The organism is Streptomyces sp. NPDC001443 (genome assembly GCF_053597355.1).
In genome coordinates, this window is sequence record NZ_JBSFIA010000008.1 from 1 (window position 1) to 57,671 (window position 57,671).

41 protein-coding genes and 1 riboswitch (1 of these 42 running past the window's edge) are annotated in these 57,671 nt (G+C 73.3%); of the genes, 16 read left to right on the plus strand and 25 right to left on the minus strand.

Features of this window, described 5'->3' with window-relative positions; genetic code table 11:
- Positions 1-122 precede the first annotated feature (122 nt).
- Together purH and purN are read right to left on the minus strand one after the other, a co-directional pair.
- Positions 123-1,685 carry a bifunctional phosphoribosylaminoimidazolecarboxamide formyltransferase/IMP cyclohydrolase gene (gene purH / locus ACWC24_RS11465; RefSeq protein WP_450662605.1) on the minus strand — a complete coding sequence of 521 codons (1,563 nt, stop codon included), beginning with the start codon at positions 1,683-1,685 and terminating at the stop codon, positions 123-125.
- Positions 1,682-2,311 (minus strand): phosphoribosylglycinamide formyltransferase, encoded by a 630-nt coding sequence (gene purN, locus ACWC24_RS11470; protein ID WP_450662606.1) that lies wholly within the window; start codon positions 2,309-2,311, stop codon positions 1,682-1,684. The genes purH and purN overlap by 4 nt, the downstream gene beginning before the upstream one ends.
- A 313-nt stretch (positions 2,312-2,624) precedes the next feature.
- Between purN and ACWC24_RS11475 the strand changes: the two genes are divergently transcribed.
- Positions 2,625-3,413, plus strand: a complete 789-nt coding sequence (locus tag ACWC24_RS11475) for a hypothetical protein (RefSeq protein ID WP_450662607.1) — start codon at positions 2,625-2,627, stop codon at positions 3,411-3,413.
- A gap of 104 nt (positions 3,414-3,517) precedes the next feature.
- Here the strand turns inward: ACWC24_RS11475 and ACWC24_RS11480 are convergent, their stop codons facing one another.
- Entirely contained in the window at positions 3,518-5,860 is a 2,343-nt protein-coding gene (locus tag ACWC24_RS11480) for a cell division protein PerM (protein ID WP_450662765.1), read from the minus strand.
- A gap of 113 nt (positions 5,861-5,973) precedes the next feature.
- On the opposite strand from ACWC24_RS11480, the gene ACWC24_RS11485 reads away from it, so the two are divergent.
- A complete protein-coding gene (locus ACWC24_RS11485; RefSeq protein WP_450662608.1) occupies positions 5,974-7,086 on the plus strand; it encodes a sigma factor-like helix-turn-helix DNA-binding protein in 1,113 nt (370 codons plus the stop codon).
- 159 nt (positions 7,087-7,245) lie between these two features.
- On the opposite strand, the gene sucD is transcribed toward ACWC24_RS11485, so the two are convergent.
- The 6 genes from sucD to ACWC24_RS11515 all read right to left on the minus strand — a co-directional run bounded on the left by sucD (position 7,246) and on the right by ACWC24_RS11515 (position 15,440).
- Positions 7,246-8,130 carry a succinate--CoA ligase subunit alpha gene (gene sucD / locus ACWC24_RS11490; RefSeq protein WP_375980882.1) on the minus strand — a complete coding sequence of 295 codons (885 nt, stop codon included), beginning with the start codon at positions 8,128-8,130 and terminating at the stop codon, positions 7,246-7,248.
- Positions 8,131-8,151: 21 nt separating this feature from the next.
- Positions 8,152-9,330, minus strand: a complete 1,179-nt coding sequence (sucC, locus tag ACWC24_RS11495; protein ID WP_162469963.1) for an ADP-forming succinate--CoA ligase subunit beta — start codon at positions 9,328-9,330, stop codon at positions 8,152-8,154.
- A gap of 562 nt (positions 9,331-9,892) precedes the next feature.
- Positions 9,893-10,354 carry a hypothetical protein gene (locus ACWC24_RS11500; protein ID WP_450662609.1) on the minus strand — a complete coding sequence of 154 codons (462 nt, stop codon included), beginning with the start codon at positions 10,352-10,354 and terminating at the stop codon, positions 9,893-9,895.
- Positions 10,355-10,478: 124 nt separating this feature from the next.
- A complete protein-coding gene (locus ACWC24_RS11505) occupies positions 10,479-11,723 on the minus strand; it encodes a VWA domain-containing protein (RefSeq protein WP_450662610.1) in 1,245 nt (414 codons plus the stop codon).
- On the minus strand, positions 11,720-14,155 hold the full coding sequence (locus tag ACWC24_RS11510; protein ID WP_450662611.1) for a DUF5682 family protein: 2,436 nt from the start codon (positions 14,153-14,155) through the stop codon (positions 11,720-11,722). The genes ACWC24_RS11505 and ACWC24_RS11510 overlap by 4 nt, the downstream gene beginning before the upstream one ends.
- A gap of 154 nt (positions 14,156-14,309) precedes the next feature.
- On the minus strand, positions 14,310-15,440 hold the full coding sequence (locus ACWC24_RS11515) for an ATP-binding protein (protein ID WP_450662612.1): 1,131 nt from the start codon (positions 15,438-15,440) through the stop codon (positions 14,310-14,312).
- 156 nt (positions 15,441-15,596) lie between these two features.
- Between ACWC24_RS11515 and ACWC24_RS11520 the strand changes: the two genes are divergently transcribed.
- Together ACWC24_RS11520 and ACWC24_RS11525 are read left to right on the plus strand one after the other, a co-directional pair.
- Positions 15,597-16,952 carry an SWIM zinc finger family protein gene (locus ACWC24_RS11520; RefSeq protein WP_450662613.1) on the plus strand — a complete coding sequence of 452 codons (1,356 nt, stop codon included), beginning with the start codon at positions 15,597-15,599 and terminating at the stop codon, positions 16,950-16,952.
- A gap of 61 nt (positions 16,953-17,013) precedes the next feature.
- Positions 17,014-18,873, plus strand: coding sequence for a DUF5691 domain-containing protein (locus ACWC24_RS11525; RefSeq protein ID WP_450662614.1), 1,860 nt, complete (start codon positions 17,014-17,016; stop codon positions 18,871-18,873).
- Positions 18,874-18,939: 66 nt separating this feature from the next.
- Here ACWC24_RS11525 and ACWC24_RS11530 read toward each other — a convergent pair whose 3' ends face one another.
- Entirely contained in the window at positions 18,940-19,356 is a 417-nt protein-coding gene (locus ACWC24_RS11530; RefSeq protein ID WP_450662615.1) for a cobalamin B12-binding domain-containing protein, read from the minus strand.
- Positions 19,357-19,894: 538 nt separating this feature from the next.
- Between ACWC24_RS11530 and ACWC24_RS11535 the strand changes: the two genes are divergently transcribed.
- Both ACWC24_RS11535 and ACWC24_RS11540 read left to right on the plus strand, forming a co-directional pair.
- Positions 19,895-20,788, plus strand: a complete 894-nt coding sequence (locus ACWC24_RS11535) for an esterase/lipase family protein (protein ID WP_450662616.1) — start codon at positions 19,895-19,897, stop codon at positions 20,786-20,788.
- Positions 20,789-21,080: 292 nt separating this feature from the next.
- Entirely contained in the window at positions 21,081-22,643 is a 1,563-nt protein-coding gene (locus ACWC24_RS11540; RefSeq protein WP_450662766.1) for a M23 family metallopeptidase, read from the plus strand.
- 75 nt (positions 22,644-22,718) lie between these two features.
- Here the strand turns inward: ACWC24_RS11540 and pcrA are convergent, their stop codons facing one another.
- Positions 22,719-25,202, minus strand: coding sequence for a DNA helicase PcrA (pcrA, locus tag ACWC24_RS11545; protein WP_450662617.1), 2,484 nt, complete (start codon positions 25,200-25,202; stop codon positions 22,719-22,721).
- A 379-nt stretch (positions 25,203-25,581) separates the two neighbouring features.
- Positions 25,582-25,753: riboswitch (cyclic di-AMP (ydaO/yuaA leader) on the plus strand.
- A gap of 8 nt (positions 25,754-25,761) precedes the next feature.
- Here pcrA and ACWC24_RS11550 point away from each other — a divergent pair.
- Positions 25,762-26,949: an NlpC/P60 family protein gene (locus ACWC24_RS11550; RefSeq protein WP_450662618.1), complete on the plus strand. Its 1,188-nt coding sequence runs from the start codon at positions 25,762-25,764 to the stop codon at positions 26,947-26,949.
- A gap of 129 nt (positions 26,950-27,078) precedes the next feature.
- Positions 27,079-28,074, plus strand: coding sequence for an SLAC1 family transporter (locus tag ACWC24_RS11555; RefSeq protein WP_450662619.1), 996 nt, complete (start codon positions 27,079-27,081; stop codon positions 28,072-28,074).
- On the opposite strand, the gene ACWC24_RS11560 is transcribed toward ACWC24_RS11555, so the two are convergent.
- The gene (locus ACWC24_RS11560; protein WP_450662620.1) at positions 28,052-28,405 is read right to left on the minus strand and encodes a hypothetical protein; all 354 of its coding nucleotides are present in this window, start codon (positions 28,403-28,405) and stop codon (positions 28,052-28,054) included. The genes ACWC24_RS11555 and ACWC24_RS11560 overlap by 23 nt on opposite strands.
- A gap of 464 nt (positions 28,406-28,869) precedes the next feature.
- On the opposite strand from ACWC24_RS11560, the gene ACWC24_RS11565 reads away from it, so the two are divergent.
- Both ACWC24_RS11565 and ACWC24_RS11570 read left to right on the plus strand, forming a co-directional pair.
- Positions 28,870-29,940 (plus strand): NlpC/P60 family protein, encoded by a 1,071-nt coding sequence (locus tag ACWC24_RS11565; protein ID WP_450662621.1) that lies wholly within the window; start codon positions 28,870-28,872, stop codon positions 29,938-29,940.
- Positions 29,941-30,174: 234 nt separating this feature from the next.
- Positions 30,175-30,807 (plus strand): hypothetical protein, encoded by a 633-nt coding sequence (locus ACWC24_RS11570; RefSeq protein ID WP_450662622.1) that lies wholly within the window; start codon positions 30,175-30,177, stop codon positions 30,805-30,807.
- 81 nt (positions 30,808-30,888) lie between these two features.
- On the opposite strand, the gene ACWC24_RS11575 is transcribed toward ACWC24_RS11570, so the two are convergent.
- Positions 30,889-31,602 carry a LuxR C-terminal-related transcriptional regulator gene (locus ACWC24_RS11575; protein WP_450662623.1) on the minus strand — a complete coding sequence of 238 codons (714 nt, stop codon included), beginning with the start codon at positions 31,600-31,602 and terminating at the stop codon, positions 30,889-30,891.
- The gene (locus ACWC24_RS11580; protein WP_450662624.1) at positions 31,599-32,891 is read right to left on the minus strand and encodes an ATP-binding protein; all 1,293 of its coding nucleotides are present in this window, start codon (positions 32,889-32,891) and stop codon (positions 31,599-31,601) included. Before ACWC24_RS11580 ends, ACWC24_RS11575 begins: the two co-directional genes overlap by 4 nt.
- A gap of 167 nt (positions 32,892-33,058) precedes the next feature.
- Between ACWC24_RS11580 and ACWC24_RS11585 the strand changes: the two genes are divergently transcribed.
- Both ACWC24_RS11585 and ACWC24_RS11590 read left to right on the plus strand, forming a co-directional pair.
- Complete coding sequence (locus tag ACWC24_RS11585) at positions 33,059-34,672, plus strand: PspC domain-containing protein (RefSeq protein ID WP_450662625.1); 1,614 nt, start codon at positions 33,059-33,061, stop codon at positions 34,670-34,672.
- Positions 34,659-34,901, plus strand: coding sequence for a hypothetical protein (locus ACWC24_RS11590; RefSeq protein WP_450662626.1), 243 nt, complete (start codon positions 34,659-34,661; stop codon positions 34,899-34,901). The genes ACWC24_RS11585 and ACWC24_RS11590 overlap by 14 nt, the downstream gene beginning before the upstream one ends.
- 65 nt (positions 34,902-34,966) lie before the next feature.
- Here the strand turns inward: ACWC24_RS11590 and ACWC24_RS11595 are convergent, their stop codons facing one another.
- The 3 genes from ACWC24_RS11595 to ACWC24_RS11605 all read right to left on the minus strand — a co-directional run bounded on the left by ACWC24_RS11595 (position 34,967) and on the right by ACWC24_RS11605 (position 37,946).
- On the minus strand, positions 34,967-35,491 hold the full coding sequence (locus tag ACWC24_RS11595; RefSeq protein ID WP_450662627.1) for a TQO small subunit DoxD: 525 nt from the start codon (positions 35,489-35,491) through the stop codon (positions 34,967-34,969).
- 171 nt (positions 35,492-35,662) lie between these two features.
- Positions 35,663-36,940 (minus strand): hypothetical protein, encoded by a 1,278-nt coding sequence (locus ACWC24_RS11600; RefSeq protein WP_450662628.1) that lies wholly within the window; start codon positions 36,938-36,940, stop codon positions 35,663-35,665.
- Between the two features lie 214 nt (positions 36,941-37,154).
- Complete coding sequence (locus ACWC24_RS11605; RefSeq protein ID WP_450662629.1) at positions 37,155-37,946, minus strand: class II aldolase/adducin family protein; 792 nt, start codon at positions 37,944-37,946, stop codon at positions 37,155-37,157.
- 173 nt (positions 37,947-38,119) lie between these two features.
- Between ACWC24_RS11605 and ACWC24_RS11610 the strand changes: the two genes are divergently transcribed.
- Positions 38,120-38,587: a pyridoxamine 5'-phosphate oxidase family protein gene (locus ACWC24_RS11610; protein WP_450662630.1), complete on the plus strand. Its 468-nt coding sequence runs from the start codon at positions 38,120-38,122 to the stop codon at positions 38,585-38,587.
- 18 nt (positions 38,588-38,605) lie between these two features.
- Here ACWC24_RS11610 and guaA read toward each other — a convergent pair whose 3' ends face one another.
- Complete coding sequence (gene guaA, locus ACWC24_RS11615) at positions 38,606-40,186, minus strand: glutamine-hydrolyzing GMP synthase (protein ID WP_450662631.1); 1,581 nt, start codon at positions 40,184-40,186, stop codon at positions 38,606-38,608.
- Positions 40,187-40,524: 338 nt separating this feature from the next.
- Here guaA and ACWC24_RS11620 point away from each other — a divergent pair, with 338 nt between their 5' ends.
- Together ACWC24_RS11620 and ACWC24_RS11625 are read left to right on the plus strand one after the other, a co-directional pair.
- The gene (locus tag ACWC24_RS11620) at positions 40,525-40,824 is read left to right on the plus strand and encodes a chorismate mutase (RefSeq protein ID WP_450662632.1); all 300 of its coding nucleotides are present in this window, start codon (positions 40,525-40,527) and stop codon (positions 40,822-40,824) included.
- 773 nt (positions 40,825-41,597) lie between these two features.
- On the plus strand, positions 41,598-42,692 hold the full coding sequence (locus tag ACWC24_RS11625; protein WP_450662633.1) for an LPXTG cell wall anchor domain-containing protein: 1,095 nt from the start codon (positions 41,598-41,600) through the stop codon (positions 42,690-42,692).
- A 121-nt stretch (positions 42,693-42,813) separates the two neighbouring features.
- On the opposite strand, the gene ACWC24_RS11630 is transcribed toward ACWC24_RS11625, so the two are convergent.
- The 6 genes from ACWC24_RS11630 to ACWC24_RS11655 all read right to left on the minus strand — a co-directional run bounded on the left by ACWC24_RS11630 (position 42,814) and on the right by ACWC24_RS11655 (position 55,370).
- On the minus strand, positions 42,814-44,733 hold the full coding sequence (locus tag ACWC24_RS11630) for a GMC family oxidoreductase N-terminal domain-containing protein (protein WP_450662634.1): 1,920 nt from the start codon (positions 44,731-44,733) through the stop codon (positions 42,814-42,816).
- A gap of 87 nt (positions 44,734-44,820) precedes the next feature.
- On the minus strand, positions 44,821-46,458 hold the full coding sequence (locus ACWC24_RS11635; protein ID WP_450662635.1) for a succinic semialdehyde dehydrogenase: 1,638 nt from the start codon (positions 46,456-46,458) through the stop codon (positions 44,821-44,823).
- Positions 46,459-46,675: 217 nt separating this feature from the next.
- Complete coding sequence (locus ACWC24_RS11640) at positions 46,676-48,340, minus strand: serine/threonine-protein kinase (protein ID WP_450662636.1); 1,665 nt, start codon at positions 48,338-48,340, stop codon at positions 46,676-46,678.
- Between the two features lie 285 nt (positions 48,341-48,625).
- Positions 48,626-50,314, minus strand: a complete 1,689-nt coding sequence (locus ACWC24_RS11645; RefSeq protein WP_450662637.1) for a protein kinase domain-containing protein — start codon at positions 50,312-50,314, stop codon at positions 48,626-48,628.
- Positions 50,315-50,495: 181 nt separating this feature from the next.
- Positions 50,496-53,075, minus strand: coding sequence for a protein kinase (locus tag ACWC24_RS11650; RefSeq protein ID WP_450662638.1), 2,580 nt, complete (start codon positions 53,073-53,075; stop codon positions 50,496-50,498).
- A 168-nt stretch (positions 53,076-53,243) separates the two neighbouring features.
- Positions 53,244-55,370: a protein kinase domain-containing protein gene (locus ACWC24_RS11655; RefSeq protein ID WP_450662639.1), complete on the minus strand. Its 2,127-nt coding sequence runs from the start codon at positions 55,368-55,370 to the stop codon at positions 53,244-53,246.
- A gap of 353 nt (positions 55,371-55,723) precedes the next feature.
- Between ACWC24_RS11655 and ACWC24_RS11660 the strand changes: the two genes are divergently transcribed.
- On the plus strand, positions 55,724-56,767 hold the full coding sequence (locus ACWC24_RS11660) for a serine hydrolase domain-containing protein (protein WP_450662640.1): 1,044 nt from the start codon (positions 55,724-55,726) through the stop codon (positions 56,765-56,767).
- A gap of 114 nt (positions 56,768-56,881) precedes the next feature.
- Here ACWC24_RS11660 and ACWC24_RS11665 read toward each other — a convergent pair whose 3' ends face one another.
- A protein-coding gene (locus ACWC24_RS11665) for a glycerol-3-phosphate dehydrogenase/oxidase (protein WP_450662641.1) crosses the window boundary here: on the minus strand, positions 56,882-57,671 show its end. Its footprint extends 917 nt past the window's final position; the window shows 790 of its 1,707 coding nt (coding positions 918-1,707); its start codon lies off the right edge, out of view — the gene reads right to left on this strand; it ends in the stop codon at positions 56,882-56,884.

The following is a 57,671-nucleotide window of genomic DNA, read 5'->3' on the forward strand; positions in this document are numbered from 1 at the left end:
CAGAGGTCGCAGGAGGTGTACGGCCCGCCGTCGTGGACGATGGTCACCGCGGCGGTCTTGCACGACGACTTCGTCAGCATGGCGGCCCGGCCCGGGCCGGGCCGCCACGGCGGGATCCGCGGTCAGTGGAAGAAGTGCCGCGTCCCGGTGAAGTACATCGTGACGCCCGCCTTCTTCGCGGCCTCCACGACCAGCTCGTCACGGACCGAACCGCCGGGCTGGACCACGGCCTTCACACCGGCCGCGGTGAGGATCTCCAGACCGTCGGGGAACGGGAAGAACGCGTCCGAGGCGGCGTACGAACCGCGCGCCCGCTCCTCGCCCGCCCGCTCCACGGCCAGCTTGGCGGAGTCGACCCGGTTGACCTGGCCCATGCCCACGCCGACCGAGGCGCCGTCCTTGGCGAGCAGGATGGCGTTGGACTTCACGGCCCGGCACGCCTTCCAGGCGAAGGCCAGCTCGGCCAGTTCGGCCGCGTCGAGCGCCTCGCCGGTGGCGAGGGTCCAGTTGGCGGGGTCGTCGCCGTCGGCCTGGAGGCGGTCGGTCACCTGGAGCAGCGCGCCGCCGTCGACCGGCTTGACCTCGACCGGGTTCGCGGGGGCGCCGGCCGCCTTCAGCACCCGGATGTTCTTCTTCTTGGCGAGGGCCTCCAGGGCCCCCTCCTCGTAGTCGGGCGCCACGATGACCTCGGTGAAGATCTCCGCGACCTGCTCGGCCATCTTCTTGGACACCGGGCGGTTGACGGCGATCACACCGCCGAACGCCGACAGCGGGTCGCAGGCGTGCGCCTTGCGGTGCGCCTCGGCGACGTCCGCGCCGGTCGCGATGCCGCACGGGTTGGCGTGCTTGATGATCGCGACGGCCGGCTCGTCGTGGTCGTACGCGGCACGGCGGGCGGCGTCCGTGTCCGTGTAGTTGTTGTACGACATCTCCTTGCCGTGCAGCTGCTCGGCCTCGGCGAGGCCGGAGCCCGAGCCGTCGACGTAGAGGGCGGCCGGCTGGTGCGGGTTCTCGCCGTAGCGCAGCGTGCTCTTGCGCTCCAGCGTGGTGCCGAGGAAGTCGGGGAACTGCGAGTCGTCGACGGGCGCGTAGGAGCTCGCGAACCAGCCCGCGACCGCGATGTCGTACGACGCCGTGTGCTGGAAGGCCTCGGCGGCGAGCCGCTTGCGGGCGGCGAGGTCGAAGCCGTCCTCCTTGACCGCGGCGAGGACGTCGCCGTAACGGGCCGGGCTGGTCACCACGGCGACCGACGGGTGGTTCTTGGCGGCGGCGCGGACCATCGACGGGCCGCCGATGTCGATCTGCTCCACGCACTCGTCGGCGGAGGCACCCGAGGCGACGGTCTCGCGGAACGGGTAGAGGTTGACGACGACGAGGTCGAACGGCTCGACGCCCAGCTCGGCCAGCTGCTCGCGGTGGCTGTCCAGCCGCAGGTCGGCGAGGATGCCGGCGTGCACCTTGGGGTGCAGGGTCTTGACCCGGCCGTCCAGGCACTCGGGGAAGCCGGTGAGCTCCTCGACCTTGGTGACGGGGACGCCGGCGGCGGCGATACGGGCGGCGGTGGACCCGGTGGAGACCAGCTCGACTCCGACCTCGTGGAGCCCGCGGGCCAGCTCTTCGAGCCCGGTCTTGTCGTAGACGCTGACGAGCGCGCGACGGATGGCCCGCTTGTTCTCGGCGGTCACTGGATAACTACCTTTCGTCCCTCAATGCGATAGCCGTTGCGGGCGAGCCGCCCCACGACATCGACGAGCAGCCTTCGCTCGACTTCCTTGATGCGCTCGTGCAGAGCGCTCTCGTCGTCCTCGTCCCGGACCTCCACCACGCCCTGCGCGATGATCGGCCCGGTGTCGACGCCGTCGTCGACGAAGTGGACGGTGCAGCCGGTGACCCTGGCGCCGTACGCGAGCGCGTCCCGCACACCATGGGCTCCGGGGAAACTGGGCAGCAGGGCGGGGTGCGTGTTGACGAACCGGCCGCCGTACCTGGCGAGGAATTCCTTCCCCACGATCTTCATGAACCCGGCCGACACCACGAGGTCGGGCTCGTGGGAGGCGACGGCCTCGGCGAGGGCCGCGTCCCACTCCTGGCGGCTGCCGTGGTCCTTGACCCTCGTCACGAAGGTCGGCAGTCCGGCGCGCTCGGCACGGGCGAGCCCCTCGATGCCGTCGCGGTCCGCGCCGACGGCCACGATCTCGGCTCCGTACGCCTCGCTGCCGACGCTCTCGATGGCGTCGAGGAGCGCCTGGAGGTTGGTGCCTGATCCGGAGACCAGCACGACCAGGCGCTTGACCACGGGCTTGGCGGCCACGGTGGGGCCCTTTCTCGGGGAAGCGTTTGTACAGTCGTACGAATGCTTCGCGCCCCCGGATACGGGGAAGTCTACGAAGCGGCCGACCGCCAGCAACGATACCGGCACACGAAGCGGCCCCCACGGGACGGGGGCGTGGCCGGAAGGTAGCGTCTGGGAGGAGCGGGCTCGGGAACGCCGTCGGTCTGCGACGCGTTCACCAGGGAGACGGCTCACGGAGACAGCTCACGCAGGACCCGCCGCGCCACCCGCCACCCGTCGTACTCACCAACGCGACATCAGTCGTACTCACCAAGGGGAAGACGCTCACTTGATGCCGGACCGCAGCCAGCGACTCCTCACGCTCGCCCCGCAGTCGCCGCAGGGCGTGGTGCGCAGCGGCGTACTGCTGCGCGAGCGCCCCAGCTCGCCGCCCGACGCGCCCTCGGGCCGCGGCGGTGGCGGTGGCGAGCAGGGCGGCGGCGACGGACCGGCCCAGGAGGACAACCCGTACGCGCCGCCGCCGGAGGGCACGCCCGACCGGCCGTGGCAGCCCCGCCGTCCGGCGGGCGGCGAGGGCGAGGGCGGGGGCTCCCCCTGGGGCGGCCACTGGAGCGACCGGCAGCCCGGCCGCTCCCAGGGCGGCTTCGGTGAGCGCCCCGGCGGCAACGGCAACGGCGGCGGGCCCGAGGGCCCGTCCGGCGGCGGGCCCTCCTCCGGGACGCGCTGGGACCCGATGGACCCCGCCCAGCGCCGTGCGCGCTATGCCCTGCTGGGCGGCATGTGGGCCTTCTTCTTCGCGCTCTTCGGCTGGTCGTACCTGAGCCTGCTGCTCGGTGCCCTGGCCGTGTACTGGGGCGTCAGCGCCCTGCGGTTCAAGCCCCGCACCCCCGACCCGAACACCCCGGCCCCGCCCACGACCGGGCGCCCGCAGACCACCGCCGCGGTGAGCGGCCTGGTCACGGCCTCGCTGGCCATCGCCCTGGTCGCGGCGGGCTTCACCGCCCAGCTCGTCTACCGCGACTACTACACCTGCACGAACGACGCCCTCACCAACGCGGCGAAGCAGTCCTGCAAGCAGCTTCTGCCGGAGGAGCTCCGGGGCGTGCTGGGCACCAACTGACAGCCGGCCGTCGCGTCCCCCGCCTTCCCGGGCGGGGGACGCGGCGTTCCCGACCGGCGGGGTGACGACCGGCCGGGGTATCCGACCGTTCCGCGTGTCCGGCGTCAGGGGTGCGGTCCGGTGGTGTCGTCCGGCGGGCCGGACGCCTTCCTCAGCGCTGCCCAGCGGGCCTCGCGCGCCGCGTCGCCGTGCCAGGGTCCGGGCAGTGGCTCGACGGCGGGGGGATCGGCGGGGAGGAGGTCGTACGGGCTCTCGTCCTCGCGGCGCCGTGCCGCGCCCCGGGTGCTCCCCGGCTTCGTCCCGGGCCCTCTCGTACGCCGGCTCCGCGACAGCCGGCCGGCCGCCGGGCGCCGTGGCTTCCAGAACCGGCGCCCGTGCGCGTCCCGGCCTTCCTCCGTCCGCCCGGACTCCGCCGCGGGCGCCCGCTCCGGTACCGGCCGGGGCACCGGTTTCGACGCGTCCCCCGGCCCCGCCGGCCGGTCGGTCCGCGTGCGCCCCGGGAGACGCGGCAGACGTCGGCGCGCACGCTCCCCCTGCTCCGCCTCCGCCCGGTCCTCCTGGTCGCCCTGGTTCCCCTGCGTCTTCGGCGGCTGACCGGGGAGCGTCCCGGGGACCGTCTCCGGTGCCTGCCCCGGCTTCGATGCCGGGTCGGACTTCCGGGCCGGCACCGGGTCGGGCGTCGCCTCCGGCGTCGGCTGCGAGGCCGAGTTCGGCGCCGTCCTCGTGATCAGCCTCCACGTCCGTCTCGGCGTCGGCTCCGGCGCCGGAGCGGGTACCGGAGCCGGAGCCGATGCCGGGTCCGGCACCGTCCCCGTCCTCGCGATCAGCTTCCACGTCCGTCTCGGCGTCGCCCCCGGCGCCGATGCCGGAGCGGGTACCGGGTCCGATGCCGGGTCCGGCACCGTCCCCGTCCTCGCGATCAGCTTCCACGTCCGCCCCGGCTTCGCCCCCGGCGCCGATGCCGGAGCAGGTACCGGGTCCGAGGGCGGATCCTGCACCGTCCCCGTCCTCGCGATCAGCTTCCACGTCCGCCCCGGCTTCGCCCCCGGCGCCGGCTCCGACGCCGGGGCGGGTGCCGCCGCCGAGGCCGGTGCGGGCTCTGCCGCCTCGGCCCGTTGTCTGCCGATCGTCGACTCGGGACCCGCAGCCGGGGCGGTGCCCCGGTTCCGCCACCACCGCGCCACCAGCGCCACCGGCGCCCCCACGCCCGCCGTCCAGACCAGCGCCGCGCACCCCACCTGCCACCACACCGGCCCGAACCGGGCGAGCGCGGCGACGCCGAGCGGGCCGCCCGCCAGCGCGGCCAGTGCCGCGAGCGCCCCCGCGCACAGCACGGCCGCCAGCCCGGCCGAGGCCGCGGTCCGCTCGCGCGACCAGCGTCGGGCCCCCGGCCTGCGCAGCGCCGCCCTGGCCGTGAACCAGCCCACCGTCACCCCGGCCGCCGCCGGCACCGCCGCGGACGCCCAGGTCAACGGCGTACCCGGCCCGGCGTCCGGCAGCGCGGCCAGCAGCGGGAACGGCGGGAGCAACGGAGCGGGTGCCGAGTGGACGGGGGCCGCGACATGGCCGACGCCCAGCACGAAGCCGGGGCCGAGGGCGTACGCGGCCGCCCACACCACCGCGTTCGGCATCAGCGCGAGACACAGCAGCAGCACCGCGAACCGCCCCGACCAGCCCTCCGTGAGCTGCCAGAAGGACGCGCGCGCCGCGTCCCCGTGCCACACCAACGACACCCCCAGCAGCAGCGCACCACCCCCGAGGTACACCGCCGTCCCGGCGGCCGCGGTCCGTACGGCGGCGCCGAGCCGCGCCCGCGCGTCCGCTCCGAGGACGAGCCGCCGCAGCACGCCCGGCAGCAGGGCCAGCATCCTGTCGACCGGGTGGCGAGGCCGCCCGTACGCCGTCCAGACGCCCGCCCCGGCCATCACCCCGGCGACCAGCGGCAGGCTCACCCCCGTCGATCTCCACGAGGGGCACAGATCGCCGCCCGCGGCATAGAGGGCGGCGGCCGCGCCGACCGCCAGGTAGCCGAGGACGACACCTGCCCACGCCGTGTGCGCCGCGACCGGTGGCGCGTCCGCGTCCACGTCCGTGTCCCCGTCGCCGTCCACCGCGTCCCGGGCCGCCCGGTACACCAGCCAGGCCGGCAGGGCGCACAGCAGCAGTGGGGTGACGCCCACGGGGGCCGGAACGCCGGAGAGGGTGTCGGTGCGGACCAGTTCGGCGCCGTGCGCCAGCAGCCACAGGGCGGCGGCGACGTGCAGGGCGCCCCCCGGTCCGCTGTCGGGATACGGCGAACTGATCCAGAGCACCATCACGAGCACGGCGAGCGCCCCGAGCCCGAGCCCCGCGGCGACGGCACCGCCCAGGAGACTGGCGCCCAGTCCCGGCGAACGGTCGCGCATCCGCATCAGCAGGGGCGACAGCAACGATCGGCGAGCGGTCATCTGGATCACGTCGCCATGCTCCCAACGACACGCGCTTTACCGTCGTAACAGGCGAACCTCCGACGTGTCACTCAATATAAATTTATGTACTTTTTCGTACGGAAGGGCATCCTGTGACACAGAGCCCTGCACCGCCGCTCCCCTCGCCGGGCGAACTCCGACGCCTTCGCGAGCGGGGCGCGCTGACGCAGGATCAGGTCGCCGCGCGGATCGGCGTCCCCCTGAAGACGGTGCGTGCGTGGGAAGCCGGCCGCACCGCTCCACGCGGCCGGAAGCGGGAGGAGTACGCCAGGCTGCTGGCCTCGTTCGCGGAGCCCGGCCACGACATGACGGCCGGTCGGGGGACGGACGGGACCGGGACGAACGCGCCGCAGGAGCGGCAGACGCCCCCGGAGGCCGAGCCGTCGCGGGCCGCGCAGACGGCCGGAACCCTGACACCGGTTCAGGCCTTCGACGCGCTGTACTCGTTCTGCGCCCCCGCCCTCGTGCGGCAGGCGTATCTGCTCACCGGCCGCCGCGCGCTCGCCCGCGAGTCGGTCGAGCGAGCCTTCCAGCACGCCTGGCAGCGCTGGCCCGAGGTGGCCCAGGACCGCGACCCGGCCGGCTGGGTGCGGGCGACGACGTACGAGTACGCGCTCTCCCCCTGGCACCGGTTCCGTCCGAGTCACCGGCGCGGCGAACCCCCGCCCGCCGACGCGGCCGACCACGCGCTGCTGGAGGTGTTCCTGCGGCTCCCGCCGTCGTACCGCCGCACCCTGCTGCTGCACGACGGGGTCGGTCTCGGTCTGGCCGAGACGGCGGCGGAGACGGAGGCGAGCAGGCGGGCGGCCGCGAAGCGGCTGCTGCACGCGCGCGAGGCCGTCGCGGCGCGACTGCCGGAGTTCGCCGACCCGTCCGGCCTGCACCGGCGGCTGACCGAACTGGCCGCCGCCGAACGTCTGCAGGCGGCCAAGCCGACGACGGTGCGGGTGAACGGGGAACGCAGGACGCGTTTTTGGACCCGGGCCGCGATCGCGTTCACGGTCGCCGTCATCGGCGCGACCTCCCTGACCCTGCGCTCCGCGCCCACGCGCTACGAGCCGCCCGTGCCCACCGGGGAGACGGTGCAGGGAGTCCCGCCGAAGGCGGCACCGGGCCCGCTGTCGTACGAGCAGCTGGCCTTGCGGGACAGACTGCGCTCGCAGACGCAGAACGGGCCGGAGCGGCTGGTGCCGGAGGTCCGGTGAGGGCGCCCGCCGCCATCGGCGCGGGGAAGGGCGATATGTCCGGTGCCCGGACGCGGGGCGGCGGGCGACACGCGGCAGGGCCCGCACCCCGGTGAGGGTGCGGGCCCTGTCGCGGCCGCGACGCGCGGGGCGTCCGCCGGCCGGTGGTCCGGAGTCCGGTCAGCCCGCGAGGATCTCGCGCGCCAGCTTCGCCGTCTCGGTCGGCGTCTTGCCGACCTTGACGCCGGCGGCCTCGAGGGCCTCCTTCTTCGCCTGCGCGGTGCCGGAGGAGCCGGAGACGATGGCGCCGGCGTGGCCCATGGTCTTGCCCTCGGGCGCGGTGAAGCCCGCGACGTAGCCGACGACCGGCTTGGTCACGTGCTCGGCGATGTAGGCCGCGGCACGCTCCTCGGCGTCGCCGCCGATCTCGCCGATCATGACGATCAGGTCGGTGTCGGGGTCGGCCTCGAACGCGGCGAGCGCGTCGATGTGCGTGGTGCCGATGACCGGGTCGCCACCGATGCCGACGGCCGACGAGAAGCCGATGTCACGGAGCTCGTACATCATCTGGTACGTCAGCGTGCCGGACTTCGACACCAGGCCGATACGGCCCGGCTTGGTGATGTCGCCCGGGATGATGCCGGCGTTCGACTGGCCGGGGGTGATGAGACCCGGGCAGTTGGGGCCGATGATGCGGGTCTTGTTGCCCTGCGACACGGCGTACGCGTAGAACGCGGCCGAGTCGTGGACGGCGATGCCCTCGGTGATGACGACCGCGAGGGGGATCTCCGCGTCGATCGCCTCGACCACGGCGGCCTTGGCGAACGCCGGCGGCACGAAGAGGACGGACACGTTCGCGCCCGTCTTCTCCATCGCCTCGGCCACCGAGCCGAAGACCGGGATCTCGGTGCCGTCGAAGTCGACGGAGGTGCCCGCCTTGCGGGGGTTCACGCCACCGACGATGTTCGTGCCGTCGGCCAGCATGAGCTTGGTGTGCTTCATGCCCGTGGCACCGGTCATGCCCTGGACGATGACCTTGGAGTCCTTGTTGAGGAAGATAGCCATGGCTGTCTGAGTCCCTCTTCCTTACTTCGCAGCCGCGAGCTCGGCGGCCTTGTCGGCCGCGCCGTCCATGGTGTCCACGCGCTGGACCAGCGGGTGGTTGGCGTCGGAGAGGATCTTGCGACCCAGCTCGGCGTTGTTGCCGTCCAGACGGACGACGAGCGGCTTGGTGACTTCCTCGCCCTTGTCCGCGAGCAGCTGGAGCGCCTGCACGATGCCGTTGGCGACCTCGTCGCAGGCGGTGATGCCGCCGAAGACGTTGACGAACACGGACTTGACGTCCGGGTCGCCCAGGATGATCTCGAGGCCGTTCGCCATCACGGCCGCGGACGCGCCGCCGCCGATGTCGAGGAAGTTGGCGGGCTTGACGCCACCGTGGTTCTCACCGGCGTACGCGACGACGTCCAGGGTGCTCATGACGAGACCCGCGCCGTTGCCGATGATGCCGACCTCGCCGTCGAGCTTGACGTAGTTGAGGTTCTTCGCCTTGGCGGCGGCCTCGAGCGGGTTGGCGGACTCCTTGTCCTGGAGGGCCTCGTGCTCCGGCTGGCGGAACTCGGCGTTCTCGTCCAGGGAGACCTTGCCGTCCAGGGCGATGACGTCGCCGGAGGCGACCTTGGCCAGCGGGTTGACCTCGACGAGGAGCGCGTCCTCGGCGATGAAGGTCTTCCACAGGGTGACCAGGACGTTCGCGACCTTGTCGGCCACCTCGGCCGGGAAGTTCGCGGCCTCGACGATCTCGCGCGCCTTCTCCGGCGTCACGCCCTCGTTGGCGTCGATCGGGGTCTTGGCGACAGCCTCCGGACGGGTGGCGGCCACCTCCTCGATCTCCATGCCGCCCTCGACGGAGGCGATGGAGAGGAAGGTGCGGTTGGCACGGTCCAGGAGGAAGGAGACGTAGTACTCCTCCAGGATCTCCGGGGCCGTCTCGGCGATCATCACCTTGTGGACCGTGTGGCCCTTGATGTCCATGCCGAGGATGTCCGTCGCGCGGGCGACGGCCTCGTCCGGGGTCGCGGCCAGCTTCACGCCGCCGGCCTTGCCGCGGCCACCGACCTTCACCTGCGCCTTGACGACGGACTTGCCACCGAGACGCTCGGTGGCTGCGCGGGCCGCCTCAGGCGTGTCGATGACTTCACCGGCCAGCACCGGTACATCGTGCTTGGCGAAGAGGTCCCTCGCCTGGTACTCGAACAGGTCCACGCGCTTCCGTCCCTATCAGTGATCTCGCGGTTCGTTGGATGCGTGGGCGTGCCGCGAGGGCAACGTGACGACCGCTGTGTCACAGGGGGTGCGCACACGGTGTCCGAGCGCGCGGCATGTCCGTCTCGCAGGTTATCGCCGGTTGCGGAGGGTCTCTAAATCGAGGGTCACACCACAGCGGTGATACCTGTCACATGATGCCGTGTATGCGGCACTCTTTGGCACGCCGTGCCGCGAAGGCGGGGCCTCACCGGGCTGGGGTTGACCCGGTGAGGCCCCTGGAACGGACCCCGGACGGGGCCAGAACGGCTGATCCTCACCCCAATGAGGATCCTTCCGTCCTCCTCCGCGGGAACCGTCCCGGACCGGCCGACGGTTTTCGGCCGTTCGAGTCCTTCGGTTCCGCGGAGTCGCTTGTCCCGCAGGGTGTGCACTCTCTGTATGCACGCTCCGTGTGCACGCTCCGTGTGCACGCTCCGTGTGCACACAGAGAGTGCACAGGACGTCCGGCGCGTGATCCCGCGCGCCCTGCAGGCCGACGGTCAGGGAAGGGCTCGTCCCGCTAGGCGGGGGACACGGGGACGTCCCGGTGCCCGTCCCCGGTCCCGGTGGCGTCCGCGGCCGCCGTGGGGCCGGACACGAACCACAGCGGAAGCCGCCGGTCCAGGGGGACGGCCTGCGCGTCGCCGTGACGCGGCGTCGCGTCGTCGAGGTCCGACCGGCCGACCCGCACGCCGTCGGGATCACCGGCGGGCGCCCGGTGTACGGGCGCCGCCCGGCCGGCGCGGGCGAGACGGTGGCGGACGACGTCGGCCACGCCGCCGTCGACCACGGACGGCGACCCGTACGAGGCGAAGGCGGCGGCTCGGGAAGGTGTGCCTTCCGGCGCGTGCGCCCGTTCCCCGCAGAGGAGCCCCAGCGCGAACAAGCCGCCCGCCAGCAGCACGCTCTGCAGCGCACGCCGCCCGGCCGCCGTGCGCACCACGCGCAGAGCGGCTCCGGACAGGACGGCCGGCCAGATCAAGACGGGAAAATCCTCGGATACGACGGAACGGGTGACAGGCGAGACGCGGCGTCGATCCTCGCACGTGCCTCCCGCCGCCGCGCAACCCCCTGTTACCGAAGAGTAGGCGCGTCCCTTCTCCGCTTCACTCCATGTCCGGCACCGGGATCGGCCGTTTCTCGATCGCCGCCGCCATCACCTCCGGGAACAGGTCGGGCGTGCAGGCGAACGCCGGTGCCCCCAGTGCGGCGAGCGCGGCCGCGTGTTCCCGGTCGTAGGCCGGGGCCCCCTCGTCCGACAGCGCGAGCAGCGTCACGAACTGCACGCCCGACGCCTTCATCGCCGCGACCCGCTTGAGCATCTCGTCGCGTATCCCGCCTTCGTAGAGGTCGCTGATCAGCACGACCACCGTCTCCGCGGGCCGGGTGATCTGCGACTGGCAGTAGGCGAGCGCCCGGTTGATGTCCGTCCCGCCGCCGAGCTGGGTCCCGAAGAGGACGTCCACGGGGTCGTCGAGCTGGTCGGTCAGGTCGACGACCGCCGTGTCGAAGACGACGAGCCGGGTGCTGATGGACCGCATGGAGGCCAGCACCGCCCCGAACACGGACGCGTAGACGACGGACGCCGCCATCGACCCCGACTGGTCGATGCAGAGGACGACCTCTTTCTTCACCGACTGGGAAGCCCGTCCGTACCCGACGAGCCGCTCCGGCACGACCGTGCCGTACTCCGGCAGGTAGTGCTTGAGGTTGGCCGCGATCGTGCGGTTCCAGTCGATGTCGTGGTGGCGCGGCCGGGCGATCCGGGCGCTGCGATCGAGGGCGCCGGTGAGGGTGGCCCGGGTGCGGGTGGCGAGCCGCCTCTCCAGGTCCTCCACGACCTTGCGCACGACGGCCCGTGCGGTCTCCCTCGTGGTCTCGGGCATCACCTTGTTGAGCGAGAGCAGGGTGCCGACGAGATGCACGTCGGCCTCCACCGCCGCCAGCATCTCCGGCTCCAGCAGCAGCGCGGACAGCCCGAGCCGGTCGATGGCGTCGCGCTGCATGACCTGGACGACGGAGGAGGGGAAGTAGGTCCGGATGTCGCCGAGCCAGCGGGCCACGGACGGCGCCGACGCCCCCAGCCCCGCCGCACGGTCCCGCCCCGACCGCGGCCGGTCCCCCGTTCCGTAGAGCGCGGTGAGCGCCCCGTCCATCGCGGAGTCCTGCCCGGACAGCGCGTGCCCGGTGCCGTCGGCCGCGTCGCCGCCGAGCACGAGCCGCCAGCGCCTCAGCCGCTCCCCCGCCCTGTCCGCCGTGTCCGCCGTGTCCGCCGTGTCCGTCACCGTTCTGTCCGTCACCGCCTGATCCGCGGCGACCGGATCCGTCGCAGCCGTCGGTCCGGCCGTCATGTGTCCACCCCCACCAGGTCGTTCGTCGGGCTGTCCGGCACGCCGTCGCCGTCGCCGTCGCCGTCGTCGGCGTCGGCGGCGGCGGCGGACGCGGGGCCGGTGTCGAGGCCGAGCAGCAGCCGCACCACCGGCAGCACGGCGTCCGCGCGCCCGGCGTCCGGCCGCGGGTCGAAGCCGGGTACGCCGGAGCCGGGCCCGCCCGCCGTCCGCCCCTCCCCGCGGGGCCCGCGCCGCACCAGTTCCCCGAGCGTTCTGCGCACCCCCGGTTCGTACGCCGAGAAGGTGCGCCGCAGCAGCGGCAGCACGTCCGTGAACGCCCGGGCGGGCACGGCGGTGAGCCATCCGTCGACCAGGCCGAGCAGCCGCTCGTCGTGCACCAGGAGCATGCCGCCCCCGCCGCCGGCGAAGCCCTCGATCCACGCGGCCGCGTCCCCGGGCGGTGTCCCCGGTGACAGCGCGAGCCCCATGAGCCGGGCCGCCTCGTCCTGGGCCAGCTCCCCGTCGTCCAGCAGCAGCCGCACGGCCCGACCGCGCACCACGCCGGGAACGGTGTCCCGCCCCGACACCACCCCGAGCACCCGGTGCCAGCGCCCCCGCAGACCCGCGCGCTCGGGTGCGAGCACGTCACCCAGCAGGGCCACCGCCCCGTGCACCTCGTCCAGCCGGCGCCGCATCTCGTCGGCCGCGTCTGCGTCGAGCCCGGTACAGGCCGGGGGCAGGCCGACGAAGATCCGCTCGGCGAGGCCCGCGGCGACCTCGGCGAGCGCCCCGGTGTCCGTGCCGCGCACATCGCCGTAGCGCAGGGAGCGGACCAGGGCCGGCAGCGCCTGGGCGAGATGGCCGACGTCCGTGTCGAGGGCCGCGCGGTCGGCGAGGACCCGCATCACCGTGGGGAGCGCCGCGGGAAGGCCGGCCAGCAGGCAGTGCTCGGCGAGCGCGGTGACGTCGGCGAGGCTCCGCGCGCCGATGGCGTCCGCCTGGGCCTTGCCGGTCGTGGCGGCGAGCACGGTGGTCCCCCACACCCCGGCCTCGGCGACCCGTACGGCCAGCTCCGGCTCCCAGCGCAGTCGCCAGGTCTCCCGGAACGTGCCCGTGCTGCCCCGCGAGGCGGCCGGCTCGCCCCAGTCGACGCCCAGCAGCCGCAGCCGGTGCAGCAGGGTGCTGCGGCCCGCGTCGGTCTCCTTGCGCAGGTCGAGTTCCAGGTCCCGCGCCGAGGCCTCCGGTCTGAGCCGCAGCCGGCGCTGCGACCGGTCGAGGTCGCGCTGCAACGGCACCGCGGGAGCGGTCCGCGGCACCTCCCCCAGGACGTCCCCCACCACCAGCCGGTCGTGCACCAGCGCCAGCGGCACGTCCGAGCCGTCGCACATCACCGCGCGCACGGCGTCCGTCATCTCGCTCAGTCCGGGCAGCGGGCGGCCGCGCATCGCCGCCAGGGTGTCCGCGAGCCGCACCGCCTCGATGACGTGCGCGGAGGAGACGGGCCGGTCCTCCTCGCGCAGCAGCCCGGCGACCCTGGTCATCCAGCGCTCGACCGGCCGGTCCGGCGCGGCGAACAGATGCCCGTACCAGCCCGGCGAGTCGACACCGGCGCCGTACCCACCGGCTCTGGAGAGTCGGCGGTGGGTCCACGGCACCCAGGTCACCTCCGTCCTGACCTTGGGCAGCCCCTTCAGCAGGGCCCGGTCGGCGGCCACCGTGGTCCGCCGCCGGAGCGCGGGCACGTGCCAGGCGCCGCACACCACGGCGACACCGTCCCCGAACTCCCGCCGCGCCGCCCGCAGCTGGAGCCGCATGTGCGCCTCCCGCACGGGATCCCGGTCGTGCCCCCCGCTGCCGTACGTCGCGCGCAGCGCCGCCATGGCCTCCTCCAGCACCGTGAACGGTGCGAGCGCGTCGCCCTCCCCCGCGCCCCGGTGCTCGACGACGTCCTCCCACCAGCGTTCGGGATCGTCGTGACCGGCGATCCGGGCGAGCACGCCGAGGGGGTCGATCCGCAGGTCGGCGCCGGGAGTGCGCCCCTCCGCCCCACCGTCCGCGTCGCCCCCACCGTCCGTGTCGTTCGTGTCCGCTCCGTCCCCGTCGGCCTCCGCCGGTCCCCAGGCCAGGGTGTGGGCGGCCGGGAGGTCGATGAAGCGGGCCGGCACTCCGTGTTCCAGGGCCCAGCGGATCGCCACCCACTCCGGGGAGAACTCCGCCAGCGGCCAGAACGCCGAACGGCCGGGCTCGTCGACGGCATGGGCCAGCAGGGCGACCGGCGGCCGCATGTCCTCGTCGGCGGCCAGCGGGATCAGGACGTCGGCCTCGGCCGGCCCCTCGACCAGGACCGCGCCCGGCCGCGTGGCGTCCAGCGCGGCCCGCACGGCGCGCGCCGACCCCGGCCCGTGGTGCCGCACCCCGAGCAGCAGCGGTTCCCGCCCGCCCCCGGTCGTCATCCCGCTCCTCCCCCTCGTGCCCCTCGTGCCCCTCGTGCCCCTCGTCCCCCTCGTCCCCCTTGTTCCTGTCCCCCTCGTCCTCGACGGCGTCGCCGTCCGTGCTGCTCTCCTCGGCGCCCCGCGGGCGGGTCCGGGAAGCGGCGCCCGGTGGCGGTCATCCGCTCACCTCCCGGCAGGCGCGGTAGAAGTCCTGCCAGCCGCCCCGCTCGCGCACGACCGCCTCCAGGTACTCCCGCCAGACCAACCGGTCGGAGGCAGGGTCGCGGACCACGGCGCCGAGGATGCCCGCGGCGACGTCGCCCGCCCGCAGCACGCCGTCGCCGAAGTGGGCGGCCAGCGCGAGCCCGTTGGTGACCACGGAGATCGCCTCCGCGGTGGACAGGGTGCCGCTGGGCGACTTCACCTTCGTACGCCCGTCGGCGGTGATCCCGTCGCGCAGTTCGCGGAAGACGGTGACCACGCGGCGGATCTCGTCGATGCCGTCGGGAGCGGCCGGCAGGTCGAGGGAGCGGCCGATCTGGTCGACGCGGCGCGCGACGATGTCGACCTCCGCGTCGACGCTCTCCGGCAGCGGCAGCACGACCGTGTTGAAACGCCGGCGCAGCGCGCTGGACAGATCGTTGACGCCGCGGTCGCGGTCGTTCGCCGTGGCGATCAGATTGAACCCGCGGACCGCCTGCACCTCCTGGCCCAGCTCCGGTATCGGCAGCGTCTTCTCCGACAGGATGGTGATGAGCGTGTCCTGCACATCGGCCGGGATGCGGGTCAGCTCCTCGACGCGCACGGTCATCCCCTCCGCCATGCCCCGCATGACGGGGCTCGGCACGAGGGCGTCGCGGCTCGGGCCGTGGGCGAGCAGTTGCGCGTAGTTCCAGCCGTAGCGGATCGCCTCCTCCGGGGTGCCCGCCGTGCCCTGCACCAGCAGGGTGGAGTCCCCGCTGACCGCCGCGGCCAGATGCTCGGAGACCCAGGTCTTCGCGGTGCCGGGCACCCCGAGCAGGAGCAGGGCGCGATCGGTGGCGAGGGTGGTGACGGCGACCTCGACGAGGCGGCGCGGGCCGACGTACTTGGGTGTGACGACCGTGCCGTCGGGCAGGGTGCCGCCGAGCAGGTAGGTCGCCACCGCCCAGGGCGACAGCCTCCAGCGGGCCGGGCGCGGACGGTCGTCCTGCGCGGCCAGGGCGGCCAGTTCGGCGGCGAAGGCGTCCTCGGCGTGCGGCCGCAACGCCTCTCCCGCACCTTGCGCGGGCGGATCGACCACCGTCGGTTCCACGGACACAGTCATGGCTGAGGTCCCCTCCAGCTCGGCCGGTTCGGATCTGGTGTCCACCGTGCACCACGCCACTGACAATCCGTTCCGACCTGCGCGAACACCGGATTTGCAGAGGGCCGGTCCCGGCCTCGGGGCCGATTGTCAGTGGGGGGACCTACCTTCGATGTCATGACTCAGCAGGGGGTGCGCTGGACGGCGGACCAGGTGCTGGCACTGGCACCTGACGCCGCCTCACGCAAGGCGGGGAGCAGGCTCGGTGAGGCCGGGCCGTGGTCCGAGGCGGGCAGTTCCGACGAGGGGGCGGTGTGGGGGCTGTGCAAGGGGAGCGGCAGCGATCCGTACCGGACGGTGGTCGATGTCGCGGACGCGTCCGGTCCGGCGTACCGGTGCAGTTGTCCGAGCCGGAAGTTCCCGTGCAAGCACGCGCTCGGACTGCTGCTGCTCTGGGCGGGCGGGGACGGTGCGGTGCCGCCCGGGCAGCCACCGGAGTGGGCCGGGCAGTGGCTGGCGGGGAGAAGGAACCGGGCGCAGGCACAACGGACGGAGGACGCCGGGGGTTCCGCGCCGGGGGGCGCCGATCCCGAGGCGGCACGGCGCAGGGCGGAGCGCCGGGCCGCCTCGGTGACGGCGGGGGCGACCGAGCTGGAGGAGCGGCTGGCGGACCTGCTGCGCGGCGGTCTGGCCGCGGCGGAGCAGACGGGGTACGGGTTGTGGGAGGAGACGGCGGCCCGCATGGTCGACGCCCAGGCGCCCGGACTGGCTTCCCGGGTGCGGGAGCTGGGGGCCGTACCGGCGTCCGGTCCCGGCTGGCCCGTACGGCTGCTGGAGGAATGCGCGCTGCTCCACCTGCTGGCCCGGGGCTGGCTGCGCCGCGAGCTGCTGCCGGCCGGCCTGGCGGCGACGGTCCGTTCCCGGGTCGGTCTGCCCGGCGCGGCGGACGGCCCGCCGCTGCGCGACCACTGGCTGGTCCTCGCCCAGTACGACACGGGGGACACCAAGCTGACGACCCGCCGGATCTGGCTGCACGGTGCCACGACCGGTCGAACGGCGCTGCTCCTCTCCTACGGAGCCGCCGGCCGGTCCCCGGAGCTCGCGCTGCCGGTGGGGCTGTCCCTGGAGGCCGAGGTGTCCGCCTACCCGGGCACCGGGCAGCCGCGGGTGGCGCTGGGCGAACAGTTCGCGTCCCCCGTGCCCACGCGGACGCGGCCGGCGGGCGTGTCGACGGCCGAGGCGACCGTCCGCTACGGCGAGGCGCTGCGGGACGATCCCTGGCTGGACTCGGTCCCGGTGACGCTGGAGCGGGTGATACCGGTCCCGGACGGCGACTCCTGGCAGCTCGCGGACGCCGAGGAGGAAACGGCCCTGCCGCTGACGCCCGCCGCCCGCTCCCGGCCCGGCCTGTGGCGGCTGGTCGCGCTCTCGGGCGGCGGCCCCGTCAAGGTCTTCGGCGAGTGCGGCCACCGGGGGTTCACCCCGCTGACGGCCTGGCCCGAGGACGCGGGCGAGGCGGTGTCCCTGTGCTGACCCGCCGGCCGCCGCGCGACCCTGATCTGCCGCACGGCCCCCTTCTGCGGAAAGGAACCCGATGAACAGGACGTCCCCGTCTGTGGGCCCGCCTGCGCCGGGCTCCTGGGAGGACCTGGTCACCACGGCGCTGCTCGGCACCGACCGGCGTACGCCCGCCGTGTCCGTGCCGGGCCGGGCGGCACCGTCGGCGCTGCTGGACACGGCGGCCGTCCAGACCGTACGCAGACGGGCCGGACTGCGGCCGGCCCGCGCGGCCGGGCGTCCGCAGGCAGCGCCCGCCGACCCGCGCCCGGCGCTGCCCACGGCGGCGGCGCGCCGGCTGACGATGCTGCTGGCCGACCGTCCCGGTGCGGGCGGCGGAGGCCGCAGGGGTACGGCGCCGGACCTGCTGGAGCTGCTGCCCCAGTGGCTCCAGGTGGCGAACTCCCACGGTTTCGCCGCACCGCCCCAGACGATGCCCGCGCTGCTGGACGCGGCCCGCGGTCGTACGGATCTGCGGCCCGCGGTGCTGAGGTTCGTGGGTGCGCGTGCCGTGTGGCTGGCGCGGCTGAACCCGGACTGGAGGTTCGCCCTGCGGGCGACACCGGGTGGGGGCGCGGCGCTGCCGGGTCCGCGGGAGGCCGACCGGGTCCGGCTGCTGTGGCAGGAGGGTCTGTTCGCCGAGCGGGTCGCCCTGTTGTCGGCGATCAGGGCGCGGGAGCCCGAGGCCGCTCGCGAGCTGCTCGACTCGACCTGGGCGACGGAGCGCGCGGAGGACCGGCTGATGTTCCTCGACTCGCTGCGCACGGGCCTCGGCCCGGGGGACGAGGACTTCCTGGAGCGGGCGCTGGCGGACCGCAGCCGCAATGTGCGGGCGACGGCGGCGGAGCTGCTGTCGGCGCTGCCGCACTCCGCGCTAGCCGCCCGGATGGCGGTGCGGGCCGGGGCGTGCGTGGCCGTCGATCACATGCGGACCGCGCCGATGCTGGCCGTGGAGGCACCGCACGCGTGCGACGCGGACATGGAACGCGACGGGGTGGTGGCCAAGGCGCCGGCGGGCCGGGGGGAAAGGTCCTGGTGGTTCGGCCAGCTGGTGGAGGCGGCACCGCTCGCCACCTGGCCGGCCAGGCTCGGCGGGCGCACACCCGGGGAGATCGTGGCGCTGCCCGTGGCGGACGACTGGCAGGGCGAGCTGCACGCGGCCTGGTGCCGGGCGGCGGCGCGGCAGGGGGACGCCGAGTGGGCGCGGGCGCTGCTCGGCACCCCCTCGGCCCCCGAGGCGGGCGGGCCGGGGGCGGTGTCCCTCGCGGAGCGGGCGAAACTGCTCGGGACGCTGCCCGCGGGCGAGCGGGCCGAGTGGGTCGCCGGGTTCGTCGCCGCGCACGGCCTGTCCGAGGCGTTCCAGCTGCTCGGGATGTGTGCGGTGCCCTGGGCCGAACCGCTCGGCCGGGCGGTGGTGGACGCGCTCAACATCGCGCGGGACGCCGGAAGCTATCCGTGGAGCTTCAGCGGGGTGATGGGGCTGGCCGAGCGCTGTCTCGACCCGGCGGAAGCGGGCCGGCTGGACGGGCTGCTGGCGGTGCCGGACGAGCCGGAGGACGCGTCTCCGGGTGCCGGGGGTTACTGGGCGGAGGCGTTCCAGCGCCTGGTGACCACCTTGCGCCTGCGCGCGGTCATGATCCGGGAACTCGGGGCGGTGGCCGCCGAACACCACCCGACGGCACGGCACACCGTCTCGCACCACCCCGCCTCGGACGCTCCCACCCCGGACTGCACCGTCCCGGACGACGCCCCGGACCGCACCGTCCCGGACGACGCCCCGGACCGCTCCGTCCCGGACAACCCACCCCACGAGGACCCAGCCCCCGGCCCCGACGCCTCGGACCACTGCACCCCGGACGCCCCCGCCCCGGACCGCACCGAAGCGGGCCATCCGTAGCAAGGGCCCGTCCACAGCGACGCGCCCGCGCCCGTCCACAGCAGGGCGCCCGTCCGAAGCGGGTCGTTACGCCCCGGTCGGTCGGGCTGCGTTGGCGCGGACCCAGTCCACGATCGACGCCGTGGTCGCGCCGGGGGTGAAGATCTCCGCGACGCCCTTCTCCTTCAGCGGCGGGATGTCCGCCTCGGGGATGATCCCGCCGCCGAAGACCAGGATGTCCTCCGCGTCCCGCTCCTTGAGCAGGTCGATCACCGCCCCGAAGAGCGTGTTGTGCGCCCCGGAGAGGATGGACAGCCCGATGGCGTCCGCGTCCTCCTGGATCGCCGTGTCGACGATCTGCCCGGGGGTCTGGTGGAGCCCGGTGTAGATGACCTCCATACCGGCGTCGCGCAGGGCTCGCGCGATCACCTTGGCCCCGCGGTCATGACCGTCGAGCCCCGGTTTGGCCACCACGACGCGGATCGGACCGGCTGCCACACCCATCACTGCCTCCATGAAGCGACTGCATCCATCCCTACCGACGAGTACCGCACACATCACGCCGCCCGGGAAGTGAACGAACGTTATCGCCAGCATCCCGCAACCGGCAGTTTCGCGAAGGTGGCCAGAGGGGAAATCACACGATGGGACACGTTCGCCGCGCACCGTTCCGAGTCTCCGCGGCCCCGAGCCACACACCCGTGCGGCCGAGGGGCGAGGAGGGAACCCGCGCACGGGAGCCGCAACGAGGTCGCCGCACCACCGGGCCGCGGAGCCGCGCGCCCCGGCGGTGCGGCGAGTCGGCAAAGGAACGCCGGGCACACCGACCGCACGACCCACCCGGAGCACCCGTCCGGGACACACCGTCCGATCAGAGCCGCAGAGCGCTCGGAGCACCAGGAGCGCGGAAGGCAGAGGGAACAGAGAGCCGCAGGAGACCATCGCGCACCCGGCGCACCCCCCACCGACACGCTCCGTCGCGACTTCCACGAGAGCACACGGGGAACAGAGCCGTCCTCCGCGTGCCGACAGGAGGTCGGCCATGAAGGTCACCCGGGCGCTGCCGCCCTTTCTGCCGCTCTGCCAGCGGATTCTGCCGGTCCTGCCGGTCAGGCTGGCGGGACTCTCCCTCACCCTCCTGAAGGCCACGGCCCTGGAGATCGCGATCCTCGCCGGACACCTGCTTCTCTACCCGTCCGGAATCGTCCAGGAGCGCGGCGCGTCGGCCGCCCTGGACAGCACCGGAACCTCCGGCACCCCGCAGCTGCCGACCCGGCCCGATCCACCCGTCGTCCTGCTGCACGGCTTCATCGACAACCGCTCCGTGTTCGTCCTGCTGCGGCGCTCTCTCGCGCAGCACGGCCGGCACCAGGTGGCCTCCCTGAACTACTCGCCGCTCACCTGTGACATCCGTACCGCCGCGGAACTGCTCGGCCGCCACATCGAGGAGATCTGCGAGCGCACGGGCAGCACCCAGGTCGACATCGTCGGCCACAGCCTCGGCGGCCTGATCGCGCGGTACTACGCCCAGCGGCTCGGCGGCGACCTGCGCGTGCGCACCCTGGTCACGCTCGGCACCCCGCACTCCGGCACCCGGGTCGCGCGCCTGGCGAACGCGCACCCCATCGCGCGCCAGATGCGCCCGGGCTCGGCGGTCATCGAGGAACTCTCGCTGCCCGCACCCGGCTGCCGTACCCAGTTCGTCAGCTTCTGGAGCGACCTCGACCATGTGATGGACCCGCTGGAGACGGCCTGCATCGACCACCCGGACCTGCTGGCGCAGAACGTGCGGGTGAGCGGCATCGGACACCTCGCCCTGCCGGTGCACCCGGCCGTCGCGACCGGCATACGGCAGGCGCTCGACACCGCACGGCAGCCGGCCGCGGAGACCGGTGCCGGGACCACCGGGCGCCCCGGCGACGCGACGGTGGCCTGAGGGCCTGGCGCGGGCAACAGGCATAGGGGACATTCCGCCGGGGAGGCGGCTCGTCGGGGCCGCCTCCCGAGGCGCCGAGCACCCTTCACATTCGAACAATCTTCGAACACCAGGCCAAACTCGTGCCCACAGTCCCCCGAAACACGGCCGATTGCCCGTTTCCCGCGAGCACGAAACCTGCCGAAGATTGTCGTGCGCTCATACCGACGGGTACAGTCGCCGCACTGCTCTGGCAGCCCCTGTTGTCGAGGCGAAAGAGAAGTTGGTGAACGACCGTCACCCGTCGGGGACCATGACCACCCCGGCTCCGGCTTCCGAGCCCGCCTCGGCGCACTATGCGCCGTACGGCACCCAGGAGGCCCAGTACGGCGGCTTCACCACGTACGGCGTCGGCTACGACACCGGCGGTTTCGGCACGGCCGGCTTCGACACCGGAGCCCACCCTTCCGGGACCTTCACGACCGGCCCCTTCCACGGCGACGGCGGCCTCCAGGGCAACACCCCCGACACGGGCGCCTACGACAGCTCGTACCACGACGGCGGCATCTACGACACCGGCGCGTACGACGGCGGTCACCACACCGGCCACCATCACACCGGTCACCACGCCACCGGCCACCACACCGCTCACGACTCCGGCGCCTACGACGCGAGCCAGTGGTCGGCCGACGGGCACCAGAACGCGGCCTATGACCCGTACGCGGCCCAGCATTCCGGCTACGACACGGGGGCGTACGAGACGACGGCCTGGTCCACCGGTCACCAGCAGCTGTCCGCCGTCCCGCCGCAGACAGCGGCCTCCGACACCTCCGGGCAGTGGGACGCGCACACCTGGCTCCAGACCGACGGCGTCCCGGCCGACCCGACCCAGCAGTGGGAATGGGGCACGCAGGCCTTCGACACCGGCGCCTACGACGCCACGCAGTGGAACACCGACGGCGACGCGCCGGACCTGTCCGACGAGGGCCCCGAAGAACCCTCCGATGAGCCCGCCGCCGAAGACCCGGCCCCGGAGGACGAGGAGGAGCCGAGCGCCACCGGCGAGCTCCCCGCCGTCGCGCCGCTCCTCGACGACCAGGAGGAGCTCACCCCGCCCCCGGCGCCGCGCACGGCCTCCCGCTCCCGCCGCCGTACGCCCGCCAGACGCTCCGCGCTGCTGACCGTGGCGGTGCCCTCGGTGTGCGTGATGGGTGTCGCCGGGGTCGCGGCCGCCTCGGTGGTGGGCAACCTGACGGACGACGGCAGCCAGACGACGGCATCCGCCTCGGACGCGAAGGCCGTGAAGCCGTCCGCCGCCAACAACAAGCTGGACAGCCAGCTCCGGAGCCTGTCCGCCGGTGCCGACGACTTCGCCGACCGGGCCAGCCGTACGCAGGAACGCATCGACCTCAAGGCCCAGCAGGAGTCCGAGAAGAAGAAGGCCGCGGCGGAGGCGGCCCGCAAGGAGCGGCTGCGCCCGAAGTACGCCATTCCGGTCGAGCGCAAGGGCCTGAGCGCCTACTTCGGCCAGGCCGGTGTGAACTGGATGTCGGTGCACACCGGCATCGACTTCCCGGTCTCGTACGGCACGACGGTGATGGCCGCGACCGACGGCACCGTCCGCACGCAGTGGAACAGCGCGTACGGCAACATGATGATCGTGACGGCGATGGACGGCACGGAGACCTGGTACTGCCACCTCTCCACCTACCGCGTCGCCTCCGGTACGACGGTGAAGGCCGGCGACCCGATCGCGTACTCCGGGAACTCGGGCAACTCGACCGGTCCCCATCTGCACTTCGAGGTGCGGCCCAGCGGCGGCTCGGCCATCGACCCGCTCCCCTGGCTGCGCAGCCACGGTCTCGACCCGACGTAAGCGCGCACCGGACAACGGCCGAGCCCCCGGGATGATCCCGAGGGCTCTTTCTCCGACCGCCGGACCGACAACGTCCTAGAGCTTCTCCACCGGCGCGTACCGCAGCAGCAGCCGCTTCGGCTTGGTGTCGCCGAAGTCGATCGTCGCCTCCGCGTTCGAGCCCGTGCCCTTCACGCCGACGACCGTGCCGAGCCCGAACTGGTCGTGCGTGACCCGGTCACCGACGGACAGGGACACCACCGGCTTCTCGGAGGTCCGGCGCGTGGCGAAGCCGGACGCGCCGGCCGCCGACGAACGCGAGCGCGAGGACGACAGCGAGGCCGCCAGTCCCGAGGCGGGGCCGGAGGACACCGGCGCCGTGGCCCCCGTCCGCTTCCACTCCAGGTGGGCCGGCGGGATCTCCTCCAGGAAGCGGGAGGGCGGGTTGTAGGAGGGCTGCCCCCAGGCGCTGCGCATCGCCGACCGGGTGAGGTAGAGCCGCTCACGGGCGCGGGTGATGCCGACGTACGCCAGTCGGCGCTCCTCCTCCAGCTCCTTGGCCTGGCCGAGGGCACGCATGTGCGGGAAGACGCCGTCCTCCATGCCGGTCAGGAAGACGACCGGGAACTCCAGCCCCTTGGCGGTGTGCAGGGTCATCAGCGTGATGACGCCGTCGCCGTCCTCCTCGTCGGGGATCTGGTCGGAGTCGGCGACCAGCGCGACCCGCTCCAGGAAGTCGGAGAGCCCGCCCGTCGCCTCGCCCTCGCCGGACTCCTGCTCGAACTCCAGGGCCACCGCGGCGAGTTCCTGGAGGTTCTCGATGCGGGTCTCGTCCTGGGGGTCGGTGGAGGCCTGCAGCTCGGCGAGGTACCCGGTCCGTTCGAGGACGGCCTCCAGGACCGTCGCCGGACCGGCGCCCGACTCGACGATCGTGCGCAGGTCGTCCATCAGCACGTTGAAGCGCTGGACGGCGTTGGTGGAGCGCGCGGCCATTCCGTACGCCTCGTCGACGCGCCGCAGCGCCTGCGGGAAGCTGATCTTCTCGCGCTGGGAGAGGGCGTCGATCATCGCCTCGGCGCGCTCGCCGATACCGCGCTTGGGCACGTTGAGGATGCGGCGCAGCGGGACCGAGTCCTCCGGATTGGCCAGGACACGCAGGTAGGCCAGGACGTCCCGGACCTCCTTGCGCTCGTAGAAGCGGACGCCGCCGACGACCTTGTACGGCAGGCCGACCCGGATGAAGATCTCCTCGAAGACACGGGACTGGGCGTTGGTGCGGTAGAACACCGCGACATCGCCGGCCTTGGCCTGGCCCGCGTCGGTGAGGCGGTCTATCTCGTCGGCGACGAACTGCGCCTCGTCGTGCTCCGTGTCGGCGACGTATCCGGTGATGCTCGCGCCCGCGCCGGCGTTGGTCCACAGGTTCTTGGGGCGGCGGGACTCGTTGCGCTCGATGACCGCGTTGGCGGCGGAGAGGATGGTCTGCGTGGAGCGGTAGTTCTGCTCCAGCAGGATCGTCGTCGCGTCCGGGTAGTCCTCCTCGAACTGGAGGATGTTGCGGATGGTCGCGCCGCGGAAGGCGTAGATCGACTGGTCGGCGTCACCCACCACGCACAGCTCGGCGGGCTGGAGGCCGAACTCGCCGGGCGGCACGTCCGCGGGGTGCTCCGAGGTGCCGACGAGCTCACGGACCAGCGCGTACTGGGCGTGGTTGGTGTCCTGGTACTCGTCGACGAGCACGTGCCGGAAGCGGCGGCGGTAGTGCTCGGCGACGTCCGGGAAGGCACGCAGCAGGTTGACCGTCGTCATGATCAGGTCGTCGAAGTCGAGCGCGTTGGCCTCGCGCAGCCGCGACTGGTACATCGCGTAGGCCTGGGCGAGGGTCTTCTCGAAGCCGTCGCCGGCCCGGGCCGCGAAGTCCTCCTCGTCGATCAGCTCGTTCTTCAGGTTGGAAATCTTGGCGCTGAAGGACTTCGGCGGGAAGCGCTTGGGGTCGAGGTCAAGATCGCGGCAGACCAGGGCCATCAGACGCTTGGAGTCGGCGGCGTCGTAGATCGAGAACGACGACGTGAAGCCGAGGCGCTTGCTCTCGCGACGCAGGATGCGCACGCACGCGCTGTGGAAGGTCATCACCCACATCGCGTTCGCGCGCGGGCCGACGAGCTGCTCGACGCGCTCCTTCATCTCGCCCGCGGCCTTGTTGGTGAAGGTGATCGCGAGGATCTGCCCCGGGTGCACGTTCCGCTCGCCGAGCAGGTGGGCGATGCGGTGGGTGAGCACCCGGGTCTTGCCGGAGCCGGCGCCGGCCACGATGAGCAGCGGCGAGCCGGAGTGCACGACGGCGGCGCGCTGGTTGTCGTTGAGCCCCTCCAGGAGGGCGGCCGGGTCGACCACCGGGCGCGGGGCGCCGTCACGGTAGTACTCGTCCCGGTCCGGCGGCAGGTCGAACTTCCCGCCGAACAGGTCGTCCGGAACCGGCTCCGGCACGTGCTCGTCCTCGGGCGGAGGCGGGGGCTCCTCCCCATGGGCCCGGGGGGCCTGGAGATCCGCCAGGAAGCTGTCGTCAAAGAGGCTGCTCATCGCTCTCCGAGTCTAGGGCGCCGCACCGACAACCCGCCGCCGTCCCGGGAACATCCCCGAAGCCGTACAGCCTCGGACGGGGGCCGGGCGGGGGCCGGGCGGGGGCCCGGGAGGGGAACGTCACATTCCGTGAGCCGGGCCGAGGAAGGCCGTGTCACCCTCGGTGACCTCGGCGCCGCGAAGCGACAAAGCAGAAAAAGGAGCTCGAACACCGCAGGGCAGGAACAAGCACGCCGGATCGGCCGCACCCCGACACAGCCGGGTCCTAGGTCACGAAAATGTATCGGGCATATCGCCCATCAACCTTCACAAGGGCCACAGGAGTTGGCTAGCGTGCCGGGCGGGCCGCACGACCCCCACCGGCGAACGTCGCCGGGCCGCGCGGCCTCCGCCGAGTCCGGTACGCCCGCACGGCGTCCGGAGCCGGGGACCCAACCAAGACCTGGGGTGAATCGGCCCCCGTCCCCCATCGGGGACAGGCCGTAGGGCAAACCTTCCGATCATCCGCCCGAACCCGACAGCTAACCCGGTAGGCGGAGTGTGGAAGGAGTCGCCTCCCTTGGCGTCGCACCGCAAGTCGCGTCCCACCGGTACACGCGCAGCAGGCATACGGACCCCCGCCCTGGCCACGGCGGCCCTCACCTCCGTCGCCCTGTTCTCCCAGACGGCCCACGCGGCCCCCTCGGCCGACGACGGCCGACCGAGCCTGGAAGAGGTCGAGAAGAAAGTCGACGACCTGTACCGCCAGGCCGAGTCGGCGACCGAGAACTACAACGCGGCCAAAGAGAAGACCACCAAGCAGCGCAAGCACGTCGACACCCTGCTCGACGACGTCGCCCGGCGCACCCAGAAGCTCAACGAGGCACGCGAGGAACTCGGTTCCTTCGCCGCGGCGCAGTACCGGACCGGTGCCACCGCGCCGGACACCGCGACCTTCCTGCTCGCGGACTCGCCCCAGGACTACTTCGACCAGACCCAGCTCATGGGCCGGCTGACCTCGCGGCAGAAGGGCGCGGTCGACGACTACGTCACCGAGCAGGCCGCGATGATGCAGGAGCGCCGCAAGGCCACCGAGAGCCTCGACACGCTCACCGACGCGCAGAACGATCTCCAGACCGCCAAGGCTGCCGTCCAGAAGAAGCTCGCCGCCGCGCGCGTGCTGCTGTCCCGGCTGACGGCCGAGGAGAAGGCCCGGCTGGCCGCGATCGAGAAGCAGAAGCAGGAGGCGGCCGCGGCCAAGGCGGCGGAGCTCGCGAAGCAGCAGGCGGCAGCGGAGGCAGCAGCGGCGAAGGAGAGCGCGGCGTCGAGTTCGGGCTCGTCCGCCACGTCCTCGTCGTCCGGTTCTTCGTCCGGTTCTTCGTCCTCCTCGTCCGCGGACTCCGCCGTCGGCACCAAGGCCGAGAAGGCGCTCGCCTTCGCCCGCGCGCAGATCGGCAAGCCGTACGTCTGGGGCGCGACCGGGCCCGGCTCCTACGACTGCTCCGGCCTCACCCAGGCCGCCTGGAAGGCCGCCGGGGTCACCCTGCCGCGCACCACCTACGACCAGGTGAACACCGGCACCACCGTCTCCCTCCCCGACGCCCGGCCGGGTGACCTGGTCTTCTTCTACGACGACGTCAGCCACGTCGGCATCTACATCGGCGACGGCATGATGATCCACGCTCCCAAGCCCGGCGCGTACGTCCGCGAGGAGTCGATCTACTACGACGGCGAGTCCGGGATCCACAGCGTGGTCCGCCCGGCCTGACGCCACCCGCTGCCCGGCCCCCCGCGCGGGTGCCGGGGGGCGTGCGGAGCTGCCTGCGGTCGCGGGTATTTCCGGGCGCCCGCGCGCGCCCCGCTCACCGCGCGCCCGGGGCTCCTTAGCATCGGCCGCATGCCCTCCACGCCCCGTATCCCGCCGCTCCGCGCCCGGTGGGCGTGGCGTGAGCCGGCGACCGGAGCCGCGGTGCTGGCGACCGGCATCCTGTCGGTCGGACTGGAGCAGACGGGGTACGAGGTGCCGTCCCGGATCGCTCTGGTGCCGGCCTGCGTCGCCTGGCTGGCCCTGGCGGCGGGCTTCGCCGTCCAGCTGCTGTGGGAGCGGGAGGCCTGGGTGCGCCGGGCGACCGCACCGGCCGCGCTCACCGCGGTCGCCGCGACCACGGTGCTCGGCACCCGCTTCTCGCTGCTGGGGGGGCAGACCCTGGCCGAGGCGCTGCTGGCGCTGGCCGCCGTGCTGTGGCCGGGGCTGCTCGTGGCCGTCCTGCGGCACTGGGGGAACCGTATGCCGGGGGCGGTGTTCCTCGCGTGCGTGGCCACCCAGGGCCTCGCGGTGCTGGCGGCCACCCTCGCCGCGACCCTGTCGACGGCCTGGCTCGCGCATGCGGCGCTGGTGCTGTTCTGGCTGGGGCTGGTGCTCTACGGCCTGGCGCTGGCCCGCTTCGACCCGCGCCAGGCCGTCGAGGGCGCCGGCGACCAGTGGGTGGCCGGCGGGGCACTCGCCATCTCGGCGCTGGCCGGAGCGCAGTTGCTCGCCGCCGACAGCGCGCGCCTGCATCTGTGGAACGACGACGACCGTGGCGTCCTGCGCGCCGCGACCGCCGCCCTGCTCGCGCTGGACCTGTGCTGTTACGCCGTGATGCTGGCGGCCGAGCTGCGGTGGCCGCGGCTGCGCTACGACGTGCTGCGGTGGTCGACCGTGTTCCCGATGGGGATGACGGCGGCAGCGGCGTCGGCCGTCTCCTCGGCCCTCGGCGTGCCGTGGCTGAAGGGGCTCGGGGAGGCGCTGCTGTGGGTCGCGGTGGCGGTGTGGCTCGCGGTCGCCGTGGCGGCTGTGCGGGCGGCCCCGCAGGCCGTCCGGGCCGATGTCAGGTCCAGAGCACCGCGATGAAGACGTTCGCCGTGGTCAGCAGGCCCACCAGGCCGAACAGACCCTTGTCCACCGTCTCGTCGTCCCGCTTCACGTAGACGAGACCGAGGATCACGATCAGCAGGGCCAGTTTCACGCCGATCTTGATGTTGTTGACCGGGTGGTCGTCGGCCTGGTTGAGGCCGACCAGGATCACGCCGGTGACCAGCATCGTCGCCGCGCCGTGCAGCATCGCGGGGACGAAGCGGGCGGTGCCGCGGCCCATCGCCTTCATCTGGGTGAGGAAGCCGCCGAGGAGCGCGGCGATGCCGATGATGTGCAGGCCTACGAAGAGATGGATGAGTACGTCCATGAGGCCGGAGCCTAACCAGGGGCGCCCGGGCCGTCCGACACCACCCCGTCGGCAATGCCTGCATATATGCGCGCTATAGCACCGCGTAACCCACCCGCGACCGGGAATCCCGTCATCGGTCATCACGCTGCGTGAAGGTGACGGCTCTCGGTTCCAATCACGGTCATCGGAAGTCGTCATTCGATCCACTTGGGACACTTCCGCACATGGCGTTATCCATCCGACATAAACGGGCTTAGCGTCCTCCCCCAGGTGACCGGCTCCCCACCGCCGCCCGGACCAGGGGCGGCAGTCGGCCACCACCGCCGAGAAGGTCCGGCGGCGGCCCGCTCCCCCTGTGCGTGGTCGCCGCCGGACGCGTGGACCGCCCCCGGGCGGCCGTACGTCCGCTCCCCTGGCGGCCGTGCGTCCGCCCGGGAGCCGTCCCGGGACGGGCGGTCGTACGAAAGGACGTGCAAGGCCACGTGGCAGCGCACCGCAAGCCCCGACCGCGCTCGCTCAGCGGCAGTACGGTCCGTACCGCCGCCACGCTCGCCCTCGCGGGCGCGGCGACCGCGACCGTCTTCGACGGGACCGGACACGCCGAGCCGAATCTGACGCCGGGGCAGGTCCGGGCCAAGGTGGACCAGTTGTACCGGGAGGCCGAGGCGGCCACCGAGAAGTACAACGGCGCGCACGAGAAGGCACAGGCCGCCGAGAAGCGGCTGGGGACCCTGCGGGACGAGGCGGCCCGCCGGGAGGACCGGCTCAACTCGGCCCGGGACGCCCTGGGTTCGATAGCCGCCGCCCAGTACCGCGCCGGCGGCATGGACCCCGCGCTGCAACTCGCGCTCTCCGACGACCCCGACCAGTACCTCGAGGGCGCCGCCTTCGCCGAACGGGCCGGCGACCGGCAGGCGGGCGCCGTCGCCCGGGTCCGCGGACAACTGCGGGAGATCGAGCAGTTGCGCGGGGCCGCACGCGTCGAACTGAGCTCGCTCAAGGCCCGACAGGCGGAACTGCGGCGCGAGAAGCGGACGATCACCGGGAAACTGGACGCGGCACAGCAGTTGCTGGCCCGGCTGCCGGCCTCCGAGCGCGCGCAGGCGGCCGGTACCGGCGGCGCGACGGCCCGGGCCTCGCGGAGGACGGCGGCCGCCCGCGTCGGCCTCCGGGCGCCGGGCGCCGCGACGGCCGCGGCCCCCGACGCCCGGGCGGCGGACGCCGTCGCCTACGCCTACTCCAAGCTCGGCAGCCCCTATGTATGGGGCGCCACCGGGCCGGACGCCTTCGACTGCTCGGGGCTCGCCCAGGCCGCGTACCGCGCCGCCGGGGTCTCCCTGCCCCGCACGACGTACACCCAGATCGGCGCGGGCCGGCGCATCTCCCGCTCCGAACTGCTCCCGGGTGACCTGGTGTTCTTCTACTCGGGCATCACGCACGTCGGCATCTACGTCGGCGACGGCCAGATGATCCACGCCCCCAACCCCTCGGCGCCGGTGCGGCTCGCGCCCATCGACGAGATGCCGTTCGCGGGGGCGACCCGGGTGGTGTGAGGGCCGCGGCGGACGCGCCACGAGGACGGGCCATGGGGACGGGTCATGAGGTGCCCGGCGGGCCCGAGGACCATCGACAGCCGCGCGGGGACGGCCGGAAGAGAGCGGGCGCGGCGACGCCGGGACGATCAAGTGCGCCCCGGCACGGTAGCGTCGGCCCGCGGAGCGGCAGTGTGCCGCCCGCACGCCGTCCGCCGCCGCGCCGTCGTCCCGGCGCCGTCAGAGAGGGTCCCGATGCCCGGGTCCATGCTGCCGTCTCCCCCACCGCCGCCCCACGACCGGACCTGGCCGGACCGCGGGGCGCTGCTGGCCGACCGGTCGCGGGCGCTGGAGGAACTGCGGGGGCACAGTCTCGGGGTGCACCGGGTGCTGCTGCTGTGGCTGCTGGCGCTCGCGGCCGTCATCGGCTGGTCGCTGCTGGTCCTGCCGCTCCAGCAGCGCGAGGAGGCGCACCCGACGGGCCTCCTCCTCGCTCCCCTCTTCGTGCTCCTCGGCCTGGCCGCCCTCACCCCGCCGGTCGTCGCCGTCTTCCGTGCCATCCGCCGGGACCGCCAGCTGAGCGGGCTCCTCGACGCCTGGCTGGCCCTGGACAGCCACCCGCAGACGGACGCCCGGCTGCGCTCTCCCGGTCTCAGCCTGTTCTGGCTGCTGTCGTCCGCGGCGATCGGCGCCACGGGACTGTGGGCGTCCCTCGCGACCGCGGCGGGCGCGGAGCCCGGCCGCTCGACCTACGGCGACGTCGCCCTGCGCATGGGCGTCGGCACCATCCTGTGGCTGACGGGCCTGATCGGCGTGGTGAAGGCGGTACGGCACTACCGGTGGGCGCTGCGGGCACTGGGCCCCGCAGCGGCCCCGGGACACCACTAGACCCACGAGGCTCGTGGGCACCGCTGGGCCCGAGAGGCTCGTGGGCACCGCTGGGCCCGAGAAGCCCGGGTGCCCGCCGGCTCACACCAGCCGGCGCGCCGTCGCCCACCGGGTCAGCTCGTGCCGGTTGGAGAGCTGGAGCTTGCGCAGTACCGCCGAGACATGGGACTCGACGGTCTTGACCGAGATGAACAGCTGCTTGGCGATCTCCTTGTAGGCGTATCCGCGGGCGATCAGACGCAGCACCTCCCGCTCTCGCTGGGTGAGGCGGTCGAGGTCCTCGTCGACCGGCGGGGCGTCGGTGGAGGCGAAGGCGTCGAGGACGAACCCGGCCAGCCGCGGGGAGAAGACCGCGTCGCCGTCCTGGACGCGGAAGACGGAGTCGACCAGGTCCGTACCGGTGATCGTCTTCGTCACATAGCCCCGCGCGCCGCCGCGGATGACACCGATCACGTCCTCCGCCGCGTCCGAGACGGACAGCGCGAGAAAGCGCACCGGCCGTTCGGCGTCGGACATCAGCGGGGCGCAGCGGCGCAGCACCTCGACCCCGCCGCCGCCCGGGAGGTGGACGTCGAGCAGGACCACCTCGGGCCGGGTCGCGGTGATGACCGTGACCGCCTGGTCGACGTCCGCGGCCTCTCCGACGACCTCGACACCGGTCTCGTCGGTACGCCCGATCTCGGCCTGGACCCCGGTACGGAACATCCGGTGGTCGTCGACGAGGACCACGCGCACATGACGCCCGGCTCCGCCGCCCGTCCCCGTCGTGCCGTTCGTCTCGGTCGGCTCGCTCATGACGTCTTCTCCGCCCTCTCCATCTCCAGTTCGACCTCCGTGCCACCGTCCGGCACCGCCCGCAGCCGGGCCGTGCCGCCGTACCGTTCCATGCGGCCGATGATCGATTCCCTGACGCCCATGCGGTCGGCGGGTATCGAGTCGAGGTCGAAACCGGGACCGCGGTCCCGGACGGACACGAAGACCGACCTCCCCTCGACCTCCGCGTAGACCTGCACGGCGCCGCCGTCGCCACCGTACTTGGCGGCGTTCACCATTGCTTCCCGCGCGGCCTGCATCTGTGCGCCGGTCCGCTCGTCGAGCGGGCAGTCGCCGACGACCACGACCTCGATGGGGACGCCGTGCTTGTCCTCGACCTCGGCGGCGTTGCGCCGCACCGCGTCGGCGAGGGTGGTCGGCTCGTCGGCCTCGTCCTTGCCGGTGCCCTCCGGCTTGTACAGCCAGGTACGCAGGTCGCGCTCCTGGGCGCGGGCGAGCCTGCGCACCTCGTTCGCGTTCTCCGCGTTGCGCTGGATCAGGGTCAGGGTGTGCAGCACCGAGTCGTGGACGTGGGCGGCGACCTCCGCGCGCTCCTGGGCGCGGATGCGCATCAGCCGCTCCTCGGAGAGGTCCTGGGTCATCCGGACCAGGTAGGGCCCGGCGAGCAGGGTGATGCCGACGAGGACCGCGAGGGCCGCCTGGAGCACCGAGCCGAGGTGGGCGGCCGATCCCTGGAGCACGAAGACGCCGGAGACACCCGCGGTGACCAGCAGGACACCGCCCACCGCGCGGAGCAGGGACAGGGTGCGCTTGCGGCGCCCGACCTCGACCCAGCGGGCCCGCCGGGCGTTGTCCGCCTGGCGCCAGACGAGGGCGACGCCCGCGCCGACCAGGACGGCCGGCACGAGGTACGCCTTGGCGCCGCTGCCCAGGTTCACACTGCTGACGAAGATCATGGCCACGGAGACCATGAGCAGCAGGGCGACGATCTGTCCCTTGTCCGGCTTGCGCGCCACGAGTCTGCGCCGACCGTCGGGCGAGGTCTCGGTGCTGACCAGGGACGGGGGTTTCTGGCCGCCCACACCGCCGACGCCGAGCGGGACGAAGAACCAGAACGCGGCGTACAGCAGGGCGCCGAGACCGTCCGCCATGAACAGGCCGACGAAGACGAGCCGCACCCAGATCACGGGCAGCCCGAGATGCCCGGCGAGCCCGCGCGCCACACCGCCGAGCCAGCGTCCGTCGCTGCTGCGGTAGAGCTTGCGCGGGGGCCGTGGTTCGGCGAGAGGCTCTGTGGCGACGTCCGGCATGCCACCGATGGTCACACGGACGGCAAGGCCGGGGCATCAGGGTGGAGCCCCGAGACTCCCCTGATCTCCGTCGGGTTCGGCGTGCGCCCCCTCGGGGCCGAAATATCAGGGTCCGGCCAGGGTCGTCCCGGCTGCCGTCACGGTGGCCCGGCCGTCACCATGGACCCATGACCGATCACCCGCGTGCCACGGACGCCGTGCCCGACGAGCCCGACGAGAACGCCTCGTCCGGCGCGCACGCCGACCCGGCCGCCGCCGGTGAGGAAGCGCGCGCGGCGGAGCGGGTGGGAGCAGGCGAGGGGACGAACGTGGCGGAGGAGGCGGTGATGGCCGGCGCGACGGGAAGGACCGGGGACCGGACGCCGGCCGACGGTGCCGGCGGAGCCGACGGCGGGACCGGCCTGGCCCACGGCAACGACGGCGAGGCCGGACAGGCCGAAGGCGGGACCGGCCGGGCCGAAGGCAACGACGGCGAGGCCGGTCGGGCCGACGGCGGGCGGTCGCCCGCCACGCCCCACGGATTCCGGCGGGACCGGCGGTACAAGACGCTCGCCGGGGTGTGCTCCGGGCTCGGGCGGCACTTCGACATGGATCCGGTGATCTTCCGGATCACGCTCGCGGTGCTCGCCGCGACCGGCGGCGTCGGCCTGATCTTCTACGGCTTCGCCTGGCTGTTCGTCCCGTACGAGGACGAGGACGAGAACGAGGTCCGCAAGCTCCTGACCGGCCGGGTCGACGGCCAGGCGCTGACCGCCGTGCTGTTCGCGCTGGTCGGCTGCGGGGTCTTCCTGTCGATGCTGAACAACGGCTCGGTGCTCGCCTTCGCCGTCGTCCTCTCCTTCCTCCTCGCGGGCGCGGGGTACTGGTCGCAGCGGCGCGGCGCCCCCGACCCCGATCCGCTGGCCGCGCAGGCCGTGGCCGACGCTCCGCCGGAGGCCCAGGCGCCACCGGTGCCCGCGGCCTACCCGTCCTGGTGGCGCGACCCGATCGTCAAGGACGGGACGCACGTCGGCGGCACGGGCTATCTGTGGGGACCCGCGGACTCGCGCCACCGTGACGTCGACGCGGCCGTCGGCACCGGCCCGGTCGGCGACGCGCGCGGCCACGACGGGACCGGCACCTGCCGGACCCGTCAGTCCGGGCCGCGCGGGCCCCGCCGGATCGGCGGCCGGATCTTCCTGCTCGCCCTGCTCGCGGGAGCCCTCGGCAGCCATCTGTCCCGGCAGGACCATCCGTTCGGCACCAGTCTCCAGATGGGTCTGGCCTGCGCGCTCGTCGTCTTCGGCGTGGGCATCGCGGTCAGCTCGCTGCTGGGCCGCACCGGGGCGGGGTCGGTGTTCCTGGCGGTGGTCACGGCCGCCCTGCTCGCGGCTTCGGCCGCGCTCCCCGCGGACGTCGACGCGCACTGGACGCACACGACCTGGCGGCCCGCCGCGGTGGCGGACGTCGCGCCGAAGTACGACCTGGGCAACGGTGTCGGGAAGCTGGACCTGTCCCGGCTGGAGCCGGCCGAGGGCACCACGGTGTCCACCGAGGCCGGCGTGGGGGTGGGCCGGCTGCTGGTGGTCGTGCCGCCGGAGGCGACGGTCCGGCTGAGCATCGACGTCGGGCTGGGGGACATCCGGTTGCCGGGCGACGACGCGAAGGACGTGGACGTGGAACCGGGCAAGCACAAGCAGGTGACCCTGCCGCCCGTCTCGGGCGGCACGCGGGCCGGCACGCTCGACCTGGATCTCCAGGTCGGCGCGGGACAGGTGGAGGTGGCTCGTGCCGCGTCATGAGTTCCAGCCGGGGAGGCTGGTCGCCGGGGTCTTCCTGGGCCTCGCGGGCGTGGTGTTCGCCGGTGACGCGGGCGGCCTCTGGCGCACCCCGTGGTTCGTGGTGATCCCGCTGGTGGTGGGCGGCCTCTGCCTGGCGGGGGCCGCCGGGATCCTGGCCAAGGGGATACGGCTGCGCCGGCGCCGGAACCGCGGACCCGACGCGGGGGCGCGGCAGAGGACGCCGGTCTGACCCCGGACTCTGCTCGGGGTGGGGCGCCGGTGACCGGGGGGAAGCGGCCGGCGCCCCGCCACCGGCTACGCGTAACTGCCGCGTCGTCGCCGTGCGCGCAGCAGGGCGTCCAGGGAGAACACCGGGGCGCCCGCGAGGATCAGGGGCAGCCAGGCCATCAGATAGGGAAGATCGTTGCCGAAGTAATAAGGGTCGGTGGACCAGCTCACGGTCAGCCAGAGACTGAGGGAGATCAGCGCGCCGCCGAGCGCGGCGAGGCGTGACAGCAGACCGAGCAGGGTGCCGAGACCGACGGCGAGTTCACCGAAGGCGATGGCGTAGCCGAAGCCGACCGGGCTCTTCAGGGCCAGGTCGACCAGGGCCGGGATGGCCGAGGAGTCGCGGACGGCACGCATCGTCTCGCCGATCGACCCCGCGCCGGAGGCCTTCATGAAGGCGCTGTCGGTGAGCTTGTCCAGCCCGGCGTAGACGAAGGTGACGCCGAGGAAGATCCGGAGGGGAAGCAGGGCGTAGCGGCTTGCGGTGTCCCGCAACGAGCCGCCGCCGTTGAGATAGGAGGAGTGCGTATCCGTACGAATGCCATGAGTCATCGCTCGTAGCCGCCTCTCGCCGCAGGACGTGGTCCCTGGACAGACCATACGTACGAAAGGGGTCCGCGGCTCACCCCCGGAGCCGCCGTTTTCCGATTTCCGCCCCCGGCGGCACACCGTGACCGGCTCGGTCCCCCCGTCCGTCCCGAGGACCGACGGCCGGCCGCCGCGTCAGTCCGTCACGTCGATCTCGTAGCGGTTGGTCTCCACGCCGGCCGCGGTGACGACCTGCACCTCCACCCGCCCCGGTTCCACGTCCGCCGGGACCGGCACGGTCAGCAGGGCGTCCGTGGGGTTGCTGAAGCCGCCGGTGACCGGGACCAGGGGCACATGGACGTGCACCGGGCCGACGCGGACGACCATCCGGGACAGCCGGTCCGCGCTCTGTGCGCCCGGCGGTACGAAGCCGGCCCCGCGGATCTCGATGTCGTCGCCCGTGCGGATGGGGGCGTCCAGGTCTCCGGCCTCCCGGGCCCGTACGACGGAGAGGATCACCGGGCGGCCGCCCTCGGCGTACTTGCCCGCCAGGTAGGTGGCCGCCGACACCAGGACCACCACGGCCAGCCCCCAGGGCAGGTCGGGCAGCTGGTCCGGACGGCGGGCCAGCCGGACCGCGCCGAACAGCAGAGCGACCGTGCTGATCACGACGTACTGGATGTCGGCGAACGTGCCGCGTCCGTCGTCGTCGGTGAGCAGGTCGGCCGCGCGGGGACGGTGCGCGCGCACCTTCTGGAGTTTCTGCCCGAGCACCCGCAGCCCGACCACCCGCCGCACCAGGACGGCGATCCCGCACACCACCGCGAGCACGGTGACCACGCCCGCTCCGCGGGCCAGTTCGAAGCCGGAGATCAGCGCGTCCCGCTCGGCGTGGTCGGAGGCGGCGGCCAGCCTGCCCACCAGGACGAGCACGGCGTAGGCCACGAACAGCACCCAGGCTGCCGCGACCGCGCGCGAGGTCGACAGGCGGTTGTCGTCGCCGATGACGGGGGCCAGGGCGCCGCCGCGCGTCCGGTGGAACCACGACGCCGCGGTCAGGGCGCCGGCCACCACCAGCGCCGCCAGCAGTCCCGCCGTGCGGGCGGTCGTCCAGCCCGCGCCGATCGCCGTCAGCGCCTGGGCCAGCAGCAGGGCGACGACCACCGCCCACGCGGTGCCGGCGGTGCGCCGCCACAGCCGGGCCAGCCAGGCCCCGCCCTCGGCCCGGCCGCGTTCGGCGACGGCCTCGGCGGACTGCGTGAGCTCCTCCGAGACCCACTGGCGGGAGGCCGAGGCCGAGTGCGCCACCGCCGCCGGCAACCCCTGCCCGGCCGCGAACCCGTCCCGTTTCAGCAGGAACGCGGCGATCGCGCGCCGATGTCCCTCGCGGGCCCCGTGCGGGCAGTCGCCGCAGGTGCAGCCGCCCGCGTGCGCGCCCGTTTCCGCGCTCTGTCCAGCCTCCTGTGCCGCCACGCCCGACGCCCCGCCTTCCCGCAACCACGACCATGACCAACCGGACCGGCGGCCGCTGCGCAGAGCCCGGACACCGCCGTCGCCCCCTCCCGGACAACTCCGGTGCGACGACAGCGAATTGTGCCCTACGGCACATGAGGCGCATTCGGCAGGTCCGGTCGGGGCGGGGCGGGCGACGACGGCCCCGGCGACCCGGCCGGGTCCGGGCGGGCGCTCAGCTCAGCAGGTCGGGTTCGCTCCGGCTGATGTCCTGCCACATCGGCTGGTAGTTGATCCATGCCACCAGGTCGCCGCCGAGCTGTTCCCGGGTGGCCGCCGCCAGCTTGTGGTCGATGAGCACCGGGCGCCCGGCCGCCTTCGCCATCAGCTGCACCTGGCAGGACCGCTCCAGCGACAGGAACCACCAGGCCGCCGCGTCCACCGAGTCGCCGACGGTCAGCAGGCCGTGGTTGCGCAGGACGAGCGCCTTGCGCGAGCCGAGCGCCTCCGCGACGCGCCGGCCCTCCTCGGCGTCGACGGCGACGCCGGTGTAGGCGTCGTACAGGGCGTGGTCTTCGTAGAAGGCGCAGCTCTCCTGGGTGATCGGGTCCAGGAGGTCGCCGAGCGCCGACAGGGCGCGGCCGTGCACCGAGTGGCAGTGGGCGACGGCGACGACGTCGGGTCGGGCCGCGTGGACCCGGGAGTGCACGGTGAACGCCGCCTGGTTCACGTGATAACGGCCCTCGATCACCTGCCCGTCCTGGTTGACCAGCACCAGATCGCTGACCGTGACGTGCTTGAACGGCATGCCGAACGGGTTGACCCAGAAGCAGTCGCTGAACTCGGGGTCGCGCGCGGTGATGTGCCCCGAGACGCCGTCCTCGAAGCCGAGCCGCCCGAACACCCGCAGCGCGCCGGCCAGCCGCTCCTTGCGATGCCTGCGCTCGTCCTCGGGCGCGTCGTGCATTGGCGGCATCGCGAACCGCAACTGGTCGGTGGGCAGGGGCGGGGGCGGGGTCCCGTGCATAGGTCCTCCAGCACTGACGTTTCTTACCGGGCGGAAGTTACCGTCGGTCAGCGCAGGAGAACAGGGATGTTTTGCAAAGATGACGCGCGCCACAGAAATTCACGGGCCCCGGAAATCCACGCGCCACCTATATCCGACAGCGGATGTCCGGTATAGGCCCAAGACTGGTCCGTATGACCTGGGCAGACTTCTCCGCGGCCGAACCCGAACTCGCCTCAACCGTCGAAGCACGGTTCGGCGCCTTCACCCATCACGTCCTGGCGACCCTGCGCCGGGACGGCTCTCCGCGCACCAGCGGCCTGGAGGTGCGCTTCCTGGCCGGCGAGCTGTGGTTCGGCATGATGCCGGACTCGCTCAAGGCGCTCGACCTGCGCCGCGACCCGCGCTTCACGCTCCAGGCGAACCCCGGGGACGGCACCGGGATGGGCGGCGGGGACGTGCGGATCGGCGGACGGGCGTTCGAGGTGGACGACCCGGTGACGAAGGGCGCGTACGTGAAAGAGGTGGAACCGCCGCAGCCGTTCCACCTCTTCCGCACCGAGCTGACGGAGGTCGTACGGACCTTCGTCGAGGACGACACCTATCTGGTCGTCCAGGTCTGGCGGCCCGGAGCGCCGGCGCGGACGCTCAAGCGGACCTGACGTTCACCCGCGGGAGGACTACTCCCACTCGATGGTGCCCGGGGGCTTCGAGGTCACGTCGACGACGACGCGGTTGACGTCGCGGACCTCGTTGGTGATCCGGGTGGAGATCTTGGCGAGGACCTCGTACGGCAGTCGGGACCAGTCGGCGGTCATCGCGTCCTCGGAGGACACCGGGCGCAGCACGATCGGGTGGCCGTAGGTGCGGCCGTCGCCCTGGACGCCGACGCTGCGGACGTCCGCGAGCAGGACCACCGGGCACTGCCAGATCTCGCGGTCGAGGCCGGCCGCCGTCAGCTCCTCGCGGGCGATGGCGTCGGCGTCGCGGAGCAGGTCGAGCCGGTCCTTGGTGACCTCGCCGACGATCCGGATGCCGAGGCCGGGACCGGGGAACGGCTGGCGCTGGACGATCTCCTCCGGGAGCCCGAGCTCCTGGCCGACCATCCGCACCTCGTCCTTGAACAGCTTGCGCAGCGGCTCGACGAGCTGGAACTCCAGGTCCTCGGGGAGGCCGCCGACGTTGTGGTGGGACTTGATGTTGGCCGTGCCTGTGCCGCCGCCGGACTCGACGACGTCCGGGTACAGGGTGCCCTGGACCAGGAAGGCCACCTCGGGACCCTCGTCCGCGATGATCTCCGCCTGGGCCTGCTCGAACACGCGGATGAACTCGCGGCCGATGATCTTCCGCTTCTCCTCGGGGTCGCTGACCCCCTTGAGCGCGGTGAGGAAGCGCTCCTCGGCGTCGACGACGACCAGCTTGACGCCGGTCGCGGCCACGAAGTCCTTCTCGACCTGCTCGGTCTCGCCCTTGCGCATCAGGCCGTGGTCGACGTAGACGCAGGTCAGCTGCTCACCGATGGCACGCGCGACGAGGGCCGCGGCGACCGCGGAGTCCACACCGCCGGACAGGCCGCAGATGGCGCGCTTGTCGCCGACCTGCTCGCGGATGAGGGCGACCTGCTCCTCGATCACGTTGCCCGTGGTCCAGGACGGGGCGAGGCCCGCGCCGCGGTAGAGGAAGTGCTCCAGCACGAGCTGGCCGTGCGTGGAGTGCATGACCTCGGGGTGGTACTGGACGCCGTAGAGCTTCTTCTCGTCGTTCTCGAACGCGGCGACCGGGACGACGTCCGTGGAGGCCGTGACGGTGAAGCCCTCGGGGGCGGCGGAGCAGGCGTCGCCGTGCGACATCCACACGTGCTGCTCGTCCGGGGTGCCCTCGAAGAGGGTGGAGCCCGACTTGGAGACGTGCAGGTCGGTGCGGCCGTACTCACGGGCGCCGGTGTTGTCGACGGTGCCGCCGAGGACCTGGGCCATCAGCTGGAAGCCGTAGCACATGCCGAAGACGGGGACGCCGGCCTCGAACAGCTCGCGGTCGAGGCGGGGGGCGCCCTCCTCGTACACGGACGAGGGGCCACCGGAGAGGATGATCGCCGCCGGGTTCTTCGCGAGCATCTCCGCGACCGGCATGGTGCTCGGCACGATCTCGCTGTAGACCCGCGCCTCGCGGACTCGACGGGCGATGAGCTGGGCGTACTGCGCGCCGAAGTCGACGACCAGAACGGTGTCGGGAGCGGCGGCGGCGGGACTCGCTGATGACACGGGTTGCCTTCCGGCGGCTGGGCAAGGGGTCTGTAACAACGATTCTACCGGGGTGGCCGCGGACGACCGCCCGTGCCGGTGACGGACCCGACGTGGACGCGGGCTCGTGACGGTGACCGACCCGACGTGGACGCGCGCCGTCGCCGCGTGCATACTGGCCGCATGCTCACGCAGACGACCTTCCTGTTTACCTATGGCAACCGGCCCACCGGCTGCCATGGTCGTGCTGCTTGAGCAACTGACAAGCGACTTCCCAGGCGCCCCGGGCCGACAAGGCCCGGGGCGCCTGCCGTTTTCCGGGTCCTGCCGCTCCGGGGCACCTCACCGCAACCGACCCGATGAGGAGCCCCACCATGGCCGACGTACTCGACAGGACCGGCGCCCGCACCGACGAGGCAGCCGATGTGATCACCGGTGCCCGTGAGCGCATCGACGCCCTCGACGACCGGATCATCGGTCTCGTCCAGGAACGGATGGCCGTCTCGTCCGTCATCCAGGAGGCCCGGATCGCGTCGGGCGGCCGCCGCGTGAACCTCGCCCGCGAGATGGAGGTGCTGAGCCACTACCGGGAGGCGCTGGGCAAGCCCGGTACCTCCGTCGCGATGCTGCTCCTGGAGCTGTGCCGGGGTCGCATCTGAGTTCGGTCCCGCTCTCACCCGTACGGCGCGTGACCGCCGCGAGCGCCGCTTCGTTGGTCAGGGTGTCCGTGTCAGCCAGGGGCGGGCCCGAAGGACCACGCGTGGCTCGCCGGAGCGATGAGGCGTACGGATCGTGCCGTGCGCCGTGGGACCTCGCTCCGGGGAAGTGGCCGGACGGCAGGGGACAGCAGCCCGGCCACCCAAGAGAACGGTCGGCTCCGGGGACGCTCGGGGCCGACCGGCGGGAAACTGCAAAAATGCACAATGCTGGGTCAAACGGTTGCGGAGGCCGCGTCCATCCAGCACGATTCGTAGAAGGCCCCACATCCCGCCGTACACAACCGCATGGCATTGCGCTGCCCGACCGTCAAAGGTCGAGACCACTCGTGCGCCACCCCCGCGCCCTCCGCGCGCCGGGGCGCCGACCCGGGGCGGGCCAAGGGCAGCTCAGGACCAGCGGCGCAACCCCCCGGCGCCGCTCCAAGGCACCGGCGCTGCCCTGACGTCGGTGCTGACGGAAGAAGGGCCCCGCGGCTCCGTCCCGCGGGGCCCTTCGCCATGCCCGCGTATGCCGCACAGGCCGAACGGTCGGCGGCCGAAACAGAACGGTCAGATCACAGCTGTAAAGACACTGTGAACGACGTACAACCATTCATCGGCGCCGGTGATCAAACCATGCGACTCACAGGCCACCCGCGTACCTGCGCGGAAGCCTCCCACCACCGTGTCCCGCGGCCACGATGTCGCAGCTCACCGGACTTACCGAGGTCTTCATGAAGATTCGCCGAGCTCTGGCCACCGCGGCAGCGACCGCGGTCATAGCGCCGCTCGCGCTGCTCTCGGCACCCGTAGCGTTCGCCGACGACGAGCCCGCCACGCCCCCGACCTCCGCCAGCGCCCCCGCGGACGGCCAGCCGTCCGACACCGACCCGGACACCACCTCCACGGCAACGGCGACGACCACGGAGACGACCACGGAGACGAGCGGCACCGGCGCGGAGAACGGCGCGGGCACGGGCACGGGCACGGGCTCCGAGGCCGGTACCGGTACCGAGCCGGGAACCGGCACCGACAAGACGCCCGACTCCGGCTCGACCACCGACACCAAGGGCTCCACCCCGAGCGGCGGCTCGACCGAGTCGGCCGAGCCCACCGCCGAGCCCGACGCCTGCCCGGTCGACGAGGACGGCGTGGACGCCGACTCCCAGCTCACCCTGGGCGTGTCCGGCCTGCCCGGCAAGATCGTCGCGGGCAGCGGCTGGCACAAGTTCAAGCTGGTCGCCGCCAACCACAGCGACAAGCCCCTCGGCACGGTGCAGTGGCTCGCGTTCATCGACAACGAGTCGATGAGCGACGACGAGAGCGACTGGCTGAGCGACTACGCCAAGATCGAGTACTACGACCCGCAGACGAAGGTCTGGGAGTCGATCGCCGACGAGATCGGCGACGGCATGTACTTCGGCGAGACGGATCTCGGCCCCAAGCAGACCGTCGACATCAAGCTGCGGGTGAACATCACCGCCAAGGCACCGGCCGGCGACAGCTTCACCCTGGGCATGGGCGGCTACCTCGACTCCGAGAAGAACTGCGTGCACACCGCCTTCTCGGTCTACGAGTTCTCCGTGCTCAAGCCCGGCAGCAGCAACGAGAACCCGGGCCAGGCCAAGCCGGGCAAGGACACGAAGCCCCCGGCCGGCGGCAAGCAGCCGCAGGGCGGCGCCGCCGAGATCCCGGCCACGGGCACGCTCGCCTCGACCGGCTCCAGCTCCGCCCTGCCGACGATCGGCCTGGTCGGCGGTGTCGCCGTCGTGGCCGGCGCGGGTGCGCTGTTCATGGTGCGCCGCCGCAAGGCCGACGCACAGGCGTGAGACACGCCGAACGAGACGTACGGCAGGACCGGGTGACGCCTCGGGCGTGACCGCGGGATGCCGGCAGCGGAGAGGGACCTGGGCTCGGAGGGGGGCTCGGGTCCCTTTCCGTCTCCGGTCGTCACTCCGTCGCCGGCCGCTCCTCCGCCTCCGGCTGCTGCTCCTGCGTCTTCTGCTGCTGCTCCGCCGCCTCCGGCTTCGGGGGCTCCGCCGGCTTCGGGGGCATCGCGGGCATCCTCAGGAACGGCAGCCGCAGCGCGCCGAACGCCCCCACCGGGACCACCGGCGTCTTCGGCTCGACCGCACGCAGACGTTCGTACGCCGCTCCCTGTGCGGGGCGCGGGTCCGCGTCGCCCTTGTTCGGCCAGTACGACATCGCCCGCTCGGCCTGCGCGGTGATCGTCAGGGACGGGTTCACCCCCAGGTTCGCCGAAACCGCGGCGCCGTCCACGACCGAGATGCCGGGGTGGCCGTAGAGCCGGTGGTAGGGGTCGATGACGCCGGTCTCGCGCGAGCCGCCGATGGGACAGCCGCCGAGGAAGTGGGCGGTGAGCGGGGTGCCCATCAGCTCGCCGACGTTGGAGCCCGGGAAGCCGTTGATCTCCTCGGCCAGCGCGGAGGCGGCCTCCGAAGCGGCCCTGATCTGCTTGGGGTTGGGCGCGCCGTGGCCCTGCCGGGCGGTGAGCAGGCCCTTGCCGACGCCGTCCGGCTTCAGGTACGTCGTCAGGGAGTTGTCCAGCGACTGCATCACCAGGCCGATGATGGTCCGCTCCGACCAGCGCCGGTTGGACAGCGAGCGCAGTACGAGCAGCGGGTGCCGGGCGGCGTTCGCCAGCCAGGCCGCGACGCGTGAACCGCCCTCGGTGAAGGGCACCTGGAGGATGGACAGGCCGCCCATCGAGTTCGAGCCCTTGCCGTAGCGGACCGGTTCGATGTGGGTGCTCTCGTCGGGGTGGACGGACGAGGTGATGGCGACGCCCTTGGTGAAGTCGGCCCGCGCCGTGCCCGTGGCCTTGCGGTAGCGTCGGAAGTCGGTCTGCGCGCCCACCAGTGCCTCGGAGTTGGTGCGGGTGAGCTCGCCGAGCCGGTCGGAGAGGTACGGCAGCTGCCCGTTCGCCTTCATGCGGTGCAGCAGGGTCTGGGTGCCGTAGGTGCCGGCCGCGATGACGACGCGGCGCGCGGTGAAGGTCCGCCCCCGGCCCTTCTTCCGGTCGTCGGTGGGCAGGGTGGCCACCGCGTAGCCGCCGCGCGAGTCGTCGGTGACGGACACGACCGTGGTCAGCGGGTGCACGGCCGCGCCGGCCTTCTCGGCCAGGTACAGGTAGTTCTCGTTGAGGGTGTTCTTGGCGCCGTGGCGGCAGCCGGTCATGCACTCGCCGCACTCGGTGCACGCCTTGCGGTCCGGGCCCGCCCCGCCGAAGTAGGGGTCGGCGACCGCCTCGCCGGGCCGGGCCTTGGCCGCGCCGTCGGAGTCCTCTCCGTCGCCGAAGAACACGCCGACCGGCGCCATGTGGAAGGTGTCGCCGACGCCCATGCGCTGCGCCGCCGCCTTCAGGTGCACGTCCGACGGGGTCATCGTCGGGTTGAGCCGCACGCCGAGCATGCGCCGCGCCTGGTCGTAGTACGGCTCCAGCTCCTGCTGCCAGTCGGTGATGCCGCGCCACTGCGGGTCGTCGAAGAACGCCTTCGGGGGCACGTAGAGGGTGTTGGCGTAGTTGAGGGAGCCGCCGCCCACGCCCGCCCCCGCGAGGACCATGACGTCGCCGAGCAGATGGATGCGCTGGATGCCGTACATGCCGAGCCTGGGGGCCCAGAGGTAGTTCTTCAGGTCCCAGGAGTTCCTGGGCAGGGTGTCGCGGGTGAAGCGGCGCCCGGCCTCCAGGACCCCGACCCGGTAGCCCTTCTCGGTCAGGCGCAGGGCGGTGACGGAGCCGCCGAAGCCCGAGCCCACGACCACCACGTCGTAGTCGTACCGGTCGTCCTCCCCCTGGGCCTGGGCCGGGGTCTCGGACTGGGCCTGGACGGAGTTCTCCTGCGACACGTGCTCTCCTCGTCGAGAACGGGGTGCGGGCGGGCTGACCTTTCGGGGGCTCGCGGGGCCTGTCGCCGGACAGGCCCCGGACCAGGCCTAGCGGAAGCGGAAGGCCTTCATCACCTTCAGGCTCCGGCTCATGAACTCCGCGTACTTCTCGTCGCTCATCCCGAGCGCGGGCGCCATCGGCAGCAGTCGCTGCTGGGCGACCGTCTGGGCCTCGGTGTACTTGAGGATGCCCTCGGAGCCGTGGCGGCGGCCGAGGCCGGAGTCCTTCATGCCGCCCATGGGCGACTGGACGCTGCCGTAGGCGGGGGCGTACCCCTCGTTCACGTTGACCGTGCCGGTGCGCAGGCGGGCGGCGACCGCCCGGCCGCGCCTGCCGTCCTTCGTCCAGACCGACGAGTTCAGACCGTACGACGTGGAGTTGGCGTGCTCGACCGCCTCGTCGTCGGAGGCGAAGCGGTAGATCGACACGACCGGGCCGAAGGTCTCCTCGGTGCACACCGACATCGGGGCCTCGACGCCGTCGAGGATGGTCGGCTCGAAGAAGTAGGGGCCGATGTCCGGGCGGGCGACCCCGCCCGCGACGACCTTGGCGCCCTTGGCGACGGCCTCCTCCACATGCCGCTTCACGGTCTCCAGCTGGCGTTCGCCGACCAGGGAGCCCATGTCGGCGCCGTAGGCGAGGGAGGTGCCCAGGCGCATGGCCCGGGTGCGGGCGGCGAAGCGCTCCAGGAAGGCGTCCGCGATCGACTCGTGGACGTACAGCCGCTCGATGGAGATGCAGAGCTGGCCCGCGGAGGAGAAACAGGCGCGGACGGCGCCCGCGGCCGCCTTCTCGATGTCGGCGTCCGCCAGCACCAGCATGGCGTTCTTGCCGCCGAGTTCGAGGGACACGCCCACCAGCCGGGCGGCGGCGCCCTGGGCGACCTCGCGGCCGGTGCGGGTGGAGCCGGTGAAGGAGACGTAGTCGGCGTGCTTGACGACCTCGGGGCCGACCACCGGTCCGTCGCCGAGGACGACCTGGAAGACGTCGGCGGGCAGCCCGGCCTCGATGAGCAGGTCCCGGGCCCACAGCGCGGTCAGGCAGGTCTCGGTGTCCGGCTTCATCACGACCGCGTTGCCCGCGACGAAGGCCGGCAGGGCGTCGCCGACGGACAGTTCGAGCGGGTAGTTCCAGGGCGCGATCTGGCCGACGACACCGCGTGGGTGGCGCAGCTCGGTGACCCTGGTGAGGGTGGGCATGGCGCCCGCGTGCCGCTTGGGCCGCAGATAGGAGGGCGCCTTGCGGCCGTAGTGACGGGCGGCGACGGCGACGGCCTGCACCTCCTCGTGGGCGTGCAGCCGGGCCTTGCCGGTCTCCAGCTGGATCAGGTCCAGCACCTCGGCCTGGCGGGCGAGGACGAGGTCGTGGAAGCGGAGCAGGACGGCGGCCCGCTGCCGTACGGGGGTCCGCTCCCAGACGGCCTGGGCGGCGCGCGCCGCCTCGAAGGCCCGGCGGACGTCCTCGGGCGTGGACTCGGGCAGATCGGCCAGCTTCTCGCCGGTGAACGGCGTGTGGTTGGCGGTCCGGCCCGAGCCGGCCACGCCCTTGGTGAGCTGGGCGACCAGCTCGGGGGTGACCACGTCGGCGGCGGTACGGGCGCCCGCCGGAGCGGGGGCGAGGGGGTTGGTGCCGGTCTGTCCGGGGGTGCCCGTGCCGGTCTTCTCCGGGGCCTGCGAGTCCGTCATGAGCCGCAGCGTATGCCGGTGCGGAGGCTTTGGGTACCCGTCGGTAATCGGGATTCACCGTGTACGCACATGTCGCCAGTGGTCACTGGCAACAAAGGCGCTGATCAGGGCGTGTCCCTGTCGATCTCCAGCCGTTCGAGAACGTTCGGGTCGATCTCCAGCCGTTCGAGAACGTTCCGGGGATCCGTCCGGGGACCGGAGTCGCGGCCTGCGCTTCTCAGGTCCGTACGAACGTGTCGACGGCGACGTCGAAGTACTCCCGGGCCTCCCGCACCTTCCCCACCGGCGCGGACACCCACACGTCGTACATCTGCCCGTTCTCCTCCCAGCACAGGTCGAAGGTGTGCCGGGGTCCCTCGGCGGTGCTGAAGCCCTGCCAGCTGAACTCCCAGAGGGCGGCGGGCCGTCCGTTCCGGGCGGTCTCGACGACCCGGCCGTCGTGGTAGCCGGGGTTGGTGTCCGGGCCCTCGGCGGCGGCGCTCCGCATCACCGCGAGCGGGCCGCCCGGCTTGGTGTCGGCCACCTTGACGCCGAGCCGGAAGACCTCCCCCGGTGACATGTAGAAGATCCGCTCGCCCTGGGGCCTGCGGGTGAAGTCGTCCGGCACCGCGAGCGAGAAGCCGCCCGGGTCGTCGGCGATCCGGTAGCCGGAAGGGGCGGTGGGGCGGTTCTGGGACGCGGGGGCGGGCGAGTGCGTCACGGCCGCGGTGTCCGTCCCGGAGGCGGAGGTGGCGGCCGGTGAGCCGGTGGAGCCCGTGGAGCCGTGCGACGGCGGGACCGGCGGCGAGCTGACGGAGCCGTGCGAGGGCGAGGAGACCGGCGTGCCGCTCCCGTCGCCACCCCCGTGCATCAGCAGGGCCGCCGCGGACACGCCCGCCCCCGCCATCGCGGCGACCAGCAGCGCGGCCACCAGCACCCCGCGCGTGGAGGGGGCCGGGTCGGCCGGGCCGGGCTCCGCCCGGCTGTGCGGCTCCGCCCCGCTCTGCGACTCGGGTCGGCTCCGTGGCTCGGGGCGCGTCGGCGTGTGGCCGGAGGACGCCGGTTTCGGCGTACGGCCGGTCTCCAGGAAGGCCCGCAGCATCCGCTCGGCCTCCGCCGCCTCCAGCCGCCGTTCCGGATCGCGTTCGAGCAGGCCCCGTACGACCGGCAGCAGTGGCTCGGCCTGCTCGGGCGTACGGATGTCGGCGGAGACCACGGCGTGCAGGATGCCGCCCAGGGAGTCGCGCCGGAAGGGCGACGCGCCGCTGAGGGCCGTGCACAGCAGCGCCCCCAGCGACCACAGGTCGGAGGCCGGTCCGGTACCGGCGCCGGACATCCGCTCGGGCGCGGTGTACTCGGGCGAGCCGACGAAGGCGCCGGTGTCGGTGATCGTGGTGGCACCCGCGACCTGGGCGATGCCGAAGTCGGTGAGGACGACCCGGCCGTCCTCGGCGACCAGGACGTTCGCCGGCTTGATGTCGCGGTGCAGGACACCCGCGGCGTGTGCCGCGCGCAGCGCGCTCAGCAGGGCGATGCCGATCCGGGCGGCCTCGCCGACGTCGACCGGGCCGCGCCGGGCGATCCGGTCGGCCAGCGAGCCGCCGTCGATCAACTCCATCACGATGTACGGGCGTTCGTCCTGCTCGACGACGTCGTGCACGACGATGACGTGCGGGTGGCGCAGCTGGGCGACCGCTCGGGCCTCGCGCAGCGTACGGTCGTGCTGCCTGCGGGTCTCCTCCGGGGAGAGCGTCTCGTCGAAGGCGACCTCCTTCACCGCCACCTGCCGGCCCAGCAGTTGATCGGTGGCACGCCAGACGACGCCCATGCCGCCGCGCCCCAGCCGCGCCTCCAGCCGGTACCGGTCCGCGATCACGCGGGAGTCGTCCCCCTCGGTCCCCATGAGTCCCATCATGCCGCACCGGACGCCCGCCCTCCGGGCCGCCCACCGGCCAAATCCACCCACTCGGGGCCGATTCACGACCCGTCGGATCCGTCACGACGAGCAGGCGACGAACGGCTGTTCACACCCGACCGGAACGGCCGACCGAAGCGACCGAAGCGACCGAAGCGACCGAAGCGACCGAAGCGACCGAAGCGACCGACCGGAACGACCGGCTGGAACGGCCGACCGCACGGCCCACCGGAACGAGCGGCCGGACACGGCCCGGCGGACCCGGCCGGCCGGTCAGGACGTCTCGGGCTGCCAGCTCTGGAGCAGCTTCTTGAACTGCTCCTGCGTGGTGGGCCAGTCCTCGGCGGGTGAGGACATGTAGAGCGCGTACTCCACGCCGTTGCGGCCGATGTACACCTCGTCGATCGCGTGCCGCGGACCGGGGAACTTCGTGTCCTTGGCCAGCGCCGTCCACGTGTACTCCCACAGCGAGGCCCGGCGGTCGCGGTAGGTGTTCGCCCCCAGTTGCAGCTTCTTGTAGTCGACCAGCCGGGTGAGCTGCTGGTCGAGGTCGAGCTGGTGCTGGTAGGGATCGGCGAAGTCCGGGGACTTGTCGAGGGCGATCCGTACGAAGTGCTCGCCGCCGTCGGGCGAGTAGTCGATCTGCGTGAGGTCGCCGTCGTCGCTGAAGACCGACCGCTTCCAGCCCTTGGGCAGGGCGATGCTGAAGCCCAGCGGGTCGGGGACGGTCTCCCAGTTGTCGGGGGCCGTCGCCGGGTCGGTGTCCGACGTGTCCGACGTGTCCGACGGGCTCGACGTCGGGTCCGGCGACTGGCTGGAGGAGGCGTCGTCCTGCCGGCGACGGCTCTTGTCCCACTGGTGCAGCCCCACCGCCGTGGCTCCGCCGACCAGGGCGGCGAGCACGACCACCAGGACGAGCGAGCGCAGCCGGCGCCTGCCGGGGCGTGCGGACGGCGCGGCCCCGGCCGGGACCGCGCCCGGCGGCCCCATCGACGTCGGCCCCACGACCGTCGCACCGGTCCCGGGCTGCGTGGTCGGCGCCCCGTACGCGGGCCCGTACGCCGTCGCGCCGGTCCCCGGCTCCCGCAGCCCGGGAGCGGCGGGCCCGCCGTGCTGCGTCGGCACGAACGCCTGCGCGGCGCTCGGCCGCCGTCCCTCCGCCGCCTCGGCGAGCATCTGCTCGGCCTGTGCCGCGTCCGGACGGGCGGCGGGGTCCTTGCGCAGCAGGGCGCTGATCACGGGCTCCAGCGGACCGGCGTGCTGCGGTCCTGCGACCTCCTCCTCGACGACCGCCTGCATGGTGGTCAGCGGTGAGGTGCGGCGGAACGGCGAGCGGCCCTCCACCGCCGTGTACAGCGTCGCTCCGAGCGCCCACAGGTCGGAGGAGGGACCGGGGTCGTGGCCGCGGACGCGCTCGGGCGCCAGGTAGTCGACGGAGCCCACGACCTCGCCGGTGCGGGTGATGGTGCTGTCGCCCTCGATCTGGGCGATGCCGAAGTCGGTGAGCAGGACGCGGCCGTCGTCGCCGAGCAGCACGTTGCCGGGCTTGACGTCCCGGTGCAGGACGCCCGCGGTGTGCGCGGCGGTCAGGGCTCGCAGCACCCACAAGCCGATCCGTGCGGCCTCGGCGGCCTCGACGCGCCCCTGCTCCTTGACCTCGTCGGCCAGCGAGCGGCCCTCGACCAGCTCCATCACGATCCATGGCCGGCCGTCGTGTTCGAGGACGTCGTGGACGGTGACGACGGCCGAGTGGTTGATCCGCGCGGCGGCCCGCGCCTCCGCACGGGTGCGCGCGAGCAGCACGCCCCGGTCCCCCTCGGAGACGTACAGCGCCGCGGTCAACTCCTTGATCGCGACGGTCCGGTGCAGCAACTCGTCGTGCGCTCGCCATACGCGGCCCATGCCGCCGCTGCCGATCGGGTCGGCAAGCCGGTAGCGACCCGCGAGGAGCAGGCCCTGCATCTGATTCACGTTGCCCCGCAATGCTCTTGACAGGCTCAGACTAAGGACCGGTCCGCGTCCAGGGAACACGCAGAGCGCCAAGGACACCGCACTGTGACGGTTGTCGCTTCTGGCCCACCGCGGGAACCGCGGCCGCACGGTCCGCGAAGCGGCGCGGCGCGCCGGTGCGCCGCTTTCCGGCTCAGCCGGTGAACTGGTAGGTGGACGACGCCTGTTCGTAGAGTTTCGTCACCTCGTCGCGCTCGGCCTCGGGGCCGCGCACCTGCACCACGTGGTAGCGCCCGTCGACGAGGATCGCCAGGTTGCGCACGAACAGTTGGCGTCCGTCGGCGTCACTCCAGGTGAACTGGCCCTCGGCCATGGTCCGTCCGCCCACCTCGATCGTCCGCAGCCCGCCGGAGGTGGCCCAACTGGAGGAGCGGTACGGCCCCAGCTCGTACTCCTTCTCGCGCTGGTAGACCATCGGATCGGTGCCGTACGTCGACGCGCGGTCCCGGCCCGGCACCACGATCAGCTCGAAGTCCCCGTGCGCGTAGACGACTTGACCGAGCCCGTTCTTCGGGGTGCGGTCCCAGCCGTTCGCCACCGCGACCCGGAAGCCCTCGGCGTCCTTGCGCACGGTGAAGCCGTCGGCGACGTCGGGGCCGCCGCCCTGCGTCCCGGTGGGACCGGAGGACGAGGCGGGGCTGTCGTCGGCCGCGGGCGAGGTCTGGTCGGGGCGGGGCTCGCTGCTCGCCTCGGGGGCGGTGTCCCCCTGCGCGGGCGTCGTGTGCGCCGCGTCGGAGGTCCCGGCCGCGCCGGTGTCCGTGGCCTTGGGCATGAACAGCACGGCGTACGCGATCGTCCCGGCCAGCGCGAGCAGGATCAGCAGGAGCAGGGTGCGGCCCAGGCGGCGCGGTGAGCCGGACGGTTCCCGCCTGGCCCGCTTGTGCCGGCCGTGCGCCGTGGTGGCGGGCAGCCCGGCACGCCGTCTGCGCACCAGTTCGCCGCGCCGCCGCACGATCGGCAGCCGGCTCGGGTCGACGGGCGGCGCCGCCACGACGTGCACACCGGCGTCCGGCTCGGGCGCCGAGCGCACCAGGGAGCGCAGCCAGCCGCCCAGTTCCTCGAAGTCGATGCGTTCGGTGGGGTCCTGACGCAGCAGCGACTCCACCACCGGGCGCAGCGGCCCGCACTCCTCGGCGAAGGCGGGCGGCTCCGCGCACACCATCTGGACCAGCTCGGCCGTCGACTCCTCGGGATACGGCGCATGCCCCTGTACGGCCCTGAAGAGCAGCGCGCCCAGCGCCCACAGGTCGGTCGCGGGCCCGATGGGCGCGGCGAGCTGCCAGTTCTCGTGCACGGGCCCCGCCTGCTCCGGCGCCCAGCGCTCGGTCACCGGGCCCACGAGCGCCATCCGCGCCTGCCGGGCCCGCTCGGCGGCCAGCGCCGTCGCCGGGCCGCGCCGGGCATGGGCGCCGGGGGCGGCGTCGCCCCAGCGGGCCGGGGGCTGCGCAGGGTCGGCGGGCAGGAGGGCGCCCACGGCCCCGGGCGCGGGCGCGACGGCGCGCGGCTCCACCCCCTGCCAGGGCGCTCCGCGCACGCCGTAGGGGTCTGCTATCTGCCCCGGCGGCACACTGCCACCGGGGTTCTGCACCGTGCCGGTGGTGGGCTGTCCGCCGCCGGGGGCGTACGGCGGCTGCGGCCTGCCGTCGGGGTTCGCCCCGTCGGGAGCCCGACGGGCCCCGGGCAGGGCCGGTCGGCCGCTCTGCTGCAGGTCCTGGACCCGGGCCGCCGCCCGCGCGCCCGCGCGGTACGCGGCGATCGCGCCGGCCCGCGCGGCCCGGACGTCCCCGCCGCTCTCCGGCGCCGCCCTGCGGGCCACGGCGGCCGAGGCGCCGCCGGTGCCCGCGGCCGGGTCGGTGCCGGCCTGCGGCAGTCCGCCGGCGGCCCGTGCCTCGATGGCGGCCCGCCGGGCGGCCTCGGGATCGACGGCACCGGCGCCACTGCCGGTACCGGCCCCGCCCGGGCCGCCGAGGGCCCCCGCGGGGTCCGTGGGGCCTGCGGGCGCGCCGACGGTCCCGGGGCCGGCCAGCGGGCCGCTCTCGGGCCCGTCCTCGGGCCCGTCCTCGGGCCCGTCCTCGGGCCCGTCCTCGGGCGGCACCGGGTCGTAGCCGCACAGCGCCTCCTGGGCCGTGCCGACGGCGAGCCCGGTCAGCATGACCCGGCCGTCCTCGCAGACCAGCACCGTGCGCGCGGTGATGTTGCGGTGGACCCAGCCGTGCGCGTGCAGCACCCGCAGCGCCATGAGCACATCGGAGGCGACCTCGGCCGCCCGGTACGGCGACAGCGGCTTCTCGGCGAGCAGCGCCGCCAGCGGCCGCGCGGCCACCAGCTCGCTGACGACCCAGAGCGAACCGCCCTCGGCGAACACGTCGAAGACCTGGTCGAGCCGCGGATGGTCGGGGATCCGGGCGACCGCCTGGGCGGCCTCCACGGCCCGTCGCACCACGGGATCGGCCGGCCGCCGTGCGCTCCCTTCCGCGCGCGGACGTGCCGTCGGCCGCCGGGCCGCGCGGTCACGCGCCGTGAACCCCTCGGGCAGCCCGTCCGCGTCGAGCACCTCGGCCTCGACGACCTCCGGCAACGGCACCTGCCTGACGAGGACTTCCTGTCCGCTGTAGGTGTCGAAGGCGCGGCTCTCGGTGAGTTCGTACTCGTCGGAGGGCGGCAACGGCAGGCGGTAGCGGTCGGCGAGCACCCGGCCCGCGTAGTCGTCCACTGTGCCTCCCCCGGCCGCCCGGTCGGTCAATTCCGTTCGCCTCGCGGCCCGTTCCGACCGCATAGCGGGATGCGTACGGTCCGCAAGTACTCACGATACGTGCCGGAGGCAACCCGCAAAGAGAGGTTGACCGATCTCGGGCCCCCGACCCCGGGGGGACCGGCCCGCTCACTTCTTCGGCTGGAAGGTCTCCGTCAGCGTCTGCCAGGTGCTCTTGCGCAGTTCGCCGTCCCAGTCCGACGCCTTCGCCGTGTACATCAGGGCGTACCCGAGGTGGCCGTTGACGACGAACCCGCGGTCGACGGTCCGGTACTGCGTGCCGCCGTCCACGTAGGTGAACTCCCAGTCGGCGGTGTCCCAGCCGCGGTACTGCACCGTCTGTATGCGGATCTTCTTGTACTGCGAGCGCGTCATGTAGCGCTCCTGGTTCTCCCAGTCCGCCTTCGGGTCGCCCTTGGGCGTGGTGGTCCAGGCGACCAGCAGCTTCTGTCCGTCGGGTCCGGTGAAACGGTCCCCCGCGGAGTCCGAGGACTGGTACTTCCACCCTGCGGGCAGGCCGATCGAGTAACCCTGGCCGCCGTCGTGCGTGGACGCCACCGCGGCGGCGGTGTCACTGGAGGTGCCGGTGTTGTCGTCCGTGCCGGACGAGCCGCCCGACGACGCGTCCGACGACGCGCCGTCCGTGGACCCCGTCGTGGAGCCCGACTTCGTGTCCTGGGAACCGGACTGCGAGGAGTCGTCGTCCTTGCCGGACCCGCCGCTCGCGTCCTCCTTGGTGCCGACGGTCGCACTCTGGCTCGCGCCGGCCTTGGTCCCGCCGCCGTCGCCGTCGTCGGCGGCGCTGCCGTCGCCCCCGCCGAGGGTGAGGGCCAGCACGGTGCCGAGCACCGCCAGCGCCACCACCACGGCGATGATCATCAGGGTCCGCTTCGGCACGACGTCGGTGAGCGGCGCCTTGGGCACGGACCTCGGCGGCAGATCCGGCAGGTCCGGCGGCGTCATCACGGGCCAGCCCGAACCGCGCCCGGCCGGGGTCGCGTTGCCGCTCCCCTGGGCCGCCCGCTCACCCGCGCCCGCGCCGGGGCCGGAAGCGGCACCGGCACCGGCACCAGCACCGGCACCAGCACCAGCACCAGCACCAGCACCAGCACCGGCGGAGTCGGCCGCAGTGCCGGCGGACGCCGACGGGGACGCCGCGGCCGCCGCACCCGCCGCGGCGCCGGCGGACTTGGTGCGGTTCGCGGCGGCCGAGTTCGTCGCACCGGTCACCACGGCGGCCTTGCGCACGGAGCGCAGGGCCCCGCGCAGCTTCTCCGCCGCCTCCTCGCCGCGCTTGTTCCCGGCTCCCGCCGCGCTCCCCCGGCCCTCGGGCGAGTCCGGCAGTTCGGGCAGCGGCACGACCTTCGTCGCGTCCGCAGGCTCCCGCTCGGCGGTCTTGGACGCGGACGCCTTGATCACCTTGTTCAGCATGACCCGCGCGCCCGCGTCGTCGAGGCGCAGCGCCGGGTCCTTGGTGAGCAGTCCGTAGATGACGTCCCGCAGCGGGCCCGCGTTCTTCGGCTCCTCCAGCGGCTCGGTCATCACCGCCGTGAGCGTCGCTATCGCGGAGCCCTTGTCGTACGGCGGGGATCCCTCGACCGCCGCGTAGAGCAGTCCGCCGAGCGACCACAGGTCGGCGGCGGGGCCGGGCTTGTGGCCGCGGGCGCGCTCCGGGGAGATGTAGGAGGGGGCGCCGACGAGCATGCCGGTGGAGGTGATGGACGGGTCGCCCTCGACCTGGGCGATGCCGAAGTCGGTGAGCACGACCCGGCCGTCCTCGGCGATCAGCACGTTCGACGGCTTCACGTCACGGTGCAGGATGCCCTCGCGGTGCGCCGAACGCAGCACGTCGAGGATCGCCAGGCCGACTTCCGCCGCGCGCCCGGGCTCCAGCACGCCGTCCTCGCGGATGGCCTCGGCGAGCGACTTGCCCTCGACGAGCTCCATCACGATCCACGGCCGGTCGTCCTCGTCGACCACGTCGAAGACCGTCACCGCGCTGTTGTTGCGGATTCTGGCGATGGCCTTCGCCTCGCGCAGCGTCCGCGTGATCAGCCGGCGCTTCTCCTCGTCGTCGATGTTCGTCGGGAACCGCAGCTCCTTGACGGCGACCGTGCGGCCGAGGGTCTCGTCCTCGGCGCGCCACACCGTACCCATGCCGCCGCGGCCGAGCACATCTCCCAGCCGGTACCGCCCGGCGAGGAGACGTGCGCTCTTCCCCTGACGGGATGTCCCCGCCCGCTCCGCCTCCGACATGCGTCCCCTCATGCAACCCGCCCTGACAGAGCCTCCATTGTCCCCCACCCGACAAGTGCTCGACGCCCAGGGTGCCCATCGCGGCGCGACGGGGCCCGGACACCCGGACCGCGGGTCCCCCGGAACCCGCCCGCCAATCCCGCCGACCGAACCCGGCCAGGGCTCCCGGCGGTTTCCGGCCAAGGGTCCGAGCGGGTCCCGGCCGGGGCCGCGACCCGGTTCCGACCGGCGCTCCGGCCTGCTCGCGGCCCGGGTTCCGACCCCGGTCCGGCCGGGTCCCGGCAACCTGCGCATCCGGTGAAAACGACTTCCCGCCAACGGGCATGATGACCCGTGACAAGGGAGGAACCGGGATGTCACCGCTCCGGACGCTGCTCGCCGCACCCGTCTCCCTGCTGCTTCTCAGCCTGGCCCCGGCCGGCTCACAGGCGCACTCCAGCCCGCCCACGGACACGGTCCTCGCACAGCTGACGACCCGGGGCAAGGCGCCCGCGGCAGCCCTGCTGGTCCGCGACGGGACAGCCACCCGTTACTCCCGGTCAGGTCCGGGAATCTCCCGCTCCGACCACTTCCGCGCGGGCAGCATCACGAAGACCCTGATCGCGACGGTCGTCCTGCAGTTGGCCGCCGAGCACCGGCTGTCGTTGTCCGACACGGTGGAGCAGCACCTGCCCGGTCTGGTGCGCGGGGCAGGCAACGACGGGCGCGCGCTGACCCTGCGTTCCCTGCTCACCCACACCAGTGGCCTGTACGACTTCACCCGGGACACCGGGGGCACCGTCCCCCTCACCGCCACCCGGTCCGTGCGCCTCGCGCTCACCCACCCTCCGGCCGAACGTGGCCGATTCGCCTACTCCAACACCAACTACGTCGTCCTCGGCCTGGTCGTCGAGCAGGTCACCGGCCACTCGTACGCCACCGAGACCACGCGTCGCGTCATCGCTCCCCTGGGCCTGACCGGCACCTCCTTCCCCGGCTACCGCAGGTCCCTGCCCTCCCCGCACGGCCGCGCCTACTCCGCCGACGGGACCGACGTCACCGCACTCGACCCACGGGTGGCCGGGGCCGCGGGCGAGCTGGTGACCACGCTCGCCGATCTGGACCGCTTCTACGCGGCGCTGCTGGGCGGCGAGTTACTGCCCCCGCGCGAGCTGCGCGAGATGCTCGACACCCGTGCCGCACACGGCTCGTACGGCATGGGGCTGTTCCCCGTGCGGCTGCCCTGCGGGACCACGGTGTGGGGGCACAACGGACGCATCACCGGCAGCTATGTGCGCACCGCGGCCACCTCGGACGGCCGTCATGTCCTCACCTTCCGGGTGAACACGACGGAGATCGCGGACCCCGGCCTGGAAACGGCCCTCCTCACCGCCGAGTTCTGCCCCGGCACCTCGTAGAACGATCGGCGTTCACGCCGGGATCCCGGCTCGCGTCACCCGTTCGAGTGGGACGTGGCGCAAGCCGCCCGACCGACCGACCGCGGCGGCACGGCCCCCGACCTCTCGTCCGCCCTACAACGGCACGATGTCCGGCGCCCCCAGCCGGGCCGCGTCCGCCGTCAGGTCGTCGGGCTGGAGCTGCGACTCGCGCTCCGCCTCCACCCGTTTCTCGTAGTGCTCGATCTCGCGCTCGATCTGGCTCTTGTCCCAGCCCAGCACCGGCGCCATCAGCTCCGCGGCCTCACGGGCGCTGAGCGTGCCCCGGTCGAAGGTCTCGATGGAAATGCGGGTGCGCCGGGTCAGCACGTCGTCCAGGTGCCGGGCGCCCTCGTGGGAGGCGGCGTAGACGATCTCGGCGCGCAGGTAGTCGTCGGCCGCCCGCAGGGGCTCCCCCAGCGAGGGGTCGCCGGCGATCAGGTCGAGGAGTTCCTGCGTCGCCGAACCGAAGCGGTTCAGCAGATGCTCCACGCGCACCACGTGCAGTCCGGTCTTCGCGGCGATCCGCGCCCGCGCGTTCCACAGCGCCCGGTAGCCCTCCGCGCCCAGCAGCGGGACGTCCTCGGTGACGCACTCGGCGACCCGCATGTCGAGCCCGTGCACGGCCTCGTCCACCGCGTCCTTGGCCATCACCCGGTAGGTGGTGTACTTGCCGCCGGCCACGACCACGAGCCCCGGCACGGGATGGGCCACGGTGTGCTCGCGGGACAGCTTGCTGGTGGCGTCCGACTCACCGGCCAGCAGCGGGCGCAGTCCCGCGTACACGCCCTCGACGTCGTCCCGCGTCAGCGGCACCGAGAGCACCGAGTTCACATGCTCCAGCAGATAGTCGATGTCGGCGCTGGAGGCGGCCGGATGGGCCTTG

Bases quoted from the DNA above. Each gene is read 5' to 3' on its own strand.
- ACWC24_RS11660 (WP_450662640.1), top strand. From the start codon at position 55,724: ATGTCACCGCTCCGGACGCTGCTCGCCGCACCCGTCTCCCTGCTGCTT.
- pcrA (WP_450662617.1), bottom strand. From the start codon at position 25,202: ATGAGCAGCCTCTTTGACGACAGCTTCCTGGCGGATCTCCAGGCCCCC.
- ACWC24_RS11575 (WP_450662623.1), bottom strand. From the start codon at position 31,602: ATGAGCGAGCCGACCGAGACGAACGGCACGACGGGGACGGGCGGCGGA.
- ACWC24_RS11585 (WP_450662625.1), top strand. From the start codon at position 33,059: ATGACCGATCACCCGCGTGCCACGGACGCCGTGCCCGACGAGCCCGAC.
- ACWC24_RS11510 (WP_450662611.1), bottom strand. From the start codon at position 14,155: ATGACGACCGGGGGCGGGCGGGAACCGCTGCTGCTCGGGGTGCGGCAC.
- ACWC24_RS11610 (WP_450662630.1), top strand. From the start codon at position 38,120: ATGACCTGGGCAGACTTCTCCGCGGCCGAACCCGAACTCGCCTCAACC.
- ACWC24_RS11635 (WP_450662635.1), bottom strand. From the start codon at position 46,458: ATGACGGACTCGCAGGCCCCGGAGAAGACCGGCACGGGCACCCCCGGA.
- ACWC24_RS11505 (WP_450662610.1), bottom strand. From the start codon at position 11,723: ATGACGGCCGGACCGACGGCTGCGACGGATCCGGTCGCCGCGGATCAG.
- ACWC24_RS11475 (WP_450662607.1), top strand. From the start codon at position 2,625: ATGCCGGACCGCAGCCAGCGACTCCTCACGCTCGCCCCGCAGTCGCCG.
- ACWC24_RS11580 (WP_450662624.1), bottom strand. From the start codon at position 32,891: ATGCCGGACGTCGCCACAGAGCCTCTCGCCGAACCACGGCCCCCGCGC.
- ACWC24_RS11515 (WP_450662612.1), bottom strand. From the start codon at position 15,440: ATGACTGTGTCCGTGGAACCGACGGTGGTCGATCCGCCCGCGCAAGGT.
- sucD (WP_375980882.1), bottom strand. From the start codon at position 8,130: ATGGCTATCTTCCTCAACAAGGACTCCAAGGTCATCGTCCAGGGCATG.
- ACWC24_RS11560 (WP_450662620.1), bottom strand. From the start codon at position 28,405: ATGGACGTACTCATCCATCTCTTCGTAGGCCTGCACATCATCGGCATC.
- ACWC24_RS11535 (WP_450662616.1), top strand. From the start codon at position 19,895: ATGAAGGTCACCCGGGCGCTGCCGCCCTTTCTGCCGCTCTGCCAGCGG.
- ACWC24_RS11605 (WP_450662629.1), bottom strand. From the start codon at position 37,946: ATGCACGGGACCCCGCCCCCGCCCCTGCCCACCGACCAGTTGCGGTTC.
- ACWC24_RS11595 (WP_450662627.1), bottom strand. From the start codon at position 35,491: ATGACTCATGGCATTCGTACGGATACGCACTCCTCCTATCTCAACGGC.
- ACWC24_RS11555 (WP_450662619.1), top strand. From the start codon at position 27,079: ATGCCCTCCACGCCCCGTATCCCGCCGCTCCGCGCCCGGTGGGCGTGG.
- ACWC24_RS11620 (WP_450662632.1), top strand. From the start codon at position 40,525: ATGAGGAGCCCCACCATGGCCGACGTACTCGACAGGACCGGCGCCCGC.
- ACWC24_RS11480 (WP_450662765.1), bottom strand. From the start codon at position 5,860: ATGACCGCTCGCCGATCGTTGCTGTCGCCCCTGCTGATGCGGATGCGC.
- ACWC24_RS11655 (WP_450662639.1), bottom strand. From the start codon at position 55,370: ATGTCGGAGGCGGAGCGGGCGGGGACATCCCGTCAGGGGAAGAGCGCA.
- ACWC24_RS11520 (WP_450662613.1), top strand. From the start codon at position 15,597: ATGACTCAGCAGGGGGTGCGCTGGACGGCGGACCAGGTGCTGGCACTG.
- ACWC24_RS11645 (WP_450662637.1), bottom strand. From the start codon at position 50,314: ATGCAGGGCCTGCTCCTCGCGGGTCGCTACCGGCTTGCCGACCCGATC.
- ACWC24_RS11540 (WP_450662766.1), top strand. From the start codon at position 21,081: ATGACCACCCCGGCTCCGGCTTCCGAGCCCGCCTCGGCGCACTATGCG.
- ACWC24_RS11640 (WP_450662636.1), bottom strand. From the start codon at position 48,340: ATGGGGACCGAGGGGGACGACTCCCGCGTGATCGCGGACCGGTACCGG.
- ACWC24_RS11525 (WP_450662614.1), top strand. From the start codon at position 17,014: ATGAACAGGACGTCCCCGTCTGTGGGCCCGCCTGCGCCGGGCTCCTGG.
- ACWC24_RS11570 (WP_450662622.1), top strand. From the start codon at position 30,175: ATGCCCGGGTCCATGCTGCCGTCTCCCCCACCGCCGCCCCACGACCGG.
- ACWC24_RS11625 (WP_450662633.1), top strand. From the start codon at position 41,598: ATGAAGATTCGCCGAGCTCTGGCCACCGCGGCAGCGACCGCGGTCATA.
- ACWC24_RS11530 (WP_450662615.1), bottom strand. From the start codon at position 19,356: ATGGGTGTGGCAGCCGGTCCGATCCGCGTCGTGGTGGCCAAACCGGGG.